General features: G+C 69.4%; 55 protein-coding genes and 1 pseudogene (2 of these 56 cut by a window edge). 19 read left to right on the top strand and 37 right to left on the bottom strand.

Features of this window, described 5'->3' with window-relative positions:
* The 4 genes from ACWGL1_RS14235 to glmS all read right to left on the bottom strand — a co-directional run.
* A protein-coding gene (locus ACWGL1_RS14235) for an NAD-dependent epimerase/dehydratase family protein (protein WP_452112355.1) crosses the window boundary here: on the bottom strand, positions 1–160 show its 5' end (the start). The gene continues 1,070 nt to the left of window position 1, outside the view; the window shows 160 of its 1,230 coding nt (coding positions 1–160); its start codon is at positions 158–160; the stop codon falls past the left edge of the window.
* Between the two features lie 278 nt (positions 161–438).
* Positions 439–879, bottom strand: a complete 441-nt coding sequence (locus tag ACWGL1_RS14230) for a GNAT family N-acetyltransferase (RefSeq protein WP_452112354.1) — start codon at positions 877–879, stop codon at positions 439–441.
* Positions 876–1,754, bottom strand: a complete 879-nt coding sequence (gene galU, locus ACWGL1_RS14225) for a UTP--glucose-1-phosphate uridylyltransferase GalU (protein WP_452112353.1) — start codon at positions 1,752–1,754, stop codon at positions 876–878. The genes ACWGL1_RS14230 and galU overlap by 4 nt, the downstream gene beginning before the upstream one ends.
* 84 nt (positions 1,755–1,838) lie before the next feature.
* On the bottom strand, positions 1,839–3,653 hold the full coding sequence (gene glmS, locus ACWGL1_RS14220) for a glutamine--fructose-6-phosphate transaminase (isomerizing) (RefSeq protein ID WP_291780862.1): 1,815 nt from the start codon (positions 3,651–3,653) through the stop codon (positions 1,839–1,841).
* A 184-nt stretch (positions 3,654–3,837) separates the two neighbouring features.
* On the opposite strand from glmS, the gene glmM reads away from it, so the two are divergent.
* Positions 3,838–5,187, top strand: coding sequence for a phosphoglucosamine mutase (gene glmM / locus ACWGL1_RS14215; protein ID WP_346519443.1), 1,350 nt, complete (start codon positions 3,838–3,840; stop codon positions 5,185–5,187).
* A 19-nt stretch (positions 5,188–5,206) separates the two neighbouring features.
* Here glmM and ACWGL1_RS14210 read toward each other — a convergent pair whose 3' ends face one another.
* The 3 genes from ACWGL1_RS14210 to ACWGL1_RS14200 form a co-directional block, all read right to left on the bottom strand.
* Complete coding sequence (locus tag ACWGL1_RS14210) at positions 5,207–6,493, bottom strand: cystathionine gamma-synthase family protein (RefSeq protein ID WP_291780867.1); 1,287 nt, start codon at positions 6,491–6,493, stop codon at positions 5,207–5,209.
* A 118-nt stretch (positions 6,494–6,611) separates the two neighbouring features.
* Positions 6,612–7,922, bottom strand: coding sequence for an FAD/NAD(P)-binding protein (locus ACWGL1_RS14205; protein WP_452112352.1), 1,311 nt, complete (start codon positions 7,920–7,922; stop codon positions 6,612–6,614).
* Between the two features lie 43 nt (positions 7,923–7,965).
* A complete protein-coding gene (locus ACWGL1_RS14200) occupies positions 7,966–9,465 on the bottom strand; it encodes a phosphomannomutase/phosphoglucomutase (RefSeq protein ID WP_452112351.1) in 1,500 nt (499 codons plus the stop codon).
* A 207-nt stretch (positions 9,466–9,672) separates the two neighbouring features.
* Here ACWGL1_RS14200 and gpmA point away from each other — a divergent pair, with 207 nt between their 5' ends.
* The 3 genes from gpmA to ACWGL1_RS14185 all read left to right on the top strand — a co-directional run bounded on the left by gpmA (position 9,673) and on the right by ACWGL1_RS14185 (position 12,370).
* Entirely contained in the window at positions 9,673–10,386 is a 714-nt protein-coding gene (gene gpmA / locus ACWGL1_RS14195) for a 2,3-diphosphoglycerate-dependent phosphoglycerate mutase (protein ID WP_312219533.1), read from the top strand.
* Positions 10,383–11,012, top strand: coding sequence for a bifunctional diaminohydroxyphosphoribosylaminopyrimidine deaminase/5-amino-6-(5-phosphoribosylamino)uracil reductase RibD (locus ACWGL1_RS14190; protein WP_291780879.1), 630 nt, complete (start codon positions 10,383–10,385; stop codon positions 11,010–11,012). The genes gpmA and ACWGL1_RS14190 overlap by 4 nt, the downstream gene beginning before the upstream one ends.
* Before the next feature lie 86 nt (positions 11,013–11,098).
* Entirely contained in the window at positions 11,099–12,370 is a 1,272-nt protein-coding gene (locus ACWGL1_RS14185) for a pentapeptide repeat-containing protein (RefSeq protein WP_338577310.1), read from the top strand.
* Between the two features lie 271 nt (positions 12,371–12,641).
* Here ACWGL1_RS14185 and ACWGL1_RS14180 read toward each other — a convergent pair whose 3' ends face one another.
* Positions 12,642–13,121, bottom strand: a complete 480-nt coding sequence (locus tag ACWGL1_RS14180; protein WP_338577309.1) for an Hsp20 family protein — start codon at positions 13,119–13,121, stop codon at positions 12,642–12,644.
* Positions 13,122–13,385: 264 nt separating this feature from the next.
* On the opposite strand from ACWGL1_RS14180, the gene ACWGL1_RS14175 reads away from it, so the two are divergent.
* The 3 genes from ACWGL1_RS14175 to ACWGL1_RS14165 all read left to right on the top strand — a co-directional run bounded on the left by ACWGL1_RS14175 (position 13,386) and on the right by ACWGL1_RS14165 (position 16,224).
* Positions 13,386–14,186: a class I SAM-dependent methyltransferase gene (locus ACWGL1_RS14175; RefSeq protein ID WP_452112350.1), complete on the top strand. Its 801-nt coding sequence runs from the start codon at positions 13,386–13,388 to the stop codon at positions 14,184–14,186.
* 95 nt (positions 14,187–14,281) lie between these two features.
* Positions 14,282–15,193: a class I SAM-dependent methyltransferase gene (locus tag ACWGL1_RS14170; protein WP_346485199.1), complete on the top strand. Its 912-nt coding sequence runs from the start codon at positions 14,282–14,284 to the stop codon at positions 15,191–15,193.
* Positions 15,190–16,224, top strand: a complete 1,035-nt coding sequence (locus tag ACWGL1_RS14165) for an alpha/beta fold hydrolase (RefSeq protein ID WP_452112349.1) — start codon at positions 15,190–15,192, stop codon at positions 16,222–16,224. Before ACWGL1_RS14170 ends, ACWGL1_RS14165 begins: the two co-directional genes overlap by 4 nt.
* Before the next feature lie 4 nt (positions 16,225–16,228).
* Here ACWGL1_RS14165 and hisN read toward each other — a convergent pair whose 3' ends face one another.
* On the bottom strand, positions 16,229–17,011 hold the full coding sequence (hisN, locus tag ACWGL1_RS14160) for a histidinol-phosphatase (RefSeq protein ID WP_452112348.1): 783 nt from the start codon (positions 17,009–17,011) through the stop codon (positions 16,229–16,231).
* Between the two features lie 111 nt (positions 17,012–17,122).
* Positions 17,123–17,344: pseudogene (locus ACWGL1_RS14155) on the bottom strand (helix-turn-helix domain-containing protein); the annotation flags it as partial.
* A gap of 161 nt (positions 17,345–17,505) precedes the next feature.
* Here ACWGL1_RS14155 and ACWGL1_RS14150 point away from each other — a divergent pair.
* A complete protein-coding gene (locus ACWGL1_RS14150) occupies positions 17,506–17,763 on the top strand; it encodes a GlsB/YeaQ/YmgE family stress response membrane protein (protein ID WP_003168780.1) in 258 nt (85 codons plus the stop codon).
* 72 nt (positions 17,764–17,835) lie between these two features.
* On the opposite strand, the gene ACWGL1_RS14145 is transcribed toward ACWGL1_RS14150, so the two are convergent.
* Positions 17,836–18,297: a superoxide dismutase gene (locus tag ACWGL1_RS14145; protein ID WP_312221019.1), complete on the bottom strand. Its 462-nt coding sequence runs from the start codon at positions 18,295–18,297 to the stop codon at positions 17,836–17,838.
* Positions 18,298–18,427: 130 nt separating this feature from the next.
* Here ACWGL1_RS14145 and ACWGL1_RS14140 point away from each other — a divergent pair, with 130 nt between their 5' ends.
* Positions 18,428–20,092: a GNAT family N-acetyltransferase gene (locus tag ACWGL1_RS14140; protein ID WP_452112347.1), complete on the top strand. Its 1,665-nt coding sequence runs from the start codon at positions 18,428–18,430 to the stop codon at positions 20,090–20,092.
* Between the two features lie 63 nt (positions 20,093–20,155).
* On the opposite strand, the gene typA is transcribed toward ACWGL1_RS14140, so the two are convergent.
* Both typA and ACWGL1_RS14130 read right to left on the bottom strand, forming a co-directional pair.
* Complete coding sequence (typA, locus tag ACWGL1_RS14135; protein WP_291780900.1) at positions 20,156–21,988, bottom strand: translational GTPase TypA; 1,833 nt, start codon at positions 21,986–21,988, stop codon at positions 20,156–20,158.
* Positions 21,989–22,122: 134 nt separating this feature from the next.
* Complete coding sequence (locus ACWGL1_RS14130) at positions 22,123–23,169, bottom strand: YeiH family protein (RefSeq protein ID WP_452112346.1); 1,047 nt, start codon at positions 23,167–23,169, stop codon at positions 22,123–22,125.
* 81 nt (positions 23,170–23,250) lie between these two features.
* Between ACWGL1_RS14130 and ACWGL1_RS14125 the strand changes: the two genes are divergently transcribed.
* A complete protein-coding gene (locus ACWGL1_RS14125) occupies positions 23,251–24,138 on the top strand; it encodes a LysR substrate-binding domain-containing protein (protein WP_291780904.1) in 888 nt (295 codons plus the stop codon).
* A 21-nt stretch (positions 24,139–24,159) separates the two neighbouring features.
* Here the strand turns inward: ACWGL1_RS14125 and ACWGL1_RS14120 are convergent, their stop codons facing one another.
* On the bottom strand, positions 24,160–26,208 hold the full coding sequence (locus tag ACWGL1_RS14120; RefSeq protein ID WP_452112345.1) for an OPT family oligopeptide transporter: 2,049 nt from the start codon (positions 26,206–26,208) through the stop codon (positions 24,160–24,162).
* A 66-nt stretch (positions 26,209–26,274) separates the two neighbouring features.
* Positions 26,275–26,682 carry a Co2+/Mg2+ efflux protein ApaG gene (gene apaG, locus ACWGL1_RS14115; protein WP_291780909.1) on the bottom strand — a complete coding sequence of 136 codons (408 nt, stop codon included), beginning with the start codon at positions 26,680–26,682 and terminating at the stop codon, positions 26,275–26,277.
* Between the two features lie 93 nt (positions 26,683–26,775).
* Between apaG and ACWGL1_RS14110 the strand changes: the two genes are divergently transcribed.
* Positions 26,776–27,810: a 2'-deoxycytidine 5'-triphosphate deaminase gene (locus ACWGL1_RS14110; RefSeq protein ID WP_452112344.1), complete on the top strand. Its 1,035-nt coding sequence runs from the start codon at positions 26,776–26,778 to the stop codon at positions 27,808–27,810.
* Between the two features lie 191 nt (positions 27,811–28,001).
* On the opposite strand, the gene ACWGL1_RS14105 is transcribed toward ACWGL1_RS14110, so the two are convergent.
* On the bottom strand, positions 28,002–29,270 hold the full coding sequence (locus tag ACWGL1_RS14105; RefSeq protein WP_346485641.1) for an MFS transporter: 1,269 nt from the start codon (positions 29,268–29,270) through the stop codon (positions 28,002–28,004).
* Between the two features lie 47 nt (positions 29,271–29,317).
* On the bottom strand, positions 29,318–29,794 hold the full coding sequence (locus ACWGL1_RS14100; protein WP_338577301.1) for a cupin domain-containing protein: 477 nt from the start codon (positions 29,792–29,794) through the stop codon (positions 29,318–29,320).
* Between the two features lie 49 nt (positions 29,795–29,843).
* Between ACWGL1_RS14100 and dapE the strand changes: the two genes are divergently transcribed.
* The 3 genes from dapE (at position 29,844) to ACWGL1_RS14085 (ending at position 32,471) form a co-directional block, all read left to right on the top strand.
* Complete coding sequence (gene dapE / locus ACWGL1_RS14095) at positions 29,844–31,037, top strand: succinyl-diaminopimelate desuccinylase (RefSeq protein WP_452112343.1); 1,194 nt, start codon at positions 29,844–29,846, stop codon at positions 31,035–31,037.
* A 77-nt stretch (positions 31,038–31,114) separates the two neighbouring features.
* The gene (locus ACWGL1_RS14090; protein ID WP_452112342.1) at positions 31,115–31,579 is read left to right on the top strand and encodes a carboxymuconolactone decarboxylase family protein; all 465 of its coding nucleotides are present in this window, start codon (positions 31,115–31,117) and stop codon (positions 31,577–31,579) included.
* Positions 31,566–32,471: a sigma-70 family RNA polymerase sigma factor gene (locus ACWGL1_RS14085; protein WP_452112341.1), complete on the top strand. Its 906-nt coding sequence runs from the start codon at positions 31,566–31,568 to the stop codon at positions 32,469–32,471. The genes ACWGL1_RS14090 and ACWGL1_RS14085 overlap by 14 nt, the downstream gene beginning before the upstream one ends.
* Here ACWGL1_RS14085 and ACWGL1_RS14080 read toward each other — a convergent pair.
* From ACWGL1_RS14080 to ACWGL1_RS14070, 3 genes are read right to left on the bottom strand one after another with little or no spacing between them, the layout of a single operon-like run.
* Positions 32,468–32,926, bottom strand: a complete 459-nt coding sequence (locus ACWGL1_RS14080; RefSeq protein WP_452112340.1) for a YbaK/EbsC family protein — start codon at positions 32,924–32,926, stop codon at positions 32,468–32,470. The genes ACWGL1_RS14085 and ACWGL1_RS14080 overlap by 4 nt on opposite strands.
* Positions 32,923–33,138, bottom strand: a complete 216-nt coding sequence (locus ACWGL1_RS14075; protein WP_452112339.1) for a hypothetical protein — start codon at positions 33,136–33,138, stop codon at positions 32,923–32,925. The genes ACWGL1_RS14080 and ACWGL1_RS14075 overlap by 4 nt, the downstream gene beginning before the upstream one ends.
* A gap of 1 nt (position 33,139) precedes the next feature.
* Positions 33,140–33,481 carry a RidA family protein gene (locus ACWGL1_RS14070; RefSeq protein WP_452112338.1) on the bottom strand — a complete coding sequence of 114 codons (342 nt, stop codon included), beginning with the start codon at positions 33,479–33,481 and terminating at the stop codon, positions 33,140–33,142.
* 115 nt (positions 33,482–33,596) lie between these two features.
* Between ACWGL1_RS14070 and ACWGL1_RS14065 the strand changes: the two genes are divergently transcribed.
* Complete coding sequence (locus ACWGL1_RS14065; RefSeq protein WP_291780938.1) at positions 33,597–34,031, top strand: SRPBCC domain-containing protein; 435 nt, start codon at positions 33,597–33,599, stop codon at positions 34,029–34,031.
* Positions 34,032–34,036: 5 nt separating this feature from the next.
* Here ACWGL1_RS14065 and ACWGL1_RS14060 read toward each other — a convergent pair whose 3' ends face one another.
* From ACWGL1_RS14060 to ACWGL1_RS14020, 9 genes are all read right to left on the bottom strand, one after another.
* A complete protein-coding gene (locus tag ACWGL1_RS14060; protein ID WP_312219603.1) occupies positions 34,037–35,032 on the bottom strand; it encodes a type II secretion system F family protein in 996 nt (331 codons plus the stop codon).
* Positions 35,033–35,048: 16 nt separating this feature from the next.
* The gene (locus ACWGL1_RS14055) at positions 35,049–36,032 is read right to left on the bottom strand and encodes a type II secretion system F family protein (RefSeq protein WP_291780944.1); all 984 of its coding nucleotides are present in this window, start codon (positions 36,030–36,032) and stop codon (positions 35,049–35,051) included.
* Positions 36,033–36,036: 4 nt separating this feature from the next.
* On the bottom strand, positions 36,037–37,632 hold the full coding sequence (locus tag ACWGL1_RS14050; protein WP_291780947.1) for a CpaF family protein: 1,596 nt from the start codon (positions 37,630–37,632) through the stop codon (positions 36,037–36,039).
* 4 nt (positions 37,633–37,636) lie between these two features.
* Positions 37,637–39,160 carry an AAA family ATPase gene (locus ACWGL1_RS14045; RefSeq protein WP_452112337.1) on the bottom strand — a complete coding sequence of 508 codons (1,524 nt, stop codon included), beginning with the start codon at positions 39,158–39,160 and terminating at the stop codon, positions 37,637–37,639.
* A complete protein-coding gene (locus tag ACWGL1_RS14040) occupies positions 39,157–39,834 on the bottom strand; it encodes a CpaD family pilus assembly protein (protein ID WP_452112336.1) in 678 nt (225 codons plus the stop codon). The genes ACWGL1_RS14045 and ACWGL1_RS14040 overlap by 4 nt, the downstream gene beginning before the upstream one ends.
* 5 nt (positions 39,835–39,839) lie before the next feature.
* Positions 39,840–41,384 (bottom strand): type II and III secretion system protein family protein, encoded by a 1,545-nt coding sequence (locus ACWGL1_RS14035; RefSeq protein WP_338577292.1) that lies wholly within the window; start codon positions 41,382–41,384, stop codon positions 39,840–39,842.
* A 17-nt stretch (positions 41,385–41,401) separates the two neighbouring features.
* Entirely contained in the window at positions 41,402–42,322 is a 921-nt protein-coding gene (cpaB, locus tag ACWGL1_RS14030) for a Flp pilus assembly protein CpaB (RefSeq protein WP_452112335.1), read from the bottom strand.
* Positions 42,323–42,441: 119 nt separating this feature from the next.
* On the bottom strand, positions 42,442–42,954 hold the full coding sequence (locus tag ACWGL1_RS14025) for an A24 family peptidase (protein ID WP_291780959.1): 513 nt from the start codon (positions 42,952–42,954) through the stop codon (positions 42,442–42,444).
* A 111-nt stretch (positions 42,955–43,065) separates the two neighbouring features.
* Positions 43,066–43,251 carry a Flp family type IVb pilin gene (locus ACWGL1_RS14020; RefSeq protein ID WP_291780962.1) on the bottom strand — a complete coding sequence of 62 codons (186 nt, stop codon included), beginning with the start codon at positions 43,249–43,251 and terminating at the stop codon, positions 43,066–43,068.
* Between the two features lie 282 nt (positions 43,252–43,533).
* Between ACWGL1_RS14020 and ACWGL1_RS14015 the strand changes: the two genes are divergently transcribed.
* The 3 genes from ACWGL1_RS14015 to ACWGL1_RS14005 all read left to right on the top strand — a co-directional run bounded on the left by ACWGL1_RS14015 (position 43,534) and on the right by ACWGL1_RS14005 (position 45,012).
* Positions 43,534–43,920 (top strand): pilus assembly protein N-terminal domain-containing protein, encoded by a 387-nt coding sequence (locus ACWGL1_RS14015; RefSeq protein WP_291780965.1) that lies wholly within the window; start codon positions 43,534–43,536, stop codon positions 43,918–43,920.
* Between the two features lie 61 nt (positions 43,921–43,981).
* Positions 43,982–44,452 carry a TadE/TadG family type IV pilus assembly protein gene (locus ACWGL1_RS14010; protein ID WP_452112334.1) on the top strand — a complete coding sequence of 157 codons (471 nt, stop codon included), beginning with the start codon at positions 43,982–43,984 and terminating at the stop codon, positions 44,450–44,452.
* Entirely contained in the window at positions 44,449–45,012 is a 564-nt protein-coding gene (locus ACWGL1_RS14005) for a TadE/TadG family type IV pilus assembly protein (RefSeq protein ID WP_452112333.1), read from the top strand. The genes ACWGL1_RS14010 and ACWGL1_RS14005 overlap by 4 nt, the downstream gene beginning before the upstream one ends.
* 11 nt (positions 45,013–45,023) lie before the next feature.
* On the opposite strand, the gene ACWGL1_RS14000 is transcribed toward ACWGL1_RS14005, so the two are convergent.
* From ACWGL1_RS14000 to ACWGL1_RS13985, 4 genes are read right to left on the bottom strand one after another with little or no spacing between them, the layout of a single operon-like run.
* Positions 45,024–46,346 carry an anthranilate synthase component I family protein gene (locus ACWGL1_RS14000; protein WP_452112332.1) on the bottom strand — a complete coding sequence of 441 codons (1,323 nt, stop codon included), beginning with the start codon at positions 46,344–46,346 and terminating at the stop codon, positions 45,024–45,026.
* Entirely contained in the window at positions 46,343–47,119 is a 777-nt protein-coding gene (locus ACWGL1_RS13995; protein ID WP_452112331.1) for a tyrosine-protein phosphatase, read from the bottom strand. Before ACWGL1_RS13995 ends, ACWGL1_RS14000 begins: the two co-directional genes overlap by 4 nt.
* Positions 47,120–47,162: 43 nt before the next feature.
* Positions 47,163–47,480 (bottom strand): winged helix-turn-helix domain-containing protein, encoded by a 318-nt coding sequence (locus ACWGL1_RS13990; RefSeq protein WP_452112330.1) that lies wholly within the window; start codon positions 47,478–47,480, stop codon positions 47,163–47,165.
* Between the two features lies 1 nt (position 47,481).
* A complete protein-coding gene (locus ACWGL1_RS13985; RefSeq protein ID WP_338577286.1) occupies positions 47,482–48,108 on the bottom strand; it encodes a hypothetical protein in 627 nt (208 codons plus the stop codon).
* Between the two features lie 101 nt (positions 48,109–48,209).
* Here ACWGL1_RS13985 and ACWGL1_RS13980 point away from each other — a divergent pair, with 101 nt between their 5' ends.
* On the top strand, positions 48,210–48,956 hold the full coding sequence (locus tag ACWGL1_RS13980) for an SAM-dependent methyltransferase (protein ID WP_452112329.1): 747 nt from the start codon (positions 48,210–48,212) through the stop codon (positions 48,954–48,956).
* Between the two features lie 80 nt (positions 48,957–49,036).
* Here the strand turns inward: ACWGL1_RS13980 and ACWGL1_RS13975 are convergent, their stop codons facing one another.
* The 4 genes from ACWGL1_RS13975 to ACWGL1_RS13960 all read right to left on the bottom strand — a co-directional run.
* On the bottom strand, positions 49,037–50,482 hold the full coding sequence (locus ACWGL1_RS13975; protein WP_452112328.1) for an AMP nucleosidase: 1,446 nt from the start codon (positions 50,480–50,482) through the stop codon (positions 49,037–49,039).
* Positions 50,483–50,557: 75 nt separating this feature from the next.
* Positions 50,558–51,223: an alpha/beta hydrolase gene (locus ACWGL1_RS13970; protein ID WP_452112327.1), complete on the bottom strand. Its 666-nt coding sequence runs from the start codon at positions 51,221–51,223 to the stop codon at positions 50,558–50,560.
* Between the two features lie 66 nt (positions 51,224–51,289).
* A complete protein-coding gene (locus ACWGL1_RS13965) occupies positions 51,290–53,410 on the bottom strand; it encodes a prolyl oligopeptidase family serine peptidase (RefSeq protein ID WP_452112326.1) in 2,121 nt (706 codons plus the stop codon).
* 76 nt (positions 53,411–53,486) lie between these two features.
* A protein-coding gene (locus tag ACWGL1_RS13960) for a dipeptidyl-peptidase 5 (RefSeq protein WP_452112325.1) crosses the window boundary here: on the bottom strand, positions 53,487–54,775 show its 3' portion. The gene runs 820 nt beyond the window's last position; the window shows 1,289 of its 2,109 coding nt (coding positions 821–2,109); its start codon lies off the right edge, out of view; its stop codon occupies positions 53,487–53,489.

The following is a 54,775-nucleotide window of genomic DNA, read 5'->3' as shown; positions in this document are numbered from 1 at the left end:
CCATGGTGCGGATCGGGGTCAGGGAGCGGATTTCCAGCTCATTGTCGATGTTGCGGCGGCTGAGGTTGTCGACGACCAGCACGTCCCAGCCGCGCGCCGAGAGGTGCAGGGCCGTGGGCCAGCCGCAGAAGCCGTCGCCGCCCAGAATCATCACGCGCATCAGTCGAACCTCGTTTTCAACGTCTTCTCCTGCCTAGCCGAACGCGCGAGGGGGCGAAAGCGTGGCGCTTGGCTGCGACGAAAGCGACGCAGGATGGAAAAACAGAGTCCAATTCGTCTGAAACGTCTGAAATCGGAGGGCATCCCTTTCCGGAACCCGGCAGGATGGGCCGGAGACGAGATCAGGCGGGCCTGGCGCGTCGTCGCGGCGTATCAGGCTTGAAATCATGACCTTTTCCGCGGCGGGCGATCACAATAGGCGAGGCCGGCCCGCCGGGATCAGGCCGGATCGGCGCTGAGCGCCATGAGGATCAGCGGATAGGGGCGCCCGGCGTCGTCGGTCTCGGCGCGGCCCACGGCCTGAAAGCCCAGGCGCTCGTAGAAGGCGCGGGCGCCGGGGTTGTCCTCGTTGACGCTGAGACGCCGGGCGCCCAGCGACAGGGCGTGATCGACCAGCCGACGCCCTATGCCGGAGCGGTGCAGGCGAGGGTCCACGAACAGGGCCGCCAGTTCATCGTCGGACAGGCCGAGAAAGGCGACCGGCGCCCCGTCCTGTTCCCACGCCCAGAGGTTCGGATCGCCGCTGCCCAGCCAGGCGGAGACGTCGGCCTCGATGGCGTCGATCGCTTCGGGCGTCAGAAAGTGGTGCGTCGCCTCGACCGCGCGGCGCCAGACGGCGGTCAGGGCAGGCGCGTCGGCGGGGGCGGCGGGGCGGATCAAAGCAGGCTTTCGATCGCGGTGCGGGCGGCGTCGCCCAGGTCGGGGCGTTTCAGGGCCAGGGCGACGTTGGCGCGCAGCAGGCCGATCTTGTCGCCGCAGTCGTGGGTCACGCCCTCATACTCATAGGCGGTGAAGGTCTGCGACTGCATCAGGCGGGCCATGGCGTCGGTCAGCTGGATCTCGCCGCCGGCGCCGCGCTCCTGCGTCTCCAGCAGATCGAAGATCTCCGGCTGCAGGATGTAACGGCCCGAGATCGACATGGTCGAAGGGGCCGTGCCCTGGGCGGGCTTTTCAACCATGCCCTTCATGCCGTAGCGGCGGCCGTCGTGGGAGGCGGGGTCGATGATGCCGTATTTGTGCGTGTCGGCCTCAGGCACGGCTTCGACGCCGATGACGTTGCCGCCGACCTCGGCGTAGACCTCGGCCAACTGCTTCAGGGCGCCGGGCTGCGAATCCACGATGACGTCCGGCAGGATGACGGCGAAGGGTTCATGGCCGATGATGTCGCGCGCGCACCAGACGGCGTGACCCAGGCCCTTGGGTTGCATCTGGCGCGTGAAGCTCATCTCGCCGGCCTGGGCCAGCTCGGCGTTCATGGTCGCCAGAATCTCGGTCTTGCCCTTGGCCAGGAGCTGGGCCTCGAGCTCGATCTGATGGTCGAAATAGTCCTCGATCGCCTGTTTGGCGCGACCGGTGACGAAGACGATGTGCTCGATCCCCGCCTCGCGCGCCTCTTCCACGATGTAGGAGAGGATCGGCCGGTCGACGACGTTCAGCAACTCCTTCGGCGTGGTCTTGGTGCCGGGCAGAACCCGCGTGCCGAGACCGGCCACGGGCAGAACCGCCTTGCGCAGGCGGGCGGGGGAGGTCGTCATGGATCGTCCTGAACAGCCTTGGGGCGCCTGTCATAGGCGTAATTCGTGAAGCTTCCAAACGCCCCCGGACGGTTCGGGTTCGCCCTATTCCACCGTCACCGACTTGGCCAGGTTGCGCGGCTGGTCGACGTCGGTGCCTTTCTGGACGGCGGTGTAATAGGCCAGAAGCTGCATCGGCACGGCGTAGACCAGGGGCGAGATCAGGGCCGGGCAGTCCGGCGCATGAACGCGGCGGATGCCGGCGCCGTGCGGGTCGGGCGCCTTTTCCGGGGCGATCATGATGACCGGGCCGCCGCGCGCGGCGACTTCCTGCAGGTTGGAGGCGGTCTTCTCGAACAGGTCGTCCAGCGGGGCCAGCGCCACCGTCGGGGTCGCTTCGTCGATTAGGGCGATGGGGCCGTGCTTCAGCTCGCCCGCGGCGTAGCCCTCGGCGTGGATATAGCTGATCTCCTTCAGCTTCAGCGCGCCTTCCATGGCCAGTGGGAACATCGGTCCGCGGCCCAGGAAGAGGACGTCCCGCGCCTTGGCTAGGTCGATGGTCAGGGCGTGGATGCCCGCGTCCATCTGCAGGGCCTCGGCGATCAGGCGCGGGGCCTCGAACAGGGCCTTGACCAACTCCGCCTCCTGGGCGGCGTCGATCTTGCCGCGCGCCACGCCCGCCGCCACGGCAAGCGACAGCAGGGCGGCGACCTGGGCGGTGAAGGCCTTGGTCGAGGCGACGCCGATCTCCGGCCCGGCGTGGGTCGGCCACAGGACTTCGGCTTCACGCGCCATCGACGAGGAGTGGACGTTGACCACGGCGGCGGTCTTCAGGCCTTGAGCCTTGCACCAGGTCAGGCTGGCCAGGGTGTCGGCGGTCTCGCCCGACTGGCTGACGGCGACGGCCAGCGTCCCCTGGGTCACGGCCGGTTGGCGATAGCGGAACTCGGAAGCGATCTCGATGTCGCAGGGCAGGCCCGCATAGCGTTCGAAGGCGTATTTGCCGATCTGGCCGGCGTAGAAGGCGGTGCCGCAAGCGACGATCTGGATGCGCTCGACGGCGGCGAAGTCCACGGACGGAACCTTGACCTTGCCGGAGACCAGATCGAGGTACTCCGACAGGGTGTGCTGGACGCTGTCGGGCTGCTCGTGGATCTCCTTCTCCATGAAGTGGCGATACTCGCCCTTCTCGACCAGGGCCGAGGAGGCCGAGACCTGGACCACGGCGCGGTCGGCCGGATGGCCCGAGGCGTCGAACATGCGCGCGCCGGTGCGGCTCAAGACGACGTAATCGCCCTCTTCCAGATAGGAGATCTTCTGGGTGAAGGGACCGACGGCCAGGGCGTCAGAGCCCAGGTACATCTCGCCCTCGCCCCAGCCGACGACCAGAGGGCTGCCGCGGCGGGCGCCCAGGATCAGCTCGTCGTCGCCCTCGATCAGCACGGCCAGGGCGTAGGCGCCGGTCAGGCGATCCAGCGTGGCCTTGAAGGCGTCCAGCGGCGTCATCCCGGCCGCCAGCTTGTGGTCCAGCAGGTGGGCGACGACCTCGGTGTCGGTCTGGCTTTCAAAGACGCGGCCCTCGGCCTCCATCTCGGCCTTCAGCTCGGCGAAATTCTCGATGATGCCGTTGTGGACCAGGCAGACGCGCCCCGCCTTGTGCGGGTGGGCGTTGGTCGTCGTCGGCGCGCCGTGGGTGGCCCAGCGGGTGTGGCCGATGCCGACGGTCCCCGCGACGGGATCGGCGGCCAGAACGGCCTCCAGCTCGCGGATCTTGCCCTTGGCGCGGCGGCGCTGAACGCCTTCGCCGTTCTGGACGGCGATGCCCGCCGAGTCGTAGCCGCGGTACTCCAGCCGCTTCAGGCTGTCGATCAGGCGGGGGACGACGGGGCCGGTTCCGGTGACGCCGATGATGCCGCACATGAGCTCTCTCCGATCGAGATGTTGCGCCCGCTTTTGCGCCGGGCGACGGAATTGAGGTAAGCGGGAGGCATCAACCTCCGCCCTTGATGATCGCATCTAGGCAATCGTGAGAGCGGCGACATCAAAAAATGGGTTTCGGAAGGTTTCTTTGCAATTCCGGGGCCGCCAGCGAAGGACCGCGCCCTTGGGCGAGAGAAAATACTTCGGCACCGACGGCATCCGCGGCCGGGCCAACACCCATCCGATGACGGCCGAGGTCGCCCTGCGCGTCGGCCTGGCCGCCGGGCGTCTGTTCCGCACCGACGACGACCGGCGCCACCTGGTGGTGATCGGCAAGGACACCCGCCTGTCCGGCTATATGATCGAGCCGGCCCTGGTGGCGGGCCTGGCCTCGGTCGGCATGGACGTGCGGACGTTCGGGCCGCTGCCGACGCCCGGCGTGGCGATGATGACGCGTTCCATGCGCGCCGATCTGGGCATCATGATCTCGGCCTCGCACAACGACTATGCGGACAACGGCATCAAGCTGTTCGGGCCGGACGGCTACAAGCTGTCGGACGAGATAGAGCTGAAGATCGAGGCCATGATGGACGGGGCCCTGGACCAGGACCTGGCGCCGTCGAACAAGCTGGGCCGGGTCAAGCGCATCGATGACGCCCCGCCGCGCTATATCGAGATCGCCAAACAGGCCTTCCCCAAGCGGATCAGCCTCAAGGGCCTGCGCATCGCCATCGACTGCGCCAACGGCGCGGGCTACCGCGTGGCGCCGACGGCCCTCTATGAACTGGGCGCCGAGGTCTTCCCCGTCGGGGTGGAGCCGAATGGCCTGAACATCAACGCCGAGTGCGGCTCGACCCATCCGGCCACGGTGTCGGAGGCGGTGAAACGCTATCGCTGCGACATCGGCATCGCCCTGGACGGCGACGCCGACCGGGTCATCATCTGCGACGAGACAGGCCACGTGGTCGACGGCGACCAGATCATGGCCCTGATCGGCCTGGATTGGGCCAGACGGGGACGTCTGAACGGCAAGGGCGTGGTCGCCACCGTCATGTCCAACCTGGGTCTGGAGCGCTGCCTGAAGGCGGAGGGGCTGACGCTGGAGCGCACCAAGGTCGGCGATCGCTACGTCATGCAACGGATGCGCGAGGGCGGCTTTAACCTCGGCGGCGAACAGTCTGGCCACATCATCCTGAAGGACCACGCCACGACCGGCGACGGCTTGATGGCGGCGCTGCAGGTGCTGGCCGTCCTGGTCGAGGCCGGCGTGCCGATGAGCGAGCTGGCGCGCCAGTTCGAGCCGGTGCCGCAACTGCTTCAGAACGTCCGCTACACCGCCGGCAAGCCGCTGGAGGACGAGAAGGTCAAGGCCGCCATGGCCGAGGCCGAGGCGGCCCTGAACGGCGCGGGCCGCCTTCTGGTCCGACCTTCGGGCACGGAGAAGCTGATCCGCGTCATGGCGGAGGGCGACGACGAGGCCCTGGTCAAGCGCGTCGTCAACGACGTCGCCGAGGCGGTGAAGGCGGCGGGCTGATCGCCCGCCGCTCGCGCCGTCAGACGGCGGACAGGGCCTGATCCAGGTCGGCCCACAGGTCCTCGACGTTCTCGATGCCGACCGACAGGCGCACCAGATTGTCGCCGATGCCGCTGCGCGCCTTGGCCTCGGGAGTGTAGTCCGAATGGGTCATGCTGGACGGGTGGGACGCCAGGCTCTCGGCGCCGCCCAGGCTGACGGCCAGTTTGAACAGACGCAGGGCGTTCAGCATGCGGAAGGCTTCCGCCTCGCCGCCCGGCAGCTCCAGCGAGAAGGTCGAGCCGGCGCCCTTGCACTGGGCTGTGAAGATCGCCTGCTGTTCGGGCGAGGCGTCCGGCCCGCCGGCGGTCAGGACGGCGCTCACGCGCGGATCGGCGCGTAGCCGCTCGGCCAGGATCAGGGCGTTGTCCTGCGCCCGCTCCATGCGGATGTGCAGGGTCTCCAGGCTGCGCAGCAGCAGCCAGGCGGTGTGCGGATCGGCGGTCGTGCCGCAGATGGTCCGCATCTCGCCGACGCGGGCCATGATGTCCGCCCCGCCCATGCAGCCGCCGGCGATCAGGTCCGAATGGCCGCCGACGTATTTGGTCAGGGAATAGAGGACGAGGTCGGCGCCCAGCTCCAGCGGGCTCTGCCACAGAGGGCCCAGGAAGGTGTTGTCGACGGCGATAGCGGGCGGCTCGGCCTGGTCCAGCGCCCTGGCGCCCGACACCGCGCGGGCGATGTCGACCAGCTGGTTGGTCGGATTGGCGGGCGTCTCCAGATAGACGGCGGCCAGGCGTCCGCCCGTTGACTTCGCCTCGGCGGCGGCGGCGGTCATGGCGGCGTCCAGGGCGTCGGCGCCCTCGGCGGCGGGGACGCTGATCGCCTTGACGCCGTAGCGGGGCAGGATGCGGTCGAACAGGTATTCGGTGCCGCCATAGGCCGGGGCCGTATAGAGGATGACGTCGCCGGGCCGCACCAGCGCGAGCATGGCGGTCGAGATGGCGGCCATGCCGCTGGAGAAGACCAGCGCCTTGTCCGCCTTGTCCCAGACGGCGAGGCGGTCTTCGAGGATCTCTAGGTTTGGGTTGTTGATGCGCGAATAGATCAGGCCCAGGGCCTCGTCCGGGTCGCGCTGGCGCAGGCCATAGGCGACTTCGAAGAAGCGTTTGCCGTCTTCGGCCGACTTGAAGACGAAGGTCGAGGCCTGGAACAGCGGCGCCTTGATCGCGCCCTCCGACAGGGCCGGATCATAGCCGTAGCCCATCATCAGGGTTTCAGGCGCGAGGGTGCGGTCGCCCAGGACACGTGTGCGGTGGCGGTTCATTTTTTTGTTTCCTCTCCTGACCCGGTGATAGCCGACCACGGAAAGGCCCGCCAGCAGCTAGACTGTGGAGTCCGGGGCCTGAAGGATGGAAGTTTCGACTAAAGACGGTCAGCCACGATCAGGCGGTCAGGATGCGGGCCAGCGCCTCGATCCTCCGGCGGATGTCCGGCACGGCGATGGTCTCCCAGAAGGCGGCGCGGGCGGGCGGGCCGAGGGCGAACAGGGCGAGATCGGCGGCGCCGTCGGCGTGGAGGACGCGGCCCTCGGCGTCGAGGTCGAGGCCCAGGTCGGCTGCGTCGATCCGAGCGCGGCCTTCGGCGATCAGGGCGGCGGTCAGGGGCGCGCGGGCGGCGTCGTGGCCGGGGCCGGTGCAGTCGATCAGCCAGGCGGCTGACAGGGTTTGGGTCTCTCCATTCCGTATGCGGATGGTCAGGCGTGCGCCCTGGTCGTCCGTCGTGATCGTCTGGGCGCGACCTGAGAGAACGGTCAGTCGACTTTCCGTCTTCAGCGCCTCCAGAGCTTCGGCGATTTCGGGCGCGATGCGATGGCGCCGCACGTCCCACCACGGCCGCAGATGGCGCAGGAAGCGGGCGCGTTCGGCGCTCGAAGCGGCGCGCCACAGCGTGGCGGTGATGGGGCGATAGCCTTCCATGACGCGGCGCCAGCCGTGGTCGCGCGCCAGTTGACGCGCCGAAGCCAGGCGACGCGACAGGGCGCCTGTCAGAGCCTCCGGCGGCAGGTCGACGGGCGCGTCGTGATGGGCGCCGTGGGCCAGGGGCAGCAGGCCGCGCCGCGACACGACCGTCGCCCGGCCGCGCCAGCCTTTGGCCTGAAGCGCCAGGACGACGTCCACCATGGTCAGGCCCGAACCGAGGATCAGGACGTCCTCGTCAGGCCCGATCGCGGCCAGGGCGTCGGGCCGCCACGGATCGGCGATGCGGCGGGGACCGTCGTTTTCGACGGCGGGGCGCGGCGGGGGATTGCCGGTGGCCAGCACCAGGGCGCGGCCGGGGATGCGGGCGCCGTCGGCCAGGACGACGGTCTCGCCCTCGATGCGGACGGCTTCGCCCCTGATGCGACGGATCAGGCCGGGATAGGCGGCCTCGGTCCGGGTCAGGCGGTCCTGCACATAGAGGCCGTAGAGGCGACGCGGGGCGAAGCCGTTCGGATCGGCGTAGGTCGGGGCGTGGACCGCCAGCCAGTCGGTGAAGTCGGCGGGCCGGTCAGGACGGGCGCTCATCCGTTCGGCGCGAACGTTGAGACGGTGGTCGTCCAGGGGCGTGGAATAGGCGACGCCGAGACCGACCTGTTCTGCGCGCTCGATCAGGACCGAGGCCTGCCCCATCTCGGCCAGGCGCGCGGCCAGCATGGCGCCGGAGAATCCGCCGCCGACGATGATCACGGGTAGGGAGGCGGCGGCGTCGTTCATTGAACGAGCATCGTCCACGACGCCGCCGCCGGTCAAACCGGAATCAGATTTCCTGGTTGAAGGCGCCGATTTCCGGGTGGGCGGCCAGGCGGGGCTTCACTTCCTTGCGGAACAGGTCGCGCATGTCGTCGGCGGACCTCATGCTTTCGACCACCACGACCAGTTCGGGCTTGTTCGAGGAGGCGCGGACCAGCACCCAGGAGCCGTCCTCCAGATGGACGCGCACGCCGTTGACGGTGATGGCCTCGACGATCTTGCGGCCGAGGATTTCTCCGCCGGAGGCCGCCAGGTCCTCGTATTCCTTCACGATCTTCGTCAGGACGTCATACTTGAGCTCGTCGGCGCAGTGCGGCGACATGGTCAGGCTGGTCCAGGCGTCGGGCAGGGCGGTCTTCAGTTCCGACAGCGACTTGCCGGGGTTGCGGTCCAGCATGGCCAGGACGGCGCCCGCCGCCACCAGGCCGTCGTCATAGCCGTGGCCCAGGTCGCCCGAGAGGAAGAAGTGGCCCGACTTCTCGAACCCGGCCAGGGCGCCCAGTTCGGCGGTCTTGCGCTTGATGTAGGAGTGGCCGGTCTTCCAGTAGACGGTGGTCGCGCCGTTGGCCTTGAGCACCTCGTCGGTCTTGTAGAGGCCGGTCGACTTCACATCGACGACGAAGGTCGCGTTCGGGTGGAGGGCCGACAGGTCGCGGGCCAGCATCAGGCCGATCTTGTCGGCGAAGATCTCCTCGCCCGTGTCGTCGACCACGCCGCAGCGGTCGCCGTCGCCGTCGAAGCCCAGGGCCAGGTCGGCGCCCGTCTCCTTCACCTTCTGCGCCATCTGCACCAGCATGGCGTGATCTTCCGGGTTCGGATTGTATTTGGGGAAGGTGTAATCGAGGTCCGTATCCATCTCGATCACCTCGGCGCCCATCAGGCGCAGAACCTCGGGGGCGAAGGCCCCGGCCGTGCCGTTGCCGCAGGCGGCCACCACCTTCAGCGGGCGCGACAGCTTCACCTTGGACGCCACGTCCTTGATGTAGGTCTCGCGGAAGCCCTCGACGCGCTCCAGGCGGCCGCCGGGGCGGGCGACGCCCTGGCCGTTCAGGACGATCTCCTTCAGGCGACCCATCTCGTCGGGGCCGAAGGTCAGGGGGGCCTGGGCGCCCATCTTCACGCCGGTCCAGCCGTTCTCATTGTGGCTGGCCGTGACCATGGCGACGCAGGGGCAGGCGAGCGCGAACTGGGCGTAATAGGCCATGGGCGACAGGGCGAGGCCGATGTCCAGCACCTCCATGCCGCCTTCCAGCAGGCCCAGGATCAGCGCCTGCTTCACCGACAGGGAATAGCCGCGGAAGTCGTGGCCGACGGCGATCTTGGGCGTCTGACCGATCTCGTGGACATAGGTGGCCAGACCCAGGCCCAGGGCCTGGATGCCCAGCAGGTTGATCTCTTTTTCCAGAATCCAGCGGGCGTCGTATTCGCGAAAGCCGGTCGGCTTGACCAGGGGCAGGGTTTCATATTCCGCAGTGTTGGGGCGGATGTCCTGACGGGGCTTTTGCATGGGTCTTCCTAGATGGGCCGCTGGAGAGAGCGGGGCCGCAGTATGGCTTCGGCGTATAGCCTTCCCCCGCTCGCGAGGCCACAACGCCTGACCGGCGTTATCGCTGCGCCGCGCGGGGCGTAGGTCCCAACAAGCGGCGAAACCTTGACCGCCCCCGCGTCAGGGGCCTAGCGAGAAACCCAGATACGGATGCTCCCGGAGACTTTGATGACCCGCCTGATCCTGCTGCGCCACGGCCAGAGCCAATGGAACCTGGAGAACCGCTTCACCGGCTGGGTCGACGTCGATCTGACGGCGGAGGGCGAGGCCCAGGCGCGGCGCGGCGGTGAGCTGATCGCCGAGGCGGGCTTCAAGCCGGCGGTCATGTTCACCTCGGTGCTGAAGCGGGCCAAGCGCACCGGCGCCCTGGCGCTGGATTCCGCCGGGCTGAAGAATGTGCCGGTCATCGAGGACTGGCGCCTGAACGAGCGCCACTACGGGGGCCTGACCGGACTGGACAAGGCCGAGACCGCCGCAAAGCACGGCGAGGACCAGGTCAAGGTCTGGCGCCGCAGCTATGATGTGCCGCCGCCGCCGCTGGCGCCGGGCGGCGAGTTCGATTTCGCTTCAGACCCCCGCTACGCCGGCAAGGAGATCCCGGACACCGAGAGCCTGAAGACCACGCTGGATCGGGTGCAGCCCTATTGGGACGCCGAGATCGCCCCGCGCCTGAAGGCGGGCGAGGACGTGCTGATCGCCGCCCACGGCAACTCTCTGCGCGCCATCGTCAAACTGCTGTTCGCCGTGCCGGACGACAGGATCGTCGATGTCGAGATTCCGACCGGCAATCCGCTGGAGATCGATCTGGACGCGGACCTGAAGCCGGTCGCCGCCCGCTATCTGGACGAGGGGCGGGCGCAGGCCCTGCCGCAAATCGCGTGAGCGGCGCGGCGGACGACGCCGTCTTCATGCGGCGGGCCATCGACCTGGCCCTAAACCGCATGGGCGAGACCTGGCCCAATCCGGCGGTCGGCTGCGTCCTGGTCAAGGACGGAGCCGTGCTGGCCGAGGCCGCGACGGCGCCGGGCGGGCGTCCCCACGCCGAGGAACAGGCCGTGCCCGAGGCGGGCGAGGCCGTGAAGGGCGCGACCGCCTATGTGACGCTGGAGCCCTGCGGCGCCCGCTCGTCGGGACGCAAGTCCTGCGCCCACTTCCTGGCCGAGGCCGGGGTCGAGCGGGTGGTGATCGCCGCCCTGGACCCGTCGCCCTTCGCCTCGGGCCGGGGCACGGAGCGGCTGCGCCAGTCGGGCCTGACGGTCGAGACGGGCCTGCTGGGCGATGAAGCCGCCGTGCTGTGCGAGGGCTTCTTGCACCGGCTGGAGACGGGCCGACCGATGGTGCGCGTCAGCGTCGACGGGGCGGGCTTCGACGGGCGCTTCGCCGCCTCGCCGCGCGCCGATCTGACGACCGAACTGAACCGGCTGGGCGAGGCGGGCTACACCCGTCTGTGGACCCAGGAGGGCGAGCTGGCGGAGGCCCTGCGCGAACAGGGCCTGCTGACGGAATAGGGCGGCCTGCGGAGGGGCGGAGGCGGCGAGAGAAACCGCTGTTTCCGCAAAGCTTCCTTAATCCGCCGTAAGCCATGATCGGCCCCATGAGCGAGGCCGCAGAACCCGTCCGCAGAAGGTTGACCCAGGAAGAGGTCGACGCCGTCTGCCTGAAGCACGACCGGCTGTGGCAGGCGCGGCCGGGCGGGGCGCGGGCGGTCTTCGCCTGGATGGACCTGTCAGGCGTGAACCTGCGCGGCCGCAACCTGGCCGACGCCGACTTCACCGCCGCCTGCCTGATCGGCTGCGACCTGACGGGCGCCAAGCTGGACAACGCCAACTTCTTCGGCGCGGACATGCAGGACGTGACCCTGATCGACGCCAGCCTGCGCCGGGCCGACCTGCGCGGGGCCTGCCTGCGCGGCGCGGACCTGTCGGGCGCCGACCTGTTCGAGGCCGACCTGCGCGAAGGGACCATCGCCGCCAAGGACGCCAAGCTGGGCTTCCGCGTCGTCGAAGCCCGCAAGCGCGCCGACACCCAGGCGCAGGGCGCCGTGCTGGCGGGCGCCAATCTGCAGCGCTCGCGCATGACGGGCGTCATCGCGGTGGCCGCCGACTTCACCGACGCCGTCATGAAGGACTGCAAGCTGGTCCGGGCCAATCTGAAACAGGCCAGCTTCCGCGGCGCCGACCTGGCCGGGGCCGACCTGTCGGGCGCCGATCTGTCGGGGGCGGACCTCAGCGACGCCATCCTGGTCGGGGTCAAGGCGTCCATGTGGCGGACCGACGGGGCCAATATGGACGGCGCCCTGGTCGACGACCGTCCGGCGGGCGAGCCGGTCAGCCAGATGCCCGCCGCCGAGATGCTGCGCGAGCATGCCCAGTGGTGCGAGACGGGCGGGGCCGAGGGCCAACCCTCGGTGTTCGACGGGGTCGATCTGCGGCCGCTGGAGTCCATTCGCGGACTGAACCTGACGGCTTTGTCGGCCAAGGGGGCGGTCTTCTACGGCTTGGACATGGAGGGGGTGCAGCTTCAGGGCGCGCAGCTTGAAGGCGCGGACCTGCGGTCGGTCAATCTGCGCCGGGCCGACCTGCGCGGGGCGCGGCTGACGCGGGCGCGGCTGAACGGGGCGGACCTGCGCGAGGCCCAGCTGGGGCCGCTGATGCTGGCGGCCGACCGGCTGCTGCCCGCCGACCTGACCGGGGCGATCCTGCGCGGCGCGGACTTGACCGGCGCCGATCTGCGTCGGGCCGTGCTGGTCGAGGCGGACCTCAGCCGGTCCATCCTGCACGGCGCCCAGACCAAACAGGCGGACTTCACCGGCGCCCAGACCGGCGGCGCGCGCGGGCTGGACCCGGCGGACCTGCACGCGGCATAGAGCGCGACGCACGACAACGCCGTCTCCGCATCAAGCATAGGCAAGAAGTTTTCTGAATCCGCTCGTCCCGGCGGACGCCGGGATCCAGTGCTTTGGCTTTAGATCGCGTGGGTCAAAAGATAGGGCTTTGCGCTGCGCTCTCACTGGATCCCGGCGTCCGCCGGGATGAGCGGCAGCAAAGGTCATCGCCGAAATTTGGTGGGTGTTTCCAAACAAAAAAAGAGGCGACGCGAACGCCGCCCCTTCGACTGTTCAGTCAGGCGAGACGCCTTTAGGCCGCCTTCTTGGCCTTGGGTTCGGTCTTGCCCTCGATCAGGGTCGAGCCGGTGGCGATCTCAATGCTGCGGGGCTTGAGAGCCTCGGGCAGTTCACGCTTCAACTCGACGGTCAGCAGGCCGTTGGCCAGGGCCGCGCCCTTGACCACCACATAGTCGGCCAGCTGGAAGCGGCGCTCAAAGTCGCGCTCGGCCAGGCCGCGATGCAGATAGGTCTTCTGGGGGGCGCCGTCGTCGTTGGCCGCCTTCTTGCCGGTGACGGTCAGCAGGTTTTCCTTCGCCTCGATGTTCAGCTCGTCGGCCGAGAAGCCGGCGACGGCGATCTCGATGCGATAGGCGTCCTCGCCGGTCGTCTCGATGTTGTAGGGGGGCCAGCCGTTCTCCTGGCTGGAGCGCGCGGCGCTTTCCAGCTGACGGGCCAGGCGGTCGAAACCGACGGCGGAACGGTACAGCGGCGAGAAATCATAGGTACGCATGGGTCATCCTTCTGACATTCAGCAAGGTTGAGCCGTCCGGCGATTTGGCCCCGGACAGCGGAGGGTTTCAGCCCCGGCGGTCCGAAATCGGCCCCGTCAGGTCTGGAGAGCCCGGGATCGGCGCTCTCGGATGAAGAGGTAGGAGGCCGTTTTTCCGGCGCAAGGGGCGCGCGAATTCGTCGCTCGCCGCATCGGCGCCTTGTGGTCGCCGCGAAGCGCCGTATGGGTTTTACATTCGTCGTCCAGGATCGACCGGAGCCCTTCATGCGACCTCTCGCCCTCAGCGCCGTCGCGGCGTGTCTGCTCGCCTCGCCCGCCTTCGCCCAATCGGGGGCCCCGGACGCCCCTCGCCTGCCCCATCGGCAAGGACTGTCGATGGAGATGCCGAGTTTCTCCGAGGACGCGGCGCTTGAGGCGGCCGTGGCCGCGGCGACCCGGCCCGAGGCGGACCGCGCCCGCGACGGCGACCGTCATCCGTTCGAGACCCTGACCTTCTGGGGGCTTCAGCCCGGCCTGACCGTGGTCGAGATCGAGCCGGGCCGCGCCGGCTGGTGGCGCAACATCCTGGAGCCCTATGCCGCGGCGACCGGCGGCCGGTACGTCCCGGTCAACCGCCCGACCGAGGGCATGGGCGTCGCGGACGGGACGGCGGACATGGTTGTGGTGGCCCGCGCCTTCCACAACTGGTCGCGCGACGGTCGGGCCGAGCCCTATCTGGCGGCCTTCTTCACGGCGCTGAAGCCCGGCGGCGTGCTGGCGGTCGAGCAGCACCGCGCGGCCGAGGGGCTGAACGTGACGGAGACGGCGCCCAACGGCTATGTGCCCGAAAGCTGGGTCATCCACGCCGCCCGCCGCGCGGGCTTCGAACTGGAGGCCCGCAGCGAACTGAACGCCAACCCCAGGGACGACCGCGACCACCCCTTCGGCGTGTGGACGCTCAAGCCCACGCGCACCTCCGAACGCGACGGCCGCGCCCTGACGCCGGACGAGCGTGCGGTCCTGGACGCCATCGGCGAAAGCGATCGCATGACCCTGCGTTTCCGCAAGCCCTACGCCGCCGACTGAAGCGCCTAGATGACAATGCAGTGCGTGGTTTTGACCCTGGCGCAGAAGCGCCTTAAGCCCGAAACGCAAACACCCGGCGGCGAGAGGAAGCGCGCATGACAGAACGATCGACGCGGCGATCCGTCCTGGCCGGCGCCAGCGCCCTGGCTCTGGTCGCGCCCCTGTTCGGCCTGGCCGCCTGCGGCCGCAAGGATGAGGCGCCGACGCCCAGCGCGCCCGAAGCGCCCAAGGGGCCGCCGGAAGGTTCGCTGGAATGGGCGGTCGCGGGTTCATGGCGCTCGGCGGACGACAAGACGCGGGACGCCTGGCGCCATCCGGTCGAGACCCTGCGTTTCTTCGGCCTGCAGCCGAAGATGACGGTGATCGACTTCTGGCCCGGCAGCGGCTGGTATGCGGAAATCCTGGCGCCCTATCTGAATCGGGGCGGCGGCGCGCTTTATCTGGCGGGCTTCTTCGAGGGGCCGAACGCCGACCCGGCCCAGGTCGCCATCAACAACGCCCTGAAGGCCCGCATCCTGGCAGACAAGAAGCTGTACGGCCCGGTCCAGTTCACCGCCTTCGGCGCCGGTTCGCCGCCGGTGGCGCCGGCGGGAACGGCCGACATGGTGCTGTTCATGCGCTACATCCACGCCTGGATGGCGGCGGGGATCGCGGAAAAGGCCTTCGCCGACGCCTTCGCCGCCCTGCGGCCCGGCGGGGTGCTGGGGATCGAACAGCACCGCCTGCAGCCGGACGAGGATCAGGACCCGGCGGCGGCCAACGGTTATGTGCAGGAGGCCTTCGTCCGCCAGCTGGCCGAAGAGGCCGGCTTCGTCTTCGTCGAGGCGTCCGAGATCAACGCCAATCCGGCCGACACCAAGGACCATCCCTTCGGCGTCGAGACCCTGCCGCCGCGTCGCCTGACGGCGCCGATGGGCCAGCCCGCCGATCCCGAATTCGACCGGACCAAGTATGACGCCATCGGCGAAAGCGACCGCATGACGCTGAAGTTCAGGAAGCCCGAGTGAGCCGTCCCGCCGCCTTCGCCGCCCATGCGCCCCTGATGGGAGTGCCCGGCGCCGCCTGCCCGCCGGGCGGAGAGGGCGACTGGTTCCGGGGCGCCGGAGGCCTGCGCCTGCGCGCCGCCTTCTGGACGCCCTCGACCCTGCAGGCGAAGACGCCGCGCGGGACGGTGGTGCTGAGCCCCGGCCGCACCGAGCCGATCGAGAAGTATTTCGAGCTGATCGGCAACTTCCTGGCGCGGGGTTTCTGCGTTCTGGCTCACGACTGGCGCGGCCAGGGACTGTCGGCGCGGCTGCTGCCGGACCGGCTGCGCGGCCACGCCCGGGCGGTCGAGGAGTTTCTGGACGACTACGCCCGCCTGCTGGACGCCTATGAGGCGCGGGCGCCCAAGCCCTGGATCATGGTCGGCCACTCCATGGGCGGCTGTCTGAACCTGTTGACGCTGGAGGGCGGGGAGACGCGGTTCGCCGGCGCGGTCCTGTCCAGCCCCATGCTGCGCATCAAGACCGGCAAGCGGTCGATGTGGACCGTCAAGCTGGCGGTGCGCTGGGCCCTGCGTCACGGCAAGGCCGGCGACTATGTGCTGGACGACGCGGACGACCCCTTCGACCACACCTTCGAGGAGGACGGCCTGACGTCGGATCAGGCGCGCTACGACCTGTGGCGTCAGCAGCTCTACGCCTGTCCGCACCTGGCCATCGGCGGCCCGACCTGGGGGTGGCTGGCCTTCGCCCTGGACGCGGGCGAGCGGGCGCTGAAACCGCGAGCCCTGAAGAGCGTGAAGATTCCGGTCTGCGTGGTCCAGGCGGCCGAGGACGACAAGGTCTGGAAACAGACCAACCGCTGGGCGGCGCGCCGCATGGGCCGGGGCCGGTATGTCGAGGTTCCGACCGCCAAACATGAGGTCGTCATGGAGGTCGACGACCTGCGCGGGATCTTCCTGCATGAGTTCGACGCCCTGGCCGACTATGTGGCGCCCGGCGTCGAGGCGAAGTCCGGCGCTTCGCCCGCAGCGCGGACCGTCGAACCCGCCTGAGCCGTCAGGCGTCGCCGAGCAGGGGCCGGGCCTGGGCCGTCAGCCGCGCGTCGCCGACCGCCAGGACGCGGCCGTCGGCTTCGTTCGGCGCGTCGCCGCGCCAGTCGGTGAACCGTCCGCCCGCCGCCTCGACCAGGGGTTTGAGCGCCGACCAGTCCCAGACCTTCAGCTCGCTTTCGGCCACCAGATCGATGCGCCCGGCCGCGACCATGGCGTAGGCGTAGGCGTCGCAGCCCAGCCGGGCCAGTCGCGCCGCGCCGCGCAGACGGTCCCAGGCCGCGCGGTCGGCGCCGAGGAAGATCTCGGGATCGGTGGTGGCGATCAGGGCCTGGCTCAGATCGGGGCAGGCGCGGGTCTTCAGCGGGGTTTCGCCGCCGCCCTTCAGCAGGCGTGCGCCGGACGGCCCGCCCAGGAAGACTTCGCCCAGATAGGGTTGGCCGACGGCACCGATCATGGGCGCGGCCTCGTGGCGCAGCGCGATCAGGGTGGTCCACAGGGGCAGGCCGGCGATGAAAGCGCGGGTGCCGTCGATGGGGTCCAGAACCCAGACGTGATCGGCGTCGGGACGGTCCTCGCCATACTCCTCGCCGATGACGCCGTGCTCGGGATAGCGGGCGGCGATCATCCGGCGGATGGCGGCCTCGGCGGCGCGGTCCGCCTCCGTGACGGGGTCGAAGGCGCCGGGAGAGCCCTTGTCCTCCTGGGCGAACTCGCCCCGGAAGAAGGGCAGGGCGACGCGGGCCGCCTCATGCGACAGTTCGACGGCGAAGGTTTCCAGTTCGGTCATGCCCCGGCCATACACCGCCAGGGGCGCGGCGGCCCAGAGGTCATTGAACCGAACAGGCGATCAGGCGGCGGCCGCCAGGGGTTCTCCGGGGCGGGGCTGGCCGTTGTCGGGGCTTTCGCCGGCACCGTCGTAGAAATAGCTGACCGGCGTCTGCAACGCCTCGGCCAGCTCCCACAGGCGGGCGGCCGAGATGCGGTTGGCGCCGCACTCGTACTTCTGAATCTGCTGGAACCTTATGCCGACGCGATCGCCCAACTGCTGCTGGGTCAGGCCCAGCAGGCGGCGACGGCGGCGCAGGCGACGACCCAGGTGCAGGTCGATCTCGGCGGGCATGACGACACTCCTGTCTTCCTCGGCCTGTGCCGGATCGGCACGGACAGGGCGGCTCGCCGCAAGCCGCGTGCCGTTTTCGCTCCCAAGGCGAGGGACGCAACCCGACGCCCGCCCGCGCATTAACGGCCAAGGCAGTCAGCCTTCAGGAAGGGAAGAGAAGCATGGGTGGATTTGGATTTATCGCCTGGATCATCATCGGCATCGTCGCCGGATGGCTGGCGGAGAAGATCATGAAGCGGGATCACGGCCTGCTCACCAATCTGATCGTCGGCGTGGTCGGCGCCCTGATCGGCGGGTTCCTGGCCAACAACCTGCTGGGCGTGGACGCCGCGGGCAATTGGATCGTCGGCATCATTGTCGCCACCATCGGCGCCGTGGTCCTGCTGTTCCTGCTCGGTCTGGTGAAGCGGCGGACCTGATCGACCGTTTCATCGCACAAGAAAAAAGGGGCGGCCCGTCGGGCCGCCCCTTTTGCCGTCGAACCAGACGATTTAGTGAGGTTCGTCGCCGTTCGGTTCGTCGCTGGTCGGCTCATCGGCCGGCGGGGCGTCGGCCGGAGGCGTGTCCATCGCGTCCGGGGTCGGCTCAGCCGTGTCCGAAGCGATCGGGGGAGCCGACTGGATGTCCGAGGCGCTGGCGTCGACGACGATGTCGGCGCCGTCCTGACGGATGCCGGCCAGCGGCACCGGACGGACCTGGCCGTCGGCGGTGCGGACGGTCAGCTCCTGACCGGCGGCGCCGTTCTGGACGCCGACCAGCTTGCCGATCTCGGTCCCGTCGCTGCTCTTGACGGTCGCGCCCGGCGTCAGGGTCAGGCTCTGGGGTTGAGCCGCGGCCGCCTCAGCGGGAGCCGGTTCGGGCGTCTGCGGCGTCGTGGCGTCCTGAGCGAAGGCAGGGGCGGCGATGAGGAAGGCGCCGGCGATGCCGGTCAGCAGGGCGGTCTTGCGGATCATGAGAAACTCCTGGAAGGGCGAGCCCGGCGCTCGCGAAAAAATGAACCCTTGTGAAGGCCGATGGTTTCCCCTGCCCTGAAATGACCTTTTACTCGCCCCAAACGACCGATTCCTGCTCATCGGAGAGCGATTGACCAAACCGGGTGCAAAACACGACCCCTGGCGGATCACGCGTCGTCTGGCCGGACTGGTCTATGAGCTGACGCCGCAGATGTTCGCGGTCGCCACCTTCCTGCTGGGCGGGGCGATGCTGCTGTCGGCGGTGACCCCGGCCTTCAATGACCGGCTCAACGCCTTGGGGCGGTTCTATCCGCCGTTGCTGATCGACCTGTCCCACTTCGCCGCCAGCGTGACGGGCTTCATCCTGCTGCTGATCTCGGCGGGGCTGTGGCGGCGGCGGCGCGGGGCCTACTATGCGGCCTTGGCGGTCCTGCTGGTCGGCGCGGTCTTCTCCCTGCTGAAGGGGCTGGATTGGATGCAGGCCATCGAGATGAGCCTGGCGGCGGCCCTGCTGGCGCCGTGCCGCTCGGCCTTCAATCGCCGCTCGCGCCTGGGGGAGCCGCTGCGGCCGGGCTGGCTGCTGATGCTGGCGGCGGTGGTGGCGGCCATGCTGTGGCTGGGCTTCTTCGCCTATCGCGATACGGCCTACACCGACGAGCTCTGGTGGACCTTCCTGGTCGACAAGCAGGCCTCGGGCTTCCTGCGCGCCGGGGCGGTGCTGGCTTTGCTGACCCTGGCGGTGGCGGTGCGTTCCCTGCTGACCGCGCCCGGCGCGCGCAGCCATGGGCCGGCGGCTGCGGCGGACGTCGAGCGGGCGCGCCAGGCGCTGGAGATCGCCGAGGTCGCCGCGCCCGAGGCGGGCCTGGCCCTGCTGGGCGACAAGGCCCTGCTGTTCAGTCCGTCGGGCCGCAGCTTCATCGCCTATCGCGTGCGGGGGCGTCGCTGGATCGCCATGAGCGAACCCGCCGGGCTGAGGGAGGAGCGGCTGGAGCTTCTGTGGTCCTTCGCCCAGCTGGCCGACAGCTACGGCGGAGCGGCGGTCTTCTATTCCGTGGGCGAGGGACTGCTGGCCGACCTGGCGACGCTCGGCATGGCCGTGCGCAAGGTCGGCGAAGCGGCCGTGATCGACGCCGCTCATTTCACGACCGAGGGCAAGGGCAAGCAGAGCCTGCGAACCGCCGTGAACCGGGCCGAGCGCGAGGGCGCCGGCTTCGAGGTGGCGCCGCCGGGCTCGGCCCGGCCGCTGGAGGCTGAATTGCGCGCCGTGTCCGACGCCTGGCTGAGGCATCACAACGGGTCCGAGAAGGCCTTTTCGCTCGGCCGGTTCGACATCGACTATCTGGATCGACAGGCGCTGGCGCTGGTGCGCGAGAACGGCCGCGTCGTCGCCTTCGCCAACCTGTTGATCGGCGCGGGCGGGCGCGAGGCGATGATCGACCTGATGCGCCATGATCCGGAGGGGCCGCACGGCGTGATGGACTATCTGTTCACCCGCACGGCGCAGTGGGCACGGGACCAGGGCATGGAGCGGCTGGACCTGGGCATGGCGCCCCTGTCGGGCCTTGAGGACCGCCGCATGGCCCCGGTCTTCGCCCGCGTCGGCGCCCTGGTGTTCGAGGAAGGCGGCGCCGTCTACGGCTTCCAGGGCCTGCGCGCCTACAAGGCCAAGTTCGGCCCCGACTGGCGGCCGAAATTCATCGCCGCGCCGCCGACCACGCCCCTGCCCCTGGCCTTGCTGGACGTCGCCCTGTTGACCAGCGGCGGCTGGCCGGGGCTGCTGGGCCTGAAGAGGTAGCCTCGGCGCACAAAAAAGGCGGCCCGCCGTGGGCCGCCTTCCTCGTTTGGACAGAACGCCGGATCAGTCGGCGCGGACGCGCTTCTTGCGGAAGGAGGGGTTCAGGACCTCCTTGCGCAGGCGGATCGACTTGGGCGTGACCTCGACCAGTTCGTCTTCCTCGATATAGGCGATGGCCTGTTCCAGGCTCATCTTGCGCGGCGGGGTCAGGCGCACGGCCTCGTCCTTGCCCGAGGCGCGGACGTTGGTCAGCTGCTTGCCCTTGATCGGGTTGACGTCCAGGTCGTCGGAACGGCTGTTCTCGCCGATGATCATGCCCTGGTAGGTCTTTTCGCCGGCGCCGACGAACATGACGCCGCGATCCTCCAGGTTCCACAGAGCGAAAGCCGCCGTGTCGCCGTCCGAGTTGGAGACCAGCACGCCCTTCAGGCGGCCCTCGATGGCGCCCTTGTGGCCTTCATAGTGGGAGAAGACGCGGTTCAGCACGCCCGAGCCGCGCGTGTCGGTCAGGAACTCGCCCTGATAGCCGATCAGCGAGCGCGACGGGCACTTCAGCTGGATGCGGGTCTTGCCGGCGCCTGAGGGGCCCATGTCGGTCAGTTCGGCCTTGCGGGCCGACAGCTTCTCGATGACCACGCCCGAGAATTCGTCGTCGACGTCGATGACCACGTCCTCGATCGGCTCCTGACGCTCGCCGTTCTCGCCGGTCTGATAGACCACGCGCGGGCGGCTGATCGACAGTTCGAAGCCTTCGCGGCGCATGTTCTCGATCAGAACGCCCAGCTGCAGTTCGCCGCGACCGGCGACCTCATAGGCGTCCGAGCCCGGCGTCTCGGTGATGCGGATGGCGACGTTGGCCTCGGCTTCCTTCAGCAGGCGGTCGCGGATGACGCGCGACTGCACCTTGTCGCCTTCGCGGCCGGCCAGCGGGCTGTCGTTCACGCCGACGGTCATGGAGATGGTCGGCGGATCGATCGGCAGGGCGTCCAGCGGCTCGGTGACGTCCATGGCGCACAGGGTGTCGGCCACGGTGGCCTTGGACATGCCGGCGATGGCGACGATGTCGCCCGCTTCCGAGCCCTCGTCCAGCGGCTGGCGCTTCAGGCCGCGGAAGGCCAGGACCTTGGTGATGCGGCCCTGTTCGATGGTCTTGCCGTCGCGCGACAGGGCCTTGATGGCCATGCCCGGAACCGCCTTGCCCGAGTGGATGCGGCCGGTCAGCAGGCGGCCCAGGAAGGGGTCGCTTTCGATCAGGACGTTCAGGATCTTGAACGGCTCATTGACGCGCGCCTGGGCGGCGGGCGGCGGGACGTGATCCACGATCAGGTCATACAGCGGGTGCAGGTTCTCGCTCGGCTGGGCCAGATCCAGCGTCGCCCAGCCCGAACGGCCCGAGGCGTAGATGACCGGGAAGTCCAGCTGCTCGTCCGTGGCGCCCAGGGCGGCGAACAGGTCGAAGGTCTCGTTCAGCACGCGGTCCGGGTCGGCGTGGGCGCGGTCGACCTTGTTGATGCAGAGGATGGGGCGCAGGCCCATCTTCAGCGCCTTGGTCAGCACGAACTTGGTCTGGGGCATGACGCCCTCTTCAGCGTCGACCAGCAGGACGCAGCCGTCCACCATGCCCAGGATGCGCTCGACCTCGCCGCCGAAGTCGGCGTGGCCCGGCGTGTCGATGATGTTGATGCGGGTCTCGCCGGCCTTGCCGTTCCACAGGATCGACGTGCATTTGGCCAGGATGGTGATGCCGCGTTCACGCTCCTGATCGCCGGAGTCCATGGCGCGTTCGGTGGTCGCCTCATTGGCGCGGAACAGGCCGGACTGGGCCAGCAGGGCGTCCACCATGGTCGTCTTGCCGTGGTCGACGTGGGCGATGATAGCGACGTTACGAAGGTTCATGTCGGGCTCGGGCGGACTGTGTTCGGTCACGGATGGGCCGCGCCGCTGCAAGAAGATTGCAGAAAAGGGAAGGGTTCGGCGCGCCTCTTACAGGGATGCGGGCCAAAACGCCAGTCCGGTGCGCGTTCGACTGATCAACCCAGCGGCATGACGGCCAGCACCCCCACGGCCAGCGTCCCGATGAGCAGGGCCGACAGGGCGGCGACGGCGGCCACGCGCGGACCGGCCCGCAGCACGGCGCGCGGATCGACCATCAGCCCCAGCGCCGCCATGGCGATCAGCGTCAGGGCCGAGACCGAGACCTGCAGCGGCGGCAGGATCGCTTCCGGCAGCCAGCCCAGCGACCGCACGGCCATCAGGGCCAGGAAGACGAGGATGAACCAGGGCGCCATCTGATGCAGCTTCGGCCCACGCCCGCCTTCGGCCTGCTTCGAGCGCATCAGGCCTAGGATCAGGCAGACGGGACCCAGCATCAGCACGCGCACCAGCTTGACCACGGCGCCCGTCTGGACGGCGGCCAGGCCGGCGGGCGCGGCGGCGGCCAGCACCTGCGGCACGGCGTAGACGGTCAGGCCCGCCAGCACCCCGACCCGCGTGGCGTCATAGCCCATCATGGCGCCGACGACCGGAATCAGCAGCACCACGGCGATGCCCAGAACGGCGGTGAAGCCGATGGCGGCGGCCACGTCCTGGCCCTCGGCCTCGATGACCGGGGCTACGGCGGCGATGGCCGAGTTGCCGCAGATGGCGTTGCCGCAGGCGACCAGCAGGGCCATGGCGTGCGGCAGGCCGAACGCCCGCCCCAGCGCATAGCCGCCGACGATGGCCACGGCGACGACGCCGACGATGGCCAGCAGCAGCCAGGGCCCCAGCGCCGCCACCGCCGCGCCCGAGACCGTAGCGCCCAGCAGGGCCACGGCGACTTCCAGCAGGGTCTTGGCGCTGAAGGCGACGCCCGGCGTCCACAGCGACGACGGCGTCCAGACCAGGCGCAGCCCGGCCCCGATCAGGATGGCCAGGACCAGGCCCTCGATCCACGGATGTTCGAACAACCGGGTCTCGACGATCTGCAGCCCATAGGCGACGGCCCCGATGGTGGCGGACAGGGCGACTCCGGGCAGGAGGCGGGCCAGGCCCGTCAGGCGGCGAGAGGGAGCGGCATGGTCGAGAGCGACGGTCATGCGGTCCTTATCCGCTCCGTCATCTGATCGATCCAACGCGTAGTTATGGACTTAACAATCGATTTGATCGATCAATAAGCCATGACGCTGGAACAGCTCCGCATCTTCGTCGCCGTGGCCGAGCGCCTGCACATGACGCGGGCGGCCGAGGCGCTGCATCTGACCCAGTCGGCGGTCAGCGCGGCGGTCAATGCGCTGGAGACGCGGCACGGGGCGCGGCTGTTCGACCGGGTCGGGCGCGGCCTGGCGCTGAACGCGGCGGGGACGGCCTTTCTGCCGGAAGCCAGGGCGGTTCTGGCGCGGGCCGAGGCGGCCGAGCGGCTGCTGGACGAACTGGCGGGGCTGAAACGCGGGTCGGTGCGGCTGTTCGCCAGTCAGACCATCGCCGCCTACTGGCTGCCGCCGCGCATGGCCGCCTTCGCCCAGAGCCATCCGGGCGTGGAGCTGCATCTGTCGATCGGCAACACCCATCAGGTAGTCGAGGCCGTGCTGGCGGGCGAGACGGAACTGGGCCTGATCGAAGGCGCCGAGGACGCGCCCCGGCTGGAGCGGACGCGGATCGGCGCCGACCGGCTGATCGTGGTGGCGGCGCCGGGGCATCCGCTGGCGGAGCGGGAGCAGTCTCTGGCCGCGTCCGACCTCAAGGCTCTGGACTGGGCCTTGCGCGAGGCGGGCTCGGGCACCCGCAGCGAGTTCGAGGCGGCCCTGCCGCGCGGCATGGCCGCGTCGGACCTGAAGACGGCGCTGGTGCTGCCGTCCAATGAGGCGATCCTGACGGCGGTGGCGGCCAGCGCCGGGGACGGCGGCGGGCTGGTCACGGCGATCTCGGAACTGGCCGCCCGGCCCCTGATCGAGGCGGGGCGGCTGGTCCGCCTGCCGCTCGAACTGCCCGAGCGGCCCTTCTATCGGCTGCGCCACCGCGAACGCAGCGCCAGTCGGGCGGCGGAGGCCTTCGCCGCCGCCCTCTAGCCGGCTTGAATCCTGGCCGCCCTAGACCTTGGCGGCGCGGCGACGCACCCAGGCGTAGAGGGCGTAGGTCAGGACGGCGAAGGCGATCAGACCGGCCCACATGGCGGGCCAGCCGCTGTCGGCGGGCAGTAGGGCGAAAGGCGCCTCGTCGCGCGTGCCGACGATGACGGCGGCGGTGAGGACGCCGAACAGGCTCTCGCCCACGATCAGGCCGGACGCCAGCAGCACGCCCATGCGGCGGGCCACATCGGCGTAGCGGGTCGACTTGACCGCCCGGTCGTACAGCCAGCCGCAGACGGCGCCGACGACCAGCATGGTGGTGACGGCGGCGGGCAGATAGACGCCGATCCCGGCGGCCAGCGGCGGCAGCTTGATCCGGTCGTTGGTCGTGCGGCGCAGGATGACGTCGAGGATGATGACCAGGACGCCGACCACGGCGCCGATGCCGATCAGATCCCAGCGCAGATCGCCCGAGATGACGCCCTTGGCCAGCGCCGAGATCAGGGTCGCCTGAGGCGCCGCCAGGGTCTGCGAGCCCTGGACGATGGCGGGCGGGCCGCCTTCGAAGCCGAAGGCCTGGTTCATCATGTCCAGCACGAAGGGGATGACCAGGGCGCCGGCCACCACGCCGACCAGCAGCGCCGTCTGCTGACGCCAGGGCGTGGCCTCGACCAGTTGGCCGGTCTTGAGGTCCTGCAGGTTGTCGTTGGCGATTACGGCCACGGCGAAGACCACGGCGGTGACGATCAGGGCGAAGGCGACGATCGACGGATCGGCCGGAACCCCGGCGATGGCCAGCACGCCCAGCATCAGCAGGGAGGCGATGATGATGGCCAGGATGCCGACGCCCGACACCGGGCTGTTCGACGACCCGATCAGCCCGGCCATGTAGCCGCAGATGGCGGCCACGGCGAAGCCGATGACCACGACATAGACCAGGCCGCCGATCACCAGCAGCGGGGCCGATCCGGCCAGGGCGGTGCCCTGGGCCACCACGGCCAGCAGGACGGCGATGCCGACCAGGGCGGCGACCGAGATCAGGCCGACCAGCTTGATGGGCATGTCCTGCTCGGCCAGCTCCAGCGTCTCGCCATGGGCGCGGCGCGCCTGGGCGGAGATGGCCGAGGCCAGGCCGGCGGCCAGGGGTTTGGCCAGCTTGGCCAGGGTCCACAGGGCGGCGACGCCGATGACCCCGGCGCCGATGAAGCGGACCTCCTGGGCCCAGACGCTCATGGCCAGGCCCTCGGCGCCGGCTTCGGCCGGCGTCGTGGCGGCGATGGAGGGCACGCCGTGGGCGACGGCCCAGGCGGCGAACTCGGGGGAGGTCAGGATGGGCACGAAGATCAGCCAGGCCAGGACCAGGCCGAACAACTGGGTCAGGCCGACCGCCAGCCCGATCAGGTGACCGGCGCCCAGCAGGGCGAACTGCATGGAGAAGCCGACCCCGGTCGCCCCGCCGCCCAGCGCCGCGGGCAGGCGCAGGAAGGCGGCGGTCTCGGCTGCGAACACCCGGGCGGCGGCCAGGAAGCCGAAGAGCGCCGAAGCGATCGCTCCGCCGATGACGACGAACAGGCCGGAACGGTTCTCGCGCACCGCCTCCTCGGTCTGGTCCGCGCCGGGCGAACCGACCTTCAGCACCTCGGCGGCGGCGACGCCCTCGGGGTAGGGCAGGCCGCCCTGAACGACCAGGGTGCGGCGCAGGGGAATGGAGAAGGTCACCCCCAGCACCCCGCCCAGGACGCAGATCATCACCGACTCCCAGAAGGGGAAGTTCATCCACCAGCCGATCATCACCAGACCGGGCAGGACGAAGATGATGGCGCTCATCGAGCCGCCGACCGAGGCGACGGTCTGGACCGTCATATTCTCCCAGATGGTCGAACCGCGGAACGCCCGCAGCAGGGCCATGGAGATGACCGCCGCCGGAATGGCCGAGGCGAAAGTCAGGCCGACCTTCAGCCCCAGATAGGTGTTGGCCGCCGTGAAGACCGCCGCCAGCAGACACCCCAGGATCAGGGCGCGGATGGTCAGTTCTATGCGTTTGCCGGTTCCGGCGGGGGTGTCCGTCATGCGGGAGCCTCGTGAATGTGCGGCGAGGCTAAGCCTGAAAGCCGGGCTGTGACAACGGGGCGCAGGCTAGTTCAGGACGCGCCGGGAATCCGGCACGTCCAGACTGAAGGCCGGAATGGCGGCTTCGAACATCCGACCTTCGGCGTCCTGCATGAAATAGGCGCCGACCATGGAGCCCGAGGGCGTCGTCAACGGACAGCCCGAGGCGTAGGCGTAGCTGTCGCCCGGCTCGATCAGCGGCTGCTCGCCGACCACGCCGGGGCCACGCACCTCTTCGACCCGGCCCAGGGCGTCGGTGATGGTCCAGCGCCGGGCCACCAGCTGCACCGGGCCGCCGCTCAGATTGACGATCTCGACCTGATAGGCCCAGACCCAGCGCCCCTCGGCCGGGTCCGACTGGCCCGCCAGATAGGAGGGGCGGACGCGAACGACGACGCCTTCGGTCTCGGCGGAGTAGGCAGGAGCGGAGTGCATGCGCTATATGCAGCCCGCCGTACGCGGGGTTCAAGCGTCTGTCGTCGCCGACAAGCTACACAGACGAGAAAATCCGTGTGAGAACAGGACGGCATGACCAGCTTTCAGATTCCCGCCCGCGCCGGCATCCTTCCCTTCCAGGGCATTGAGACCCTGATCGCGGCGGGCGCCATCGCCTCCGACACCCCGTTCGACGTCGATCAGGTCCAGCCCGCCAGCCTGGACCTGCGCCTGTCGGATCAGGCCTGGCGCGTGCGCGCCTCCTTCCTGCCCGGTCAGCGCAAGGTCGAGGCGCGCATCGCCGACGTCGCCATGCACGCCATCGACCTGTCGGGCGGCTATGTGATGGAGAAGGGCTGCGTCTACATCGCCCGCCTGCAGGAGCGCCTCAGCCTGCCCAAGGGGCTGAACGCCCGCGCCAATCCGAAGAGCTCGACCGGCCGCGTGGATGTCTTCGTGCGCCTGCTGACCGATCAGGGCGGCAGCTTCGACGATGTGGACGAGGGTTATGACGGCCCGCTGTATCTCGAGATCGCGCCCCAGACCTTCTCCATCCTGGTCAAGCCGGGCACGCGGCTGAACCAGCTCCGCCTCAAGGCGGGCGAGCCGCCCAAGCTGGAGACCCGCAGCGTCGGCGTCGACCTACGCGCGGGCGACAACGGCGTCGTCGGCTATCGCGGCCGCCGTCACGCGGGCGTGGTCAACATGGACCACATCGACGGCCACGACCCGCGCGACTTCTGGGAGCCGCTGACCCTGCGCCGGGGCGAACTGCTGCTGGATCCGGGCGAGTTCTACATCCTGGCCTCGTCGGACGATGTGGAGATTCCGGTCGATCAGGCCGCCGAGATGACCCCCATCGACCCCTCGGTCGGCGAGTTCCGCGTCCACTACGCCGGCTTCTTCGATCCTGGTTTCGGCACGGACGAGGCGCACGGCGCCGGGTCAAAGGGCGTGCTGGAGGTCCGCACCCACGACACCCCCTTCCTGCTGGAGCACGGCCAGATCGTCGCCCGACTGGTCTATGAGCCGCTGACCGAGCGGCCCTCGCGCCTCTATGGCGAAGGCGGCAGCCACTACCAGAGCCAGGGGCTCAAGCTGTCGAAACACTTCCGCCCCTGGGGCTGATCTGCCCTTCTCCCCTTGAGGGAGAAGGTGGGCGCCGAAGGCGCTCGGATGAGGGGTGTGAGCGCCGCGGTCAGCCGATCGCGGCGCTTTTTCTATGCGCCGCACGACGAGCGACGCCGCCGCCACCCCTCATCCGTCATGCTTCGCATGCCACCTTCTCCCACAAGGGGAGAAGGGTCGTTCTGAGCGCATCAGGTCAGCTTGTTCGCCTTCCTCAGACTGGGGAAGACCCTGGCCCAGACCCCGGTCGCGGCCAGGGCGCCGAAGCCGCCGAACACCGCCGCCCCGATGGGGCCGAGCAGGCGCACCATGACGCCGGAATAGGCTTCGCCCAGTTCGTTGGAGGCGCCGATGAACAGCATGGACACCGACGACACCCGCCCGCGCATGTGATCGGGCGTGGCCAGCTGGATCAGGGTCTGGCGGATGTTGACGCTGATCATGTCCGCCGCCCCGCCCAGGAACAGCACCGCCCCTGACAGCCAGACGCTCTTGGACAGGCCGAAGATCAGGGTGCAGACGCCGAACACGGCCACCGCCCCGAACATCCACCGCCCGCCGTGACGCACGATGGGGAAGCGGCTGAGGTAGAGGGCCATGATCAGCGCCCCCACCCCGAACGAGGCCCGCAGCAGGCCGAAGCCGATCGCGCCGACATGCAGGATGTCGCGCGCGAAGATCGGCGTCAGCAACGCCACCCCGGCCAGCAGGACGACGACCAGGTCCAGGGAGATGGCGCCCAGGACGATCTTGGTCTTCCAGACATAGGCGAGGCCTTCCCTGACCTGCTGCACCGGGCCCAGTTTGGACGGATCGACCTGGGGCTTGCCTCGGGTGCGGATCAGCAGGAAGCAGGCGACCGCCACCAGGAACAGCCCCATGGCCGAGGCGTAGGCCAGGGGCACCGACAGGCCGACGATGACCCCGCCCAGGGCGGGTCCGGCGATGGCGCCGGTCTGGAAGGCGATGGACTGGGCGGCGATGGCGGGCGGCAGGGCCTTGCGTCCCACCACCATCGGCAGGAAGGCCTGGCTGGCCGGGGCCAGGAAGGCGCGCGCCGCGCCGAAGACGGCGGCGACCGCCAGCAGGCCCCACAGGGGCGGCGAGCCGTGCAGCGCCATCATCAGGAAGGCGCTCGCGCACATCCCCTCGACGATGATCGACAGGGTGACGGTGTGCTTGCGGTCGTGTCGGTCGGCCATGGCCCCGGCCGGCAGGGTGAAGGCCAGCAGCGGCAGGAACTGGCACAGGCCCACCAGTCCCAGATAGAGGCTGGCTTCCTCGATCGGATGGTCGCGCCGGGCGATCTCATAGACCTGCCACAGCAGGGCCGAGGACTGGATCTGAATGCCCAGGACCGCCACCATCCGGCCCAGCCACAGCAGGCGGAAGTCGCCGATGCCCCAGGGGCTGGACGGGCCGCCGTCATGAGATGAACCGGGCGGCGGTCCAGGCGGCAGCGGCGGCTGGGGCGGAACCGTCGGGGCGGAATCGATGCTTTCGGTCGTCACGTTCGTCTGGGCGTCTTCGGATAGGGGGTTCCGTCGCGGCGGCGATAACCGTCCTCTCCCTTGGAGGCGATCATGTCGATGTCGGGATAGTCGCAGGCGTCCTCGGCGGGACGGCGCGAACCGACCTCCAGCAACATGGCCTCGCGATCACTGCGGTTCTCGATCTTGTGGCCGTTGGGGACGCCTGCCTTGAAGCCGGCGCAGTCGCCGGGGCGCAACAGGGTTTCGCCCTCGTCCTCGACCAGCACCACCTCGCCGTCCAGCACCCAGACGAACTCGTCTTCCGCGCTATGCCAGTGGCGCTGGCTGGACCAGGCCCCGGCGGGCAGGCGCAACAGATTGACGCCGAACTGATCCAGGCCGACCGCGTCGCCCAGCCGCCAGCGGCGACGCGGCTTGCAGGGACCGGCGAATTCTTCCGGATATCCCGTTCCGTGGATGGTCGGGGCGGCGTCGATGTCGATCTTGGGCACGGTTTTCGGGCCTTCTCGCGGGTGCGCGATATGCCTAAAGCATAGCGGCATGAGCGCCGCATCACATTCCGTCATCGATCCTGTCGAACTGACCCGCGACCTGATCCGCATCCCCTCCGTCACGCCTGCCGACGAAGGGGCGATGGACGTGCTGGAGCGCGCCCTGACCGGCCTGGGCTTCACCTGTCGCCGCATGGTGTTCGAGGGGCCGAGCGGCGTGGGCCACGACGCCCGGATCGAGAACCTCTACGCCCGGCGCGGGACCGCCTCGCCCAACCTCTGCTTCGCCGGCCACACCGACGTGGTGCCGATCGGCGATCTGAAGGCCTGGAGCGCCGGACCGTTCGAGGGCGAGACCCGCGACGGCGTCCTCTATGGCCGGGGCGCCGTGGACATGAAGGGCGGCGTCGCCGCCTGGGTCGCCGCCGTCTCGCGCGTCCTCGCCCTAGGCGAGATCGAGGGCTCCCTGTCCTTCCTGATCACCGGCGACGAGGAAGGCCCGGCCCTGCACGGCACCAAGCGGGTGGTCCAGACCTTGGCCGCCGAGGGCGAGGTCATCGACGCCTGCGTGGTCGGGGAACCCTCCTCGGCCCACCACCTGGGCGACATGATCAAGGTCGGGCGGCGCGGCTCGCTGAACACCTGGATCACCGTCCACGGCAAACAGGGCCACGTCGCTTATCCCGACCGCGCCGCCAATCCGGCCCCGGTCATCGCTCGCCTGCTGGCCCGGCTTGACGCTCACGTCCTCGACGAGGGCTACCCCGAGTTCCCGCCGTCGAATCTTGAGATCACCACCATCGACGTGGGCAATCCGGCGACCAACATCATCCCGGCCGAAGCGAAGGCGCGGCTCAATATCCGCTTCAACCCGACCCACACCGGCGACGGTCTGATCGACTGGCTGAACCGCGAGGCGGGCGCGCTTCAGGCCGAGACCGGCCTGCAGATCGAGCTGGAGCACATGTGCTCGGGCGAAGCCTTCCTGACCGAGCCGGGCGTCTTCGTCACGGCGGTGCAGGACGCCGTCGAGGCGGCGCTGGGCCGCCGTCCTGAGGCCTCGACCACCGGCGGCACCTCGGACGCCCGCTTCATCCGCGCCCTGTGTCCGGTGCTGGAGCTGGGTCTGGTCGGCCAAACCATGCACCAGGTCGACGAGCGCGTGCCCGAGGCCGAACTGCGCGCCCTGAGCGACGCCTATGAACGCGTCATCGCGACAGTGCTGGAGCGTCTGAAGCCCTGAATCTGCCGCGTCATGTCACAGCCCGATGGTCTGTCTCGTCATGGAAGGACGCGCACTCAAGCCACAGGAGCCACGACATGACACCGCGCATCGCCAACCCCGCCAAGGCCGCCCCCGACGTCTATCAGGCGATGGTGCGGCTGGAACAGGCCGTCGCCGCCAGCGGCCTGGAGCACAGCCTTCTGGAACTGCTGAAGATCCGCGTCTCGCAGATCAACGGCTGCGCCTATTGCCTGCACATGCACACCGCCGACGCCCGCAAGGCGGGTGAGAGCGAAGTGCGTCTGCACCTGCTCGCCGCATGGCGTGAATCCTCGCTGTTCAGCTCGCGCGAACGCGCCGCCCTGACTTGGGCCGAGAGCCTGACGCGCATCGAACAGTCCCAGGCGTCGGATGCGGACTATGCCGTGTTCAAGGCCGAGTTCAGTGAAGCCGAGCAGGTGAAGCTGGCCTTCGCCATCGGGGCGATCAACGTCTGGAACCGGCTCGCCGTCGGCTTCCGCTCGGCCCATCCGGCAGGCCCGGCGCGTGTCGCGGCCTGATCCCTCGACCGAAGTCTTCGAGGCGCATCGGCCCCGGCTGACGCGCCTCGCCTACCGCATGCTCGGCTCCCTGGCCGAGGCGGAAGACGTGACGCAGGAGGCCTGGCTCCGATGGAGCCGGGTCGACCCGGCCGAGATTCGCGAGCCCGGCGCCTGGTTGACGCGCACCACCACCCGCCTGGCGCTGGACCTGCTGAAATCCGCCCGCGTGCGACGCGAGACCTATGTCGGCGCCTGGCTGCCCGAGCCGCTGATCACCGGGCCGGAGGCGGACGCCGAGGTCTTCGCCGATGATCTGACCCTGTCCCTGATGACCGCCATGGAGCGGCTGTCGCCCCTGGAGCGCGCCGCCTTCCTTCTTCATGACGTGTTCGATGTCGGCTTCGACGAGGTGGCGACGACGCTGGAGCGCGATCCTGCTTCGGTGCGGCAGCTGGCCAGCCGCGCCCGCCGCCATATCCGGGAGGCCCGCCCCCGCTACGCCGTGGAGCCGCAAGAGGGCGAACGCATCGCCCGCGCCTTCTTCGACGCGGCGCGATCCGGCGACATGGCCGCCCTCGGCGCCCTTCTGGCGGACGAGGCGACGCTGAAGTCGGACGGCGGGGGCAAGGTGATCGCCTTCCACAACGCTATCCAGGGCGCGCCGAAGCTGTTGCGGCTCTATGCGGGCCTGCACCGCAAATACGGTCAGGAAGGTTCGGAAATGCTCCGTCCCGTCTGGATCGACGGCTTGCCCGGCTACATCAGCCTGGAGCGCGGCCGCATCCTGCAGACGACGGCCCTGACCATCGTCGACGGCCGGGTGGTCGAGGTCTTCATCACGCGGAATCCGGACAAGCTGGCGCGCATCGCCGCGCTTCTGGACCGGAACTCGCCGCTGGCGTCGGCCTAGCGGCAGGCGTCGACCCATTCGGCGTCGGTCAGCGCGGCCATCCGCTCAGGGGCGATGCGGACGGCCGAATGGATGGCGCCGGCCGCCGGGATCACCACGTCCCAGGCCTTCAGCGAGGCGTCGCAATAGACCGGCAGGGGCGTCGCCAGGCCGAAGGGGCAGACGCCGCCGACAGGGTGGCCGGTCACGCCCTCGACTTCCGAGAGGTCCAGCATCCTGATCTTGCCGCCGAAGGCCGTCTTGGCCTTGGCGTTGTCCAGCCGCGCGTCGCCTGCCGTGACCAGAAGGACGACGCGGTCGCCCACACGCAGGGACAGGGTCTTGGCGATCTGGCCCGGCTCGACGCCGTGGGCGGCGGCCGCCTCGGCGACCGTGGCGGTGCTGACGTCCAGTTCGATGACGGCGACGTCGGGCGCCTTTTGCGCGAAGAAGGCGCGGACGCTGTCCAGGCTCACGGCTTTTTCGCCGCTTCCAGCCGGGCGATGCGGCGGTCCATGTCGGCGACCTGATCCTTCAGCCGCTGCGCCTCGGACGCCATGTCGACCGGCGTGCCGTCGTCATAGGTCAGCTGCGCCCCCTTCTCGATCAGATCGAGGCGATACAGGGCGGTGACGCGGGTCGCCTTGAACCGCTCCAGCTCGCTTTCCGGGGAGATGACGCGGGCCATGTCAGCGCGCCGCCACGACGATGACTTCGACGAGGTAATCGGGCGTGGCCAGCTTCGCCTCGCAGGTGGCGCGGGCGGGCGGGTGGGCCGGGTCGACCCAGGCGTCCCAGACGGCGTTCATCGCCTCGAAATCGGCGATGTCGGCCAGCCAGACCTGGGCCGACAGGATCTTCGTCTTGTCGCTGCCGCATTCGGCCAGGATCGCCTCGACCTCGGCCAGGGCGGTGCGCGTCTGGGCGGCGACGTCCTCGCCCGGCTCGCCGACCTGTCCGGCCAGGTAGACGGTTTGGCCGTGGATCACGGCCTGGCTCATACGGCTGTCGGGCTGGATGCGGGTGATCATGACGGCTCCTTGCGCTGAGGCCCGGACTTAACGCGGCGGGGCGGCCGCTCCAAGGACAAAGGCCGGACGCCGCGCCGTCTTCCTAAACGCGAAAAGCCGTGTCACAGGAAGCGCCATGGAAACGATCCGCATCGAGAACCGCATCGGCGTGCGCGCCACGGCCGAACGCCTCTGGGAAGTGCTGACGGACTTCGGCGGCTGGAACCGCTGGAATCCGCATGAGGTCGAGGTCGAGGGCGCCCTGGGCTTCGGCGCGCCGATCAGCCTGACGGAACGCCTGCCGGACCTGGGCGAGCGGCAGGTGCAGGCGAGGCTGGGCGAATGGGAGCCCAACGCCCAGCTGGTCTGGATCGAGCGTCGCGGATTCCTGTTCCGCACCCTGCGCTACTATGAGATCGAGGAGCTGGAGCGGGGGGCCTGCATCGTGTCGCACGGCACGGTCTTCACCGGCCTGCGCGCCGAACTGTTCCATGACAAGCACCGCCCTCGCATCCGCCCGGCCTATCAGGCCATCAGCGAGGCCCTGAAGCGGACCGCCGAGGAAGGCTGAAACGCCTAGCCGCCCTTCATCATGTCCTGGATGTTGATGATGGCCGGACCCAGGATGACCACGAACAGCACCGGCAGGAAGAACAGGATCATCGGCACGGTCAGCTTGGCCGGCAGGGCGGCGGCCTTCTTCTCGGCGGCGGCCAGGCGCAGGTCGCGATTCTCCTTGGCCATGACGCGCAGGGCCGACCCCAGCGGCGTGCCGTAGGTCTCGGCCTGGGTCATGGCGGTGGCCACGGCCTTGATGCCCGGATGCTGGGTCCGCTTGGCCATGCCCTCATAGGCCATGCGCCGGTCCGGCAGATAGCTGAGCTCGGCCGACAGCAGGGACAGCTCCTCGGCCAGTTCGATCGACTGGCCGCCGACCTCCTGGCTGACCTTCTGGATGGCCGCCTCGATCGACATGCCGGACTCCACGCAGATCAGCAGCAGGTCGAGCGAGTCCGGGAAGGCCGCCACGATCGAGGCCCGCCGCTTGTCGATCATGTTCTTCAGATAGATGTTCGGCGCATAGAAGCCGACGCCCGCCGCCCCGACCACGAAGGCGATCAGGGTGGTCAGGGGCAGGTCCGGCTTGACGACGCCGAACAGATAGAAGGCCGTCAGCGCCATCAGGATGAAGGGGGTGGCGAAGCGGAAGAAGTAGAAGGTGTTCAGCGGCCTCGGCCCGCGGAAGCCCGCCTGGATCATGTTGTCGGCGACCTTGGGGTCTTCCAGCAGCTTCATCAGGTTCAGCCGGGCGACCACCCGGCTGCGGAAGCTGTCGTCGGTCTGGCGCAGGCTGGCGCCTTCGCCGCCCGCCGCGCCGCCGCGCATGGCCTGGCGCGAACGGCGCCGCAGTTCCTCGCGGCGCTCGGCCACCGCCTTCATCCGCTTGTCCAGGCGCGGCCCGCCGTCGACGAAGGAGGACAGAAGCGTCAGCACGCTGGCGAAGACGGCCACGCCCACCCCGATGCTGAGCAGGTTCTGCGGGTCGGTGATGAAGCGCATGAAGCCGTTCACGGTCGTCGCTCCCTCGTCAGAACTTGAAGTTGATCATGCGCTTCATCACGAAGACGCCGATCGCCATCCATAGGCCCGCGCCCATCAGCATGACCTGGCCGCGGATGTCGGTGAACATCAGCAGCATGTAGCTGGGGCTCGAGAGCATCACGAGGATCATCACCGCTGGCGGCAGGGAGGCGATGATGCCGGCCGAGGCGATGGCCTCGGACGACAGGGCCTTGATCTTTTCGACCATCATCCTTCGGGCCCGCAGCACCGAGGTCAGATTGCTCAGGGCCTCGGCCAGGTTGCCGCCCGACTTCTGCTGGATGGCGATGACGATGGCGAAGAATTTCAGCTCCGGCGTCGGGATGCGCTCATACATCTTGTCCAGGGCCTGGGCGAGCGTCAGCCCCACCCCCATGCCCTCGACCAGCAGGCGGAACTCCCCGGCCAGGGGCTCGGGGCTCTCTCGGGCGATGATCTTGAAACAGTCGTGCACCGGCAGGCCGGTCTTGATGCCGCGCACCAGGATGTCGATCGCATCGGCGAAGGCCAGGGAGAATTTCTTCATCCGCGCCTTGGCCTTGAAGCCGACGATCCAGCGCGGCAGGCCCAGGCCTGCGGCCACGCCGACGCCCAGGACGATGAGGATGTTGGCCCCCAGCACGAAGGCCAGAAACGCCCCGACCAGGCCCGCGACCACGCTGATGATGACGAAGGTCCGCATCGACAGGGTCAGGCCCGCCTGCTTCAGCTTGGCCGCCATGGTCAGGCGCGCCTTGCGCTCGCGCCGATCGACCTCCTGAAGCTGCTGCAGGATCTGTTTGCGCCGGGCCTCGGGCGTATTGGCCGCCGCCGCACGCTTGGCGCTCGCCGCCGCCTCGGCCCGAACCCCGCCCATGGTCTTGGCGCGCTTGACCGCCTGGCCCGAGGAATCGTCGCCGCCGACCAGCACCCAGCCGACGCCGCCGATGGTGATGAAGGCCAGGACCGCCGCCAGGATGGGAAGCAGCATCGCCCTACTCCGCCGCGTCCAGGGCTTCGGCCAGTTCGCGCTCCAGCCCGTAGTAGCGGGCGCGGTCCCAGAAGCGCGGACGGGCGATGCCGGTCGAGCGGTGACGCCCGGTGATCTTGCCGTGCGCGTCCTCGCCGGTGATGTCGTAGACGAACAGGTCCTGGGTGACGATGACGTCGCCTTCCAGCCCCACCACCTCGGTGATGTGGGTGATGCGGCGGCTGCCGTCGCGCAGGCGCGCGGCCTGGACGATGACGTCGATGGAGCCGACGATCATCTCGCGGATGGTCTTGGACGGCAGGCCGTAGCCGCCCATGGTGATCATGGATTCCAGACGGCTGATCGCCTCGCGCGGGCTGTTGGCGTGCAGGGTGCCCATTGAACCGTCGTGGCCGGTGTTCATGGCCTGCAGCAGGTCGAAGGCCTCGGGACCGCGCACCTCGCCGACGATGATGCGTTCGGGGCGCATCCGCAGGCAGTTCTTGACCAGGTCGCGCATGGTGATCTGGCCCTGGCCCTCCAGGTTCGGCGGGCGGGTCTCCAGACGCACGACGTGCGGCTGCTGCAGCTGCAGCTCGGCGGCGTCCTCGCAGGTGATGACGCGCTCGGTCGGGTCGATGAAGGCCGTCAGGGTGTTCAGCAGGGTGGTCTTGCCCGAGCCCGTGCCGCCCGAGATGACCAGATTGCATCGCGCCGCGCCGATGACGCCCAGCACCCGCGCGCCCTCGGGACTGATGGAGGCGAACTCCACCAGGTTGCGCATCGTCAGCTTGTCCTTCTTGAACTTGCGGATCGTCAGCGTCGGACCGTCGATGGCCAGCGGCGGGGCGATGACGTTGACGCGGCTGCCGTCGGGCAGGCGGGCGTCGCAGATCGGAGAGCTTTCGTCGACGCGGCGGCCGACCTGGGACACGATCCGCTGGCAGATGTTCATCAACTGGCCGTTGTCGCGGAAGCGGACATTGGTCAGTTGCACCTTGCCGCCGACCTCGATGAAGACCCGGCCTGCGCCGTTGACCATGATGTCGGCGATGTCGTCGCGCGCCAGCAGCGGCTCCAGCGGACCATAGCCGAGGACGTCGTTCAGGATGTCCTGGACCAGGTGCTCCTGCTCGGCCACCGACATGGAGACGTTCTTGATCGCCACCAGTTCGGAGACGATGTCGCGGATTTCCTCGGACGCCGCCTTCTGGTCCAGCTGCGCCAGCTGGGCCAGGTCGATGGTGTTCATCAGGGCGTTGAAGATGGTGGTCTTCGTCGCGTGATAATAGTCGCTCTGCTCGCGCACGATCTCGGCGACGGCCTGGGCCTTCTTGAGCTGCTCCAGACCCGGCGTGGCGCGGGGACCGGCCGCAGGCGCGGCGCCCGGCATGGCGGTCTGGGCTGGCTCGGGCTTGCGGCCCAGCAATCCGTCCAGGGCGTCCAGCCGGTCGCTGCGCGGGGCGGCGGCAGGCGACGGCGTCAGAGGGTCCAGGTCGTCGGCGGAGAAGCCGTCGACCGGCTCGGGCGCGCGACGCGGCTGCGCTTCCGGCGCGACGGCTGGGGCGGGCCGCGGCGCGGCGGGGGCGAGGCCCGGTTGTGCTGTCCGCTTGCCGAACACGGCCTCAGGACTTCTTGCTGAACAGGGAGCCGAGCAGGGAGCCGCTTCCCTTGGCGGCCGGCCTGGGCCGGCCCGTCGCGCGCGCGGACGCGGCCGGCAGCTCGCGGCGCGAGACGATCTGGGCCAGAGTCTCGAAGGCCTCGGCCGCCTTGGTCCTGGCGGCGGCGTCGACGATCATCTGGCCGTTGTTGGCGGCCGCGCCGAACACCTTGGCGTCGAAGGGGATGCTGAGGCTGGGATGGACGCCTAGGGCCGCGCCGAAGTCCTTAGCCGGAATTTCGGGCCGACCCGGCATCCCCACCTGGTTCAGCACTAGGCGCGGCGGGGCGTCGTTGGGACGGCCCTGCTTGATCAGGTCGATCATGTTCTTGGCGTTGCGCAGCGAGGCCAGGTCCGGGGTCGCCACCACCACCACCTCGTCCGCCGCGATCAGCGCCCGGCGCATCCAGCCCGACCACAGGTGCGGCAGGTCCAGCACCACGAAGGGCGCCGTGGCGCGGATGCGGGTGGTGACCTCCTCGAAGGCCTCGGCGCCGATGTCCCAGTCGGTCTCCAGGGTGGCGGGCGCCGCGAACAGGCTCAGCTTGTCGGTGCAGCGGACCATCATCCGGTCCAGCAGGGTGGCGTCCAGGCGGTCGGGCTGGCTGAGGGCGTCGGCCACCCCGTTCAGCGGGTCCTGGTTGAAGTCCAGCCCCGCCGTGCCGAACGGCAGGTCATAGTCGACGATGACGGTGTTGACGCCGATCCGCTCGCTCATCGCATAGGCGGTGTTGTGCGCCACGGCCGAGGCTCCCGCCCCGCCGCGCGCGCCGACGAAGGCGATGGTGCGGCCGACGAAGGGTTGGGCCGGGTCGGCGAACAGGCCCCCGATGGCGGCGATCAGCTGCAGCGGCTGGACCGGCGCCACCAGATATTCGCTGACGCCGCGCCGCATCAGTTCGCGGAACAGCAGGATGTCGTTGGTCGCGCCGATGATGACGACCTTGGTGCCCGCGTCGCAGACCTGGGCCAACTGGTCGATCTCGGCCAGCAGATCCTGCGGCGCCTTCAGGCTCTCGACGATGATCAGGGGCGGCGTCGGCTCGGCCTGATAGGCCTCGATCGCCGCCTGAACGCCGCCGAGGCGGATCTGGGTCGTGGCGCGCGCCATGCGGCGGTCCTGGCCGGCGCGCTCGGCGGCGGCGGCCGTGTCCTGACGCTCGGCGAAGATGTGCACGCCGATGCGGGGGATCGACACCTCGACCGAAGCCGGGCCGCCCAGCGTCAGGGCCGTCGACGGCTCCAGCGCGGGCAGGGCCGCCACCACGGGCTCGGCGGCGGCAGGGGCGGACACAGGCGGTTGCGACCGGATGGCCGTCTCGGTCTCGTCGCGCATCCGCCCGACCGGATCAAAGGCGTCCGCCGCCCGGTCCAGGGCCGCAGGCGCGAGGCTCGGCGCGGGGTGCAGGTCCATGAAGTCGTCGTCGAGATCGAACCCGTCGAGGGCGTCGAAATCCTGTGTCGGGAAGGGCTTGGGCGCGGACGTCATTGCACCGCCTGCGAAATCTTGGTCTGCGAGATCAGCGCCTCGCGCTGGGCGGCGGTCTGCGCGCCCTCGCGATAGGCGTCGAACACCACGGAGCGACGGCCCGCGTCGGCCGGCGTCATGGCGCGCGGGGTGACGATGTCGCGCGGATCGGCGATCTGGGCGGCCAGGTTGGCGGTGACGGCGCACCCGAAGTTGGAGGCTGACTGGTTGTCGCCGGTGCGGCCCAGATTGCCCCATTGGGCTCCACACTGCGGCACGACCGCCTGCACGGTCTCGAAGCCGACCAGGACCGGCGCCCTCGGGTCCGGCGCGGCGTAGCCGACCAACTGGATGCGCTCGCCGGGCACGCCCGCCGCCTCGAACGCCGCCTTGACGTTCCAGGCCGCCTGGGCCGCCGTCGGATCGCCGCCCGCCGGCGCCTCGATGACCAGGACGGGCGCCCCTTCCATGGCGAAACGACCGACCAGGGCGTCCAGGGCGGCGCGCTGATTGGCCGACAGGCCGGTCTCGTGCACCGCCAGGGCGATGCGGTCCAGGCCCGGCTCGACCTGAAGCGAGAAGCGCGAGGTCGGGGTCAGCGGCGGCTCGCCGCCCAGGCTGGCCGGGCCGCCCACGCAGGCCGACAGCGTCAGGCTCAGGCCCAGAACGGCGGAGATGGAGGCGGTGCGGATCATGGCGCTCACTCGATCACATAGCCGACAGGACCGCGCCAGCCGGCGCCGGGCTGGGCCGCCGGGGCGGGCGAGCCGTAGACCTGGTTCAGCTGGCCGAAGAAGATGGTCTGGGCGTCCTGGGCGATGCGCAGGCCGTCGGCGGGGGTCTGCATCCGCCCCGGCGACGTCGGGTTGACGATATAGGGTTCGACGATGACCACCAGTTCGGTCTCGCCCATCACATAATCGCGCGACCTGAACAGCTGGCCCAGCACCGGCAGGTTGGTCATGCCCGGCAGGGCGTCGATCGCCTGGCGCGTCGATTCCTGCAGCAGGCCCGCGATCATCATCGACCCGCCCGAGGGCAGTTCGATGGTGTTCTCGCTGCGCCGCACGCTCAGGCCCGGCAGGGTGATGGAGGACGGCGTGCCCGCGCCGATGGTCAGGCCCCCGTTGGGCGTCAGCTCCGACACCTCGACCTTGACCTGCAGGCTGATGCGTCCTTCCGACAGGACCACCGGCCGGAACGACAGACCGACGCCGTAGGGCTTGTACTCGACGGTGACCTGGCCTTCGCGATCACGTCCGGCGGGCACGGGGAACTCGCCCCCGGCCAGGAAGCTGGCCGCCTCGCCGTTGACCGAGGTCAGGTTGGGCTCGGCCAGCGTCCGCACCAGGCCGACGCGCTCGAAGGCCTTGAGCATGGCCTCGCCCTTGTTCAGCCCGTCCGAACCCGGGCCGGTTCCGGGCTGGGCCGTGTCCCAGTTGCTGGGGTCGCCGGGGCTGCCGTCGACCGTGACCGGGCACATGGAGCCCTCGGGCCAGCCGGGACCGCAGGGCATCTGCATCTGGAAATTCTTGGTGGTGTCGCGCGCGATCCCGCCCGCCAGCCCGCCCAGGAAGGAGCCGTTCACGCCCCAGGTGGCGCTGTTGCCCAGCAGCCATTGGGTGTCGCCGACCCGGCCGATCACCGCCTGGGTGTCGAAGCCGAGCTGTTTAATGGCGTTGCGCTGCACCTCGACCACGCGCACCTTCAGCGTCACCTGGTCCGAGCCGGCGACGGCGATCATGTTCATGACCTTTTCAGGGGCGCTGACGAAGGCGCGCGCCACCTGGGCGGCGCGGTCGGCCTCGGCCGGGCTGGCGGCCACGCCGGTCAGGATGATGCTGTCGTTGACCGCCTCGGCGCGCAGGTTGGAGCCCGGCGCCACGCGCGCCAGCGTGTCCTGAAGCGCGCTGACCCCTGCATCGACGCGAACGCGCAGGGCCAGGATGGTGCGGCCGCCCGCATCCAGGAAGACGGCGTCCGTCTCGCCCCCCGCCAGGCCGATCATGGTGATCCGCCGGGGCGAATGCAGCATGGCCTCGGCCACGGTGGGATTGGAGATGATGACGTCGCGCGCATCGGTCGGCAGGTCGACGGCGAAGGAGGTCCCGCGCGGCAGATTGACCAGCTGGGGGGCCGAGCCTGCGGTGATGGCCGCGCGCGTCTGGGCCCTGGCGCCTTCCGACGCCGCCGAGCCGCCCAGGGCGATCAGGGCGGCGCAGGCGGCGACGGCGAAACGATTCATGCCGGATAGCCTCGTCCTCATGGCGTCGTCACCGTCTCGACCTGGCCCTCGCGATAGATTTTCACGACCGAACCGCCGCCCGCCGCGCGAGCGCCGCGAACCGCGCCCGGCACATGGCCCGACGGCCCGGCCGTATCGGCGTAGGAGCGCAGCACCAGCGACAGGTCGCCTTCGGACTTGGCCAGGGCCAGGACCTCGGCGTCGCGGCCGGTCAGCTCCAGGGTGGCGGTGGCGCCGACCACCGCCTTCTCGTCCTCGGCGGCGCGGGTGCTCTGGTCGATGGCCAGGACCTTGACGTTGCGCATCACCGTGGCGGCCGAGTATCGCGTTCCGCCGTCGTCGCCCGAGCCCTTGATCTCGCGCGTCAGCAGGACGTCCACCCGGTCGCCAGGCAGGATGAAGCCGCCCGCAGCGGTCTCGACCGTGACGCGGATCGCCATGGCCCGCATCCCCGGCTCCAGATAGGCGGCCATGTAGCCGCTGTCCCCGGCGCGCACGACCTTGCGCGCCACCAGGGGCTCTCCGGCCAGGACGGTTTCGCGCACCACGGCGCCGATGTAGTCGCCCTTGGCCCCCGGCGTGTTCAGTTCGGCGACGGCCTTCATGGCGCGCTCCACCGTGGCGCTCTTGCCGCCAGCGGCGGCGTTCTCGGCGGCTGCGCCTTCCGCCTTGGGCGTCGGCGGCGGGCCGTCGGTGATGAAAAGAGGGTTGAGTTCGTCGACCGGCCAGTCCTTCCAGCTCAGGTCGGCTTCGGTCAGGCGTCGGCCCGGCTCCAGATCCCGCGCGGCGACCAGCACCCGAGCCATGGGCCGCGTCTCGACGGCGGCCAATGCGGTCGCTGTCGGCTGTCCCGACGATCCCATGGCGCGCACGACCAGGGCCAGGCCGATGGCTGCAAGGGCTGCAACGCAGATGACGGCGATCTTGGCGGGTTTCATCCAGTCTCTCCGGCAGACGCGATCGCGCGAACCCGGATGATCCGCCCCCTGCCTGTCAGGGATAATGGCTTGTCATGGTTAACGCGCCCCTAAGCTCGGCGCTTTAACGAACGGCGTCATCAACCCGCGATGAAGGCGGTCATCAAGGGGCTGGACGGATAGGCGAGCAAGGCGCCGACGGCGATGGCGACGCCATAGGGGATGTCGCCCTTGGGCTGCATCAACCGCATGACCCAGCCGGGGCCGGTCTGGGCGAAGAAGGGCAGATGGCTGCGCGCCGTCAGCAGCAGCAGGCAGAAGCCGCCGCCGGCGAGCGCGGTGAAGAGAATGAAGGGCAGGGCGCCTGAAACGCCCATCCACAACATGGCGGCGGCCAGCAGCTTGGCGTCTCCGCCCCCGATCCAGTTCGCCGCGAACATCCCCATGCCGATGATGAGGGCGACGGCCGCCAGAGCTGCTGAAACGCCCACCGTCGCCCAGGGCAGACCCAGCGCCAAGGCCGCCGGAAAGAAGCCGACGATCAAAAGGCCTGAAATCCAGTTCGGAATCTTCATCGTCGTCAAATCATGCAAGGCCGCGATGACGGCCAGGACGGGCAAGACTGCCAATAGCGTGAAGGAGATCGCGAGCATGCGTAGATCCTACGGCTTCATCTCTTAAGGCGCGGTTTCTGTAGTCGATCTGGCGCATGAAAAAGGCCGGGACGTGAAAGTCCCGGCCTTTCTCCTAAGGAACTCTGGAGCTTAGTTCTGAGCGGCTTCAGCCGCAGTGATCGCCGTATTCACGCCGGTGAACGTCTCCTTGAGCTTGCCGCCAAGGATGCCAACCGCGCCGATGATCGCCACAGCGATCAGAGCGGCGATCAGGCCGTATTCGATGGCCGTGGCGCCGGATTCGTCTTTAGCGAAGCGCGTGATGAAGTTGCGCATGTCTTGTCTTCCTTTGTTCAGTAACGAGCTGATGACCCACTATCAGGGTCTTCGGTTTTGCCCGCTTGACCCCCGTTTGCATGGCGACAATGCGTCGACGCCTCTTAAGAGCGAGTAAAATCTCGCCGATCAGCAGAAGAAATGATGGTTACTGGGTTGTTTACTGAAATTCGCGTTTCATTTCGGCGTCGATCTCGAATTTCAGGGTTTCTTGACCTTTGAGCGTCAGCTTCGCGTCCGGCGCTCGCGCGCGCCCGTTCTGACGCTCTCGGAGGTCTCGCCATGCGCCCCGCTATTCTTTTCGTCGGCCTGGCCGCAACGCTTGCCCTCGCCATGCCGGCTTCGGCGCAGGACCGGCCGCTCGACGTCAAGCTGGACCAGGCCACGCGGGTGCAGCTTCGCGCCCCGGCCGGTTCGGTCATCGTGGCCAATCCGCGCATCGCCGACGTCGCCGTGACCGACGCCCGCACCCTGTTCATCACGGGCAAGAGCTACGGCCTGACGGAAATCATCGCTGTCGACGCCCTGGGCCGCCCGCTGTTCCAGCGTCAGGTTTCGGTCAGTCCCGGCGAGACCGGCTCGGTGCGCGTCTGGCGCGGGGGCGAGGCGGTCGAGGTCGCCTGCGGGACTCGTTGCGCGCCCGCCGCGCGCCCGTCCACGGCGCCCTGACTCCATGCGACGGGGGCTGGGTTTGATGCGAGGTCGGCGACATCGCGAGGGCTCCACCGCCGTGGAGTTCGCCCTCGTGGCCCTTCCCTTCTTCGTCCTGTTGTTCGGCATACTGGAGATCGGCCTGATGCTTCTGGTCGACGCCCTGGCCGAAACCGCCGTCTCCGACGCCGGCCGGCAGATCCGCACCGGTCTGGCCCAGGAACAGAAGCTCGAAGCCGAAGACATCAAGGCGCGTCTGTGCGCCAACATGGGCGTTTTCTCGCGCGATTGCCCCAGCCGCGCCTTCATCGACATCCGGGTGGTCGACGGCTTCTCCACGCCGCCGGACGCAGACCCGTTGAAAACGGGGGCCTTCGACCCCGGCGTTCTGACCTATCAGCCAGGCGGGCCCGGTGATCGGGTGCTGGTGCGCGTCTGGTACGAACATCCCATCGTCACCCCCTTCATCGCCCAGGCCGTGTCGCGCACCGCCGATCGTCGCGTGATGCTGACCACCACCCTGGCTTTCCGCAACGAGCCCTATCAGTGAGAGGCACCGCGAACATCGGATTGTTGCGCCGCCTGTTGCGGGACCGACGCGGCGTCTCTGCGGTCGAGTTCGCCCTGATCGCGCCGGTGATGATCACCATCTATTTCGGCCTGGTCGAGTTCAGTCAGGGCTATATGGCCGAGCGTCGCGCCAGCCACGCCGCCTCCATGGTCGCGGACCTGGTGGCCCAGTCCGGCGGCACCAATGTCCAGGACCTTGAGAGCACCTTCATGATCGGGGACATGATCATGCGCCCCTTCTCCTCGACGCCGCTGTCCATCCGCGTCTCAAGCGTCACGGTGGATGCGCGCGGCGTGGCCACGGTCGAATGGAGCGGCGCCAACAACCGCAACCTGACCGGCCGCGCCCCGCGCTCCGTAGTGACCGACCTGCCGCCGGGTGTGATCTCGACGGGCGAGACCTTGATCCTGGGCGAGACCGAATACGCCTACCAATCGGCCTTCGCCCAGGTCATTCCCAACGGCGTCACCTTCCGGCGCAGCTACTATCTCCGCCCGCGCACCACCGACCGGATCGCCTGCGCGGACTGCCCCGTCTGACTCGGGCGGCCCTAGCCGACCAGGGCCTCCCTAAGCGCACGGAACTTGGCCTCGGTCTCCAGCCGTTCGGCGCGCGGGTCGCTGTCGGCGACGATCCCCGCCCCGGCCAGGGCGCGCCAGCCCCAGCCGAGCGCCGTCTGCTCAAAGGCCGCCGTGCGGATCAGGACGGAGGCGGTCAGTCGCGCCTCCTCGCCCAGCCCCCAACCGAACAGGGAGCCGCACCACGGCCCGCGCGGCGGCTCATGGCCTGCGATCACCTTCATGGCCTGATGCTTGGGCGCGCCGGTGATGGAGCCGGGCGGGAAGGCGGCCTCCATCACTTCGGCCGGACCGACGCCGTCCGCCGCCTGAGCGCTGACGGTCGAGACCAGATGGTGCACCGTCGGGTGGCTCTCCAGTTCGAACAGCCGCTGGACCTGGACCGAGCCGGGCCGGGCCGCCTGCGCCACGTCGTTGCGCATCAGATCGACGATCATCAGGTTCTCGGCCAGGTCCTTGGCGCTGGCGATCAGTTCCGCGGCCAGGGCCGCGTCCCGGACCGGGTCGGGATCTCTTGCACGGGTGCCCTTGATCGGTCGGGTCTCGATGCGGCCGCTGTCGCCGTCGAAGGTCAGGAACAGTTCGGGCGAGTTGGACGCCAGCGCCCTTCGGCCCAGGCGCCAGAAGGCGCCGTAGGCCGCGCCCCGCTCCGCCGACAGCCGCAGGAAGACGTCGAAGGGATCGCGCCCCGGCTTCAGCGTTCCGGTCCAGGCGCGGGCGATATTGGCCTGGAACAGCTCGCCCGCGCCGATGCGGGCGATCACGTCGGCGACCGCCGCCTCATAGGCCGCGCCCGAGCCTTCCTCGATCGCGCGATCGCACGGCGGCGGGGGCGGCGCGACCGACGCTGCCGCCTCCAGCCACCCAGCCGCCCGACGGACCTGAAGACGCGCCGCCTCGGCGTCGATCCCGCGCCCAACGGCCTGCACCCGACGCTCGCGATGGTCGAAGGCCAGCAGGGCCGGATAGCGGGCCAGCATCAGGTCGGGCCAGCCGCTCCCGCGTTCGCCGGTCGCGGGCCGCGCCCCGGCGTCATAGCTCATCAGCCCGACGACGCCGCCGCCCGCATAGGCCGGATCGCGCAGGCGCTGAAACAAGGCCCCGTCGTCGACCCGCCCGATGAAGGTCTGGTCCGGCTCGCAGGCGACGAAGGACCAGCGCCCGCCGTGCGCGTCCGGATCTCCGGCGCCGGCCAGCAAGGCCAGGGCGCCCTCGCGCCGGCTCAGCCCCGCCGCCGTCGTTAGAGGCTCGCGCCAGGGATGCGTCTCGACAAGGCGCGCGGGCAGGGCGCTCACGGCGCCAGCCGCGCCCGGATGCGGGCGGCCAGGGGCGCATCCACGCCCAGCACATGCTGCAGGTAGCCGCCGACCGAACCGTTGTGCGCCGCGATGGCCCGATAGGCTTCGTTCAGATAGGCCGCCTCGACGCCTAGGAAGGCGACCACGGCCCCGTGCGACGCGGTGCGGCCGGTCATGGCCGTCAGGCGACGGGCCATCTCTTCGGCCCTGCCCTCAAGGTTCACGGCCCTGTTGGTCTCCAGATAATCCGCCATCAGGTCGTCCTGCGCCACGCCCAGCAGGCTGTGGGTCAGGGCCGCCAGCAGGCCGGTCCGGTCCTTGCCCGCCGCGCAGTGGATCAGCACCGGTCCCTCGGCCTCGCCCAGCAGACGGAAGTAGCGACCGAACAGATCGACATGGGCCGCCTCGAACGGCAGGCGGCGATAGGTCTCGGTCATGAAGGTTCGGCCGGACGCCTCGGTCAGGTCGGCGGTCTTCAGAAAGGTCAGGTGCGGCGCCTCGCCCCCGTCGTCATGACCGCTTTCGATCAGCGTCCCGGCCCAGCCGACCGGGCGGCGAGACGGCTGGGCGCGTCGCTCGCTGGGACGGCGCAGGTCGACCACGGCGGCCAGCTTCAGCGCCGCCAGCCGCGCCACGTCGGCGTCGGTCGCCCGCGCCTGATGCGCCGCGCGATACAGCCGCCCGCGCGCCAGCAGGCGATCGTCCACGGCGTAGCCGCCGTAGTCGCGGAAATTGTCGATGGCCTCGAACGGCGAAAGGCGGTCGCTCATGACCGCCTTTCTTAGACTGTTCGACGGGGGGCGCCAGTCCGGGCTAGCGTCCCGCCACCAGGGCCGACATGGCGTCCAGATAGGCGAGGAAGGCGTCGCGGCCCGCCTCGGTCATGCTGGCCCGCGTCAGGGGTTTGCGGCCCTGGAAGCTCTTGGACACGGCGACGAATCCCGCCTCCTCTAGCTTTCGCAAATGCACCGACAGATTGCCGTCCGTCGCCTGCAGCCGAGCCTTGAGCTCGCCGAAGTCGGCGCTCTCCACACCGGCCAGACAGGCCATGATCCCCAGGCGCACCCGGCCGTGGATCACCTCGTCGATGCGGCCGATGTCGAAGTTCGAGGTCTCGTCCTCGACGTTCATCTCAGCCCGCCTTCTTCGTTGCGCCGCGCACCAGGATCAGTCCGGGCGCGAGGGCGACGGCGATCAGCAGGACCAGATAGACCGGATAGATGAGCAGAGGGTCGCCCAGTCCGGCAAGCACCACGGCGCCGGCGTAGGAGATCAGGCCCACGACGTTGAGCCAGGCCTTGCGGCTGATGGCGGCCACCACCATCCAGGCCGAACCGTAGGCGCCCATGACCACCGTCGGCATCAGGGCCATCACGCCCCAGTCGCCGGTGCGCCAGCCGAAGACCATCAGAGCCGTCCAGGTGACGAAGATGCCGTAGCCGATGGCCGACCATGCCGCGCCGACCGACCGGTTCATGGCGCTGGCGCCGCCGCAGGCGCTTTCGATGCGGCGGATGAGTACGATCAGGGCGATCACGAATACTGCGGCCGCGCCCAGCCACAGCGACAGGCTTTCCCAGCCGCCGTTGGGGATACGGCCCAGCACCATCATCCACTGGCCGACCGTGGCGGCCCCGAAGATTACGGCGGCGGCGACCAGCACCGATCCGCCTAGAAGCGGCGCTCGCCGTCCCTCCTGGGCGAGGGCCTTCATATAGGCGATGTCGTCGTGAACGGATTGAACCTGGTCGCGGGTCATGGCGTCTCTCCCTGCCTGTCGTGCAGAAAGTGAGCCAAGAACTTTATGATGTAAAGTTCTTTTTCTGAGACGGAACGCGCCGGGCGGCCTAGACCTTGGCCATGCGCGTCGCCTTTCATCACATCGCCTATGAGCCCTTGGCCATCTGCAACGCCCTGTCGATGGAGCGGCTGGAGGCCTCCGTCGCGCGCGCCGGGCTGAGGTCCGGCGCGACGGTCATGGACATCGGCTGCGCCTATGGCGAAGTCTCCATGCGTCTGGCCCGCGTCTTCGACGCCCGCGTGACGGCGGTGGAGCTGGACCCGGTCATGGCTGACGGCGCCGCAGCGCGTATCGCGCAGGCGGGCCTCTTGGACCGGATCACGCTGCGGCGCGAGACCTCCGCCGCCGCTCTCGATGATCATGCGCCGCTGGACCTGATCGTGGCCATCGGCTCGACGGAACCGGCCGGCAAGGGGCTGCGTGAACCCGTCGCCGTCTTTTCCGCCCTGGCTGAACGCCTGGCTCCGGGCGGCGCGCTGTTGTGGGGCGACCTGTTCTGGAAAGACGAACCGCCCGCGCCGCTTCGCCAACTGGTGGAAGCGTCCGGCTACTATGTCCGTCACGACGAATGGCAGGCGGCGGCGCGCGCTGCGGGTCTGGAGGTCGTTTCGGCCGAAATCTCCGATGAGGCGGAATGGGCGGTCTATCGCACGGGCATGGAGACGGCGATCGCCGACTGGCTTGACGCCCATCCTGATCATGCCGATGCGCCGACCGTCGCCGCCACGGCGAACCGCATCAAGATGATGTTCGACTTCGGCGCCCCCTACTTCGGCTTCGGCCTCTACCTCTTCCGGAAGACCTGAAGGGCCGACGCCCCTCCCCATGAAGGGAGGGAGAAGCCGCGCTCAAGCAGCGCGCGACCGCGTCGCGAGCGATCGCGCCCTTATCTGAAAGGCGGCTCGTCGAAGGCGCGCAGCTTGCGCGAGTGCAGGCGGGTTCCCTCGGCGCGCAGCAGGTCCACGGCCTGGATGCCGATCTGCAGGTGCTCGGAGATCGAGCCTTCGTAGAAGCGGTTGGCCTGGCCCGGCAGCTTGATCTCGCCGTGCAGCGGCTTGTCCGAGACGCATAGCAGCGTCCCGTAGGGCACGCGGAAGCGATAGCCCTGCGCCGCGATGGTGGCGCTTTCCATGTCGATGGCGACGGCGCGGCTCTGGTTGAAGCGCAGGGCCGACTTGGAATAGCGCAACTCCCAGTTGCGGTCGTCGGTGGTGACGACGGTGCCGGTGCGCAGCCGCTTCTTCACCTCTTCGCCCGGCGCCCCCGAAACCTGTTTGGTCGCGTCATAGAGGGCGCGCTGCACCTCGGCGATGTTGGGGATCGGGATGTCGGCAGGCAGGACGGCGTCCAGCACATGGTCGTCGCGCAGGTAGGCGTGGGCCAGGACATAGTCGCCGATGGTCTGGCTGCCGCGCAGGCCGCCGCAGTGGCCGATCATCATCCAGGCGTGCGGCCGCATGACCGCCAGGTGGTCGCAGATGGTCTTGGCGTTGGACGGGCCGACGCCGATGTTGACCAGGGTGATGCCCTGGCCGTCCGGCCGCGTCAGGTGATAGGCGGGCATCTGATGCTTGCGCCAGGCCGCGTCCATGATGGCCGCCTCCGGGTCGTCGGTGGCGCGCGTCACGACCACGCCTCCGGCGCAAGACAGGCTCTCATACGGGCTGTCGGGATCGGCGATCTCGGCCGTGGCCCAGCGCACGAACTCATCGACGTAGCGATTGTAGTTGGTGAAGAGGATGAAGCTCTGCACGTCCTCGACCGGCGTGCCGGTGTAGTGCCGCAGCCGCGCCAGGGAGAAGTCGGTCCGCAGGGCGTCGAACTGGGCCAGCGGATGCTCCTCGCCCGGCTCCCACAGGCCGTCGGAGACTTCGTCGCCGATATGGGCCAGTTCGGTGGTCGGGAACCAGCGGGCGATGGCCGCCGTCATGGTGCGGTCCAGCACCACGTCCGAACCGTCCAGCACATAGGGGAAGGGGATCTCCTGATCCGACGGCTCGACGGCGAAGGTCGCCCCATACTCCGTCGCGAGCAGGGTCAGCTGATCCAGCAGATAGGTGCGGAACAGGTCGGGCCGGGTGATGGTGGTCGTATAGACGCCGGGCCAGGACAGGCGGCCATAGGCGCGGGTCTCGAGGTTCTGCGGGCGGTCGCCGTACCAGGTCACCGTCAGGCGGGGGTAGGCGAACAGGCCTTGCGCGCGCGCCTCGGGGTCGGCGCGTTCGCCGGTCGCCAGGAAGGTCTTCACGGCCTGGCGCAGGTTGGCGACGGATTGATTGTAGAGGGTTTCGAGGCGGTCCAGCGCCGCCTGGGGGGTCATCTTGTCTGTCATGGCTTCCTCTAGCGGAAAACCGTGACCTTGGCGAGACGGGGGAAACACGCCGACATGACAGTTGACCGCCGAGGGTTAGCTCAACGCCCCGCGCAGGAAGGCGACGGCCTTCGTCCGATCGTCCGCCGCCCCGCGCCAGACCAGCGTCCCGTCTCTCGCCCCCTCGTAGGCTGAAGGATCGGTGAAGGTCGCATCCGGCTTGTCGGGCGCGCCGAGGGCGGCCGCCGCCCGCACCGCTCCGGGCGCGCCGGCCGTCGCCAGATAGCGCCGGTCCAGCGCCAGCATCAGGGCCGCGCGACCGCCTTCGCCCAGGCCCAGAACGCCGATCCGTCCGGCGTCTCCGCCCATATCCTCGGCCCGCCGCGCCGCCCAGGCGACGGCTGACGCTCCATCGGCGATGAAGGCCGGATAGGGGCTGCCCGGCGCCGCCCGTCGGTCGGCCAGAGCCACGACGAAGCCTCGCTCGGCCAGGTCGCGCGCCGTCCGTTCATCCGCCGTCCGTTCATCCGCCGCCTGGGGGGCTCCGTCCGGCAGCAGGATCAGGATAGGCGAACCGTCCGCCCGCGCCGGACGATAGAGGCGCAACGTCTGACGCGGATCGGCGCCATAGGCCGTGCGCGCCGTACGCCAGCCGGGCGGCCCGATCGGAACGGGCGCCGACCCGCCCTCGCCGATCAGCGGCGCGCAGGCTGCGGTCGCCACCGTCGCCAGCAGCGGCGCCAGAAGTCCTCGCCTCGTCATGCCGTCTCCCCCGGAAATCAAAGGGGCGCGGCCCTGTCGAACCGCGCCCCGAAATCAGGTCGAACCTTACCGGGCCAGGTGCTTGTCCAGCCAGCCGAAGACCTCATTGTGCCATTGCAGGCTGTTGGCCGGTTTCAGCACCCAGTGGTTCTCGTCGGGGAAGAAGACCAGGCGGCTCTCGATCCCGCGCCGTTGCAGGGCGGTGAAGGTCGACAGGCCCTGCGAGGTGGGGATGCGGAAGTCGAGATCGCCCTGAACCACCAGCATCGGGTCGCGCCAGTTCTGGACGTGGTTGGCCGGGTTGAACTTCTGATAGCCTTCCGGGTTTTCCCACGGCGTGCCGCCGTATTCCCACTCGGTGAACCACAGCTCCTCGGTGCCGTAGCCCATGCCGAAGGTGTCGAAGACGCCGTCGTGGTTGACCAGGCATTTGAACTCGCCCGGCCAGTTGCCCGCGATCCAGTTGATCATATAGCCGCCGTAGGAGGCGCCCAGGGCGCAGGCGTTGTTCCCGTCCAGGAAGTCATACTTCGACTGGGCGAAGGCCCAGCCCTTCTGCAGGTCTTCCAGCGGGCGGTCGCCCCAGTGCTGGCTGATGGCGTCGGTGAATTCCTGGCCGTAGCCGGTCGAGCCGTGGAAATCGATCATCACCACCGCATAGCCCGCGCCCGCATAGGTGCCGGGGTTCCAGCGGTAGGACCAGGAGTTGCCGAACGAGCCCTGCGGCCCGCCGTGGATCAGGAAGGCGACCGGATACTTCTGACCCTCGACGTAGTCAGCGGGCTTGATGACGTAGCCGTGGACCGTCTCGTCGTTCCAGCCGGGGAAGCTGAACTGCTCGGCCTCGCCGAAGGCCTTGGTCGTCAGCTGCGGGTTCACATCGGTCAGGCGGCGCGGCATTTCGCGGCCGCGATAGGTCTTGAAGAACAGGTCGCTGGGCGAGGTCAGGGTGTCGACCGCCATGACGAAGCCCGAGGGCGTCTGCTGGAAGGCGCCGACGTGGCCTTCGCCCGTCAGCGGCGTCACCACGCCGTTGCGCGCGTCGATGGCGAACAGGCGGGTCTGACCGACATCGCCCGCAGTGGCGTAGAGGGTGTTTCCGTCCTTGGACCATTGCAGCGTATCCGCCGAACGGTCCCAGTTGGCCGCGATCTGGCGCGTCTGGCCGGTGGCGACGTCGCGCAGGAAGATCGAGAACTTGTCCGCTTCAAAGCCCGGACGGGCCATGGCGCGGTAGGCCAGGGTCTGACCGTCCGGCGAGAAGACCGGGCCGGTGTCCCAGGCCGGGTTGGCCTCGGTCAGATTGGTCAGTTGGCCCGGCGCCGATACGGCGACGCTGTAGAGGTCGAAGTTCGTGCTCCACGGCTCGCTGTTCCCAGCCTTGCGCGCGGAGAAGACCAGCGACTGCCCGTCAGGCGCGAAGGTGAACTCGCTCTCGTCGCCGAACGGTTTGGACGGGGTGTCGCCGTCGAAGCCCTTCGTGACCCAGACCGGCTCGCCGCCCGCCTTGCCGTCGGCGCCGATCGACTGGACGAAGAGGTGGTTCTGGGTGTGGTCGTTCCACGTATCCCAGTGACGCACAAACATGCGGTCATAGACCTGGCCGGTCGACTTGCGCTCGGCCTCTGTCTTGCCGCGCGCGACCGAGGCGTTCAGGTCCGCCGCATCCGGGTAGACGGCCAGCGACACGGCCACCGCATCGCCCGCCGCGTTGATGCGATAGGCGTTGACGTCGGTCGGCAGGGCCGTGACCTGCGTCGCCGTCGCGCCCTTGTCGGCCGAGACCCAGACCTGGCTGGAGCCCGAACGGCCCGACAGGAAATACAGCTCGCCGTCGGCGCCCCAGCGGGCGGTGTTGGCGCCGCCTTCGGAGATGGCCAGCTTCTGCGGCTGAGCCTCGCCCTTCAGGCCCAGGATGTAGAGGGCGCTCGAGCGCTTGTTGGCCGCCACGTCGGTCTGGGTCAGCGAATAGACCACCCACTCGCCGTCCGGCGACACCTGGGGGTCGCCCAGCCGGTTGGCCGAGATCATGTCCTGATAGGTGAAGGCGGCGCGGGCCTGGGTCGTCGCTGGGGTCGTCGCCGCGGCCGGGGCGACGAGCGCCCCCTCGGCCAGGGCCGGCAGGGCCGAGGCGGTCAGCAGGGCGGCGGCGCTGAGGCCGGACAGGAGATGGGGCAGGCGGCGCATTCAGGCGCTCCTCATGCGGATGTGAAGTCTGGCCGAAGGCCTAACACCGCCGCGCGCCGCCCGCAAAGCCTCCTGTTTAAGGGGCCGTTTGCTGACCTTCCTTCGTCCAGTCGGCCGTCCAGTCCAGAATCTCCTGCTGCCACTCGACCCAGGTTTGCGGCTTGAGCACCCAGTGGTTCTCGTCCGGCACATGGACGAAGCGGCTGGGAATGTTCAGCCGCTGCAAGGCCGAGAAGGTCGCCAGCCCCTGCTCCATCGGCACGCGGAAGTCCTTGGAGCCGTGCAGCACCAGCATCGGCTTCTTCCAGTCGCCTGCGTAGGTCTCGGGGTTGTGGGCGTCATAGACCGCCTTGCGGTCCCAGGTCGCGCCGCCGAACTCATGGATGAAGGTCGAGATGTCCATGGCGTTCATCAGCTGCGGCACGTCGAACACGCCCGCGTGGTTGACCAGGCAGCGCCACGGCTCGTTCCACTTGCCCGCGATCATATTGACCATATAGCCGCCGTAGGAGGCGCCGAGCGCGCAGGCCCGCTGGCCGTCGATCCAGGGATTGGCCGCCAGGGCCGCCTGCCAGCCCTTTTGCAGGTCTTCCAGCGGACGATCGCCCCAGTGGTCGTTGATGGCGTCGGTGAAGGCCTGGCCGTAGCCCGGCGAGCCATGGAAGTTGACCATCACCACGGCATAGCCCGCCGCCGTATAGACCTGCGGATTCCAGCGGTAGGACCAGCTCTCGGTCCAGGGCGACTTGGGCCCGCCGTGGATCAGATAGACGGCCGGATATTGGCGGCCCTCGACGAAGCCTGCGGGCTTGAACACCCAGCCGTGCGCCGTCTCGTCGTTCCAGCCGGGGAAACGGATCTCCTCGGGACGGGGCAGGTCAATGCGGGCCAGCAACTCGGCGTTGTGCTGCGTCGCCTGACGGGCGGTCTGGCCGTTGCGGGCGATGAAGATCTGCGTCGGGGCCGTGAAGCTCTCATGGGCATAGGCCAGAACGCCGCCGACCTCGTCGAAATCACCGACCGAGCCGATGTCGGTCAGGGCCTTCACCGCGCCGGTTCGGGCGTCGATCTCGAACAGGCGGTTCTGGCCTTCGTCGGCGGCCGTCACGTAGAGCGCCCGGCCGTCCGAACGCCAGGTCAGGCCGCTGGGGCCGCGATCCCAGTTCGTCAGGGCGCGAGCGTTCGCGCCGTTAGCATCGGCCACCATGACCACCGGCTGATCGCCGCCGACGTTCTCGCGCGGGGCCGCCAGCCAGGCCAGGCGCCGTCCGTCGGGCGACAGGGCGGGCGCGCCGTCCGGCCCCGAGTGATCCGGGGTCAGGTTGACGGCGGGGCCGCCGTCCAGGCTCAGGCGATACAGGTCGC

It is taken from the genome of Brevundimonas sp. NPDC055812, from assembly GCF_053616535.1.
Note: the sequence above shows the minus strand (reverse complement) of the source record. Positions and strands in the feature narration are given on the sequence as shown.

Coding starts and splice junctions, on each gene's coding strand:
- ACWGL1_RS14035 (WP_338577292.1), bottom strand. CDS start 41,384: ATGAATCGTTTCGCCGTCGCCGCCTGCGCCGCCCTGATCGCCCTGGGC.
- ACWGL1_RS14205 (WP_452112352.1), bottom strand. CDS start 7,922: ATGAACGACGCCGCCGCCTCCCTACCCGTGATCATCGTCGGCGGCGGA.
- ACWGL1_RS14200 (WP_452112351.1), bottom strand. CDS start 9,465: ATGCAAAAGCCCCGTCAGGACATCCGCCCCAACACTGCGGAATATGAA.
- ACWGL1_RS13985 (WP_338577286.1), bottom strand. CDS start 48,108: ATGACCCGCGACCAGGTTCAATCCGTTCACGACGACATCGCCTATATG.
- glmS (WP_291780862.1), bottom strand. CDS start 3,653: ATGTGCGGCATCATCGGCGTCACCGGAACCGGCCCCGTCGTCCCCCGC.
- ACWGL1_RS14070 (WP_452112338.1), bottom strand. CDS start 33,481: ATGATCACCCGCATCCAGCCCGACAGCCGTATGAGCCAGGCCGTGATC.
- apaG (WP_291780909.1), bottom strand. CDS start 26,682: ATGCACTCCGCTCCTGCCTACTCCGCCGAGACCGAAGGCGTCGTCGTT.
- ACWGL1_RS13970 (WP_452112327.1), bottom strand. CDS start 51,223: ATGACGAGGCGAGGACTTCTGGCGCCGCTGCTGGCGACGGTGGCGACC.
- ACWGL1_RS14170 (WP_346485199.1), top strand. CDS start 14,282: ATGACAGAACGATCGACGCGGCGATCCGTCCTGGCCGGCGCCAGCGCC.
- ACWGL1_RS14015 (WP_291780965.1), top strand. CDS start 43,534: ATGCGCCCCGCTATTCTTTTCGTCGGCCTGGCCGCAACGCTTGCCCTC.
- typA (WP_291780900.1), bottom strand. CDS start 21,988: ATGAACCTTCGTAACGTCGCTATCATCGCCCACGTCGACCACGGCAAG.
- ACWGL1_RS14075 (WP_452112339.1), bottom strand. CDS start 33,138: ATGGCCCGCGTCATCTCCCCGGAAAGCGAGCTGGAGCGGTTCAAGGCG.
- ACWGL1_RS14120 (WP_452112345.1), bottom strand. CDS start 26,208: ATGACGGACACCCCCGCCGGAACCGGCAAACGCATAGAACTGACCATC.
- hisN (WP_452112348.1), bottom strand. CDS start 17,011: ATGACCGAACTGGAAACCTTCGCCGTCGAACTGTCGCATGAGGCGGCC.
- ACWGL1_RS14180 (WP_338577309.1), bottom strand. CDS start 13,121: ATGCGTACCTATGATTTCTCGCCGCTGTACCGTTCCGCCGTCGGTTTC.
- dapE (WP_452112343.1), top strand. CDS start 29,844: ATGAGCGCCGCATCACATTCCGTCATCGATCCTGTCGAACTGACCCGC.
- gpmA (WP_312219533.1), top strand. CDS start 9,673: ATGACCCGCCTGATCCTGCTGCGCCACGGCCAGAGCCAATGGAACCTG.
- ACWGL1_RS14025 (WP_291780959.1), bottom strand. CDS start 42,954: ATGCTCGCGATCTCCTTCACGCTATTGGCAGTCTTGCCCGTCCTGGCC.
- ACWGL1_RS13965 (WP_452112326.1), bottom strand. CDS start 53,410: ATGCGCCGCCTGCCCCATCTCCTGTCCGGCCTCAGCGCCGCCGCCCTG.
- ACWGL1_RS14020 (WP_291780962.1), bottom strand. CDS start 43,251: ATGCGCAACTTCATCACGCGCTTCGCTAAAGACGAATCCGGCGCCACG.
- ACWGL1_RS13995 (WP_452112331.1), bottom strand. CDS start 47,119: ATGAGCGACCGCCTTTCGCCGTTCGAGGCCATCGACAATTTCCGCGAC.
- ACWGL1_RS14110 (WP_452112344.1), top strand. CDS start 26,776: ATGACCAGCTTTCAGATTCCCGCCCGCGCCGGCATCCTTCCCTTCCAG.
- ACWGL1_RS14175 (WP_452112350.1), top strand. CDS start 13,386: ATGCGACCTCTCGCCCTCAGCGCCGTCGCGGCGTGTCTGCTCGCCTCG.
- ACWGL1_RS14055 (WP_291780944.1), bottom strand. CDS start 36,032: ATGCTGCTTCCCATCCTGGCGGCGGTCCTGGCCTTCATCACCATCGGC.
- ACWGL1_RS14185 (WP_338577310.1), top strand. CDS start 11,099: ATGAGCGAGGCCGCAGAACCCGTCCGCAGAAGGTTGACCCAGGAAGAG.
- ACWGL1_RS14150 (WP_003168780.1), top strand. CDS start 17,506: ATGGGTGGATTTGGATTTATCGCCTGGATCATCATCGGCATCGTCGCC.
- ACWGL1_RS13975 (WP_452112328.1), bottom strand. CDS start 50,482: ATGACAGACAAGATGACCCCCCAGGCGGCGCTGGACCGCCTCGAAACC.
- ACWGL1_RS14145 (WP_312221019.1), bottom strand. CDS start 18,297: ATGATCCGCAAGACCGCCCTGCTGACCGGCATCGCCGGCGCCTTCCTC.
- ACWGL1_RS13990 (WP_452112330.1), bottom strand. CDS start 47,480: ATGAACGTCGAGGACGAGACCTCGAACTTCGACATCGGCCGCATCGAC.
- ACWGL1_RS13980 (WP_452112329.1), top strand. CDS start 48,210: ATGCGCGTCGCCTTTCATCACATCGCCTATGAGCCCTTGGCCATCTGC.
- ACWGL1_RS14090 (WP_452112342.1), top strand. CDS start 31,115: ATGACACCGCGCATCGCCAACCCCGCCAAGGCCGCCCCCGACGTCTAT.
- ACWGL1_RS14065 (WP_291780938.1), top strand. CDS start 33,597: ATGGAAACGATCCGCATCGAGAACCGCATCGGCGTGCGCGCCACGGCC.
- ACWGL1_RS14130 (WP_452112346.1), bottom strand. CDS start 23,169: ATGACCGTCGCTCTCGACCATGCCGCTCCCTCTCGCCGCCTGACGGGC.
- ACWGL1_RS14125 (WP_291780904.1), top strand. CDS start 23,251: ATGACGCTGGAACAGCTCCGCATCTTCGTCGCCGTGGCCGAGCGCCTG.
- ACWGL1_RS14210 (WP_291780867.1), bottom strand. CDS start 6,493: ATGAACCGCCACCGCACACGTGTCCTGGGCGACCGCACCCTCGCGCCT.
- ACWGL1_RS14045 (WP_452112337.1), bottom strand. CDS start 39,160: ATGACGTCCGCGCCCAAGCCCTTCCCGACACAGGATTTCGACGCCCTC.
- ACWGL1_RS14040 (WP_452112336.1), bottom strand. CDS start 39,834: ATGATCCGCACCGCCTCCATCTCCGCCGTTCTGGGCCTGAGCCTGACG.
- cpaB (WP_452112335.1), bottom strand. CDS start 42,322: ATGAAACCCGCCAAGATCGCCGTCATCTGCGTTGCAGCCCTTGCAGCC.
- galU (WP_452112353.1), bottom strand. CDS start 1,754: ATGACGACCTCCCCCGCCCGCCTGCGCAAGGCGGTTCTGCCCGTGGCC.